The sequence below is a fragment of the Buttiauxella cochleicola genome (genome assembly GCF_021282435.1).
GTDB lineage: Bacteria > Pseudomonadota > Gammaproteobacteria > Enterobacterales > Enterobacteriaceae > Buttiauxella > Buttiauxella massiliensis.
In genome coordinates, this window is the sequence record NZ_JAJSOT010000002.1 from 518,187 (window position 1) to 575,857 (window position 57,671).

The following is a 57,671-nucleotide window of genomic DNA, read 5'->3' on the forward strand; positions in this document are numbered from 1 at the left end:
TTAACAGAGCTGGTCATTAAGCGCATTTTCCTCGAGTTGGGCGACTGGTTAAGCAAGCACCCTCACTATCATATTTCTGTGAACATGGGTGTTCAGGATGCCCGTAGCCTGCATATTCTTGATATTACTCGTCCGTACCTGGCACGTTATTCAGTTAATCCAAAACAAATAGCATTTGAGATTACTGAACGTGGATTTTCTGATCCGAAAATTACGGCACCGATTATCGCGAAATATCGAAAGGCCGGGCATGCCATCTATATTGATGATTTTGGAACCGGTTATTCCAGCCTGAGTTATTTACAAGATCTCGATGTTGATACCCTTAAAATAGATAAATCATTCGTCGATGCCCTCGAATATAAAAATGTCACTCCGCATATTATTGAAATGGCAAAGGCTCTGGGGATTTTGATGGTGGCCGAAGGCATTGAAACCCCTAGCCAGGCGGCATGGCTACGCAAACAGGGTGTGCAGTACGGACAGGGCTGGTTCTTCAGTAAAGCCCTGCCTAAAAATGAATTTATCGAGTGGGTAGCAAGCTCTTGTGCCAGGAAATCAAAAATCCCCTGAAAAAACTACTTCACACCGAGACGTTTCGCCAGGCGGTGTAAATTAGCAACATCTAACTGCAACTGCCGGGCACTCGCAGCCCAATTCCCCACATTAGCCTCCAGCGTGCTGATAATAATCCGCCGCTGGAAATCATCAGTCGCCGTCCGCAAGTTATCGACCTCAGCCACGCGGGCAACAGCTGTACTAGCAGGTTTAGCTTCAGTATCTGTTAGTTGAAAATGTTGTGGTTCCAACCAGATTTCGCCATCTGGTTTACCGGAGCGCGCAAGCACAGTGGCGCGATAAAGAGCATGCTCCAGCTCGCGAATATTTCCAGGCCAGTCATATCGACGCAGTAATTCCCGAGCGCCATCCGTCAAGGCGACCTGTTTCAGCCCCATTTTTACGCGGCTTTGCTCGCAGAAAAACCCGGCTAATAGAGTGATGTCATCTCCGCGCTCACGTAGCGGTGGAACATGCAGTGGGAAGACGCTTAAACGATGGAATAGATCGGCACGAAAATCACCTGACAGTACGTGCTGCTTTAAGTCGCGATTGGTCGCTGCCAGCACCCGCACATTTACCCTTTGGCTGCTGTCATCGCCCACACGCTGAATATCGCCATACTGTAAAACTCGCAATAATTTTGCCTGTAACGTTAATGGCAGCTCCCCTATTTCATCGAGGAATAGCGTGCCGTTATCCGCCATTTCAAATTTGCCGGTTCGATGATGAATAGCCCCGGTAAATGCCCCCTTTACGTGACCGAACAGTTCACTTTCCGCCACGCTTTCCGGCAGTGCCGCACAGTTGAGATACACCAGAGGATTTGCGACACGTGCCGACCCACTGTGAATGGCACGCGCCACCAACTCTTTCCCAACACCCGTCTCCCCCGTTATCAGCACATTCAGGTCAGAACCGGCGACAATTTCTATCTCTTTCTTAAGCTGCATAATCCCAGTAGACAAGCCCACCATCTCGGCGCTGCTGGTTTTGCTCGTAATGGGAGTGGAGACAACCGCAGGCGTTTGGTTTTCAAGCTGTTCCATCAGCAAGGCGTTATTCAAAGCACCTGCTGCCAATACGCTAATTAAGCGCAACTCTTCATCGCTGAAATGATCGAACTGCAAAGGGTCCATTCCATCCACTGTTAATGCACCTATCAGGTTCTGATCGGCAAATAGTGGCAGCCCAAGACAGGCATGGACTTTTAAATCGGTATGGTCAGGAATGAGCCCATCGTAAGGATCGGGTAATTCGCTGTCCGCCGGGAAACGCACCACATCGCCTGCGCGCGCAATAGCTTCAAGACGTGGATGTTCATCCAGATCAAACCGCCGCCCGAGCACATCCTGCGCCAGGCCATCAATCGCCAGCGGGCGAAACTGCCGCGCTTCATAACGCAACAACGCCGTGGCATCACCACCCAAAAGCTGGCGCAGCGTCCGAATCAAACGCGCGAAACGATCCTGATGAGAAATGCCGCTTTGCAGGTCAATGGCAATGTTGGCAAGGGATGTAATTGAAAGGCTCATAAGCGGCTCCAGACGACGATTCGGCTAACTTAGCCCTTGGTAGTCAAAAAGACAATTAAATTGTCAAAAAGACAAATACCGGCATTGTCATTTTGACAATCAAAAGTTAAACAAAAATAAAAATATTCATATTAATCAATATCATAAAAAGTTGGCACGCCGTTTGTAATACATCTAATACGAGCACTGTTTTTTCATTCTTTTTGAGGTACTGACAAATGGCTATTCAGGTTAAAAACAACATTCAATGGGTTGGTCAACGTGACTGGGAAGTGCGTGATTTTCACGGCACCGAATACAAAACGCTGAAAGGTAGCAGCTATAACAGTTACCTGATCCGTGAAGAAAAAACGGTGCTGATTGATACTGTCGACCATAAGTTTAGCCGTGAATTTGTGCAAAACCTGGCGGCTGAAATTGACCTGAATAGCCTTGATTACATCATCATTAACCACGCGGAAGAAGACCACGCGGGCGCGCTGACCGAGCTGATGTCGCGCATTCCCAACACGCCAATTTACTGCACTGCCAACGGCATCGATTCGATTAATGGCCACCACCATCACCCGGAGTGGAATTTCCACGTTGTGAAAACCGGCGACAGCCTCGATATCGGCAACGGCAAGCAGCTTATCTTCGTTGAAACGCCGATGCTGCACTGGCCGGACAGCATGATGACCTATATGACCGGCGACGCGGTGCTGTTCAGCAACGACGCCTTTGGTCAGCACTATTGCGATGAACATCTGTTTAACGATGAAGTCGACCAGGCTGAATTGTTCGAGCAGTGCCAGCGTTACTACGCCAACATTTTGACGCCGTTCAGCCGCCTGGTAACTCCCAAAATCACCGAAATTCTCGGCTTCAATCTGCCGGTAGATATGATTGCGACATCTCACGGTGTGGTATGGCGTGATAACCCAACACAAATCGTGGAGTTGTACTTAAAGTGGGCGGCTGATTATCAAGAAGATCGCATCACCATTTTCTACGACACCATGTCCAACAACACCCGCATGATGGCGGATGCAATTGCGCAAGGGATTACCGAAGTCGATCCCCGCGTGGCGGTGAAAATCTTTAACGTCGCCCGCCATGATAAAAACGAAGTTCTGACCAACGTGTTCCGCTCCAAGGGCGTGCTGGTCGGCACATCAACGATGAATAACGTGATGATGCCGAAAATTGCCGGGCTGGTTGAGGAGATGACTGGGCTGCGTTTTCGCAATAAGCGCGGCAGCGCGTTCGGCTCCCACGGCTGGAGCGGCGGCGCGGTTGATCGCTTGTCCACGCGTTTGCAGGATGCCGGTTTTGAAATGTCGCTAAGCCTGAAAGCGAAGTGGCGTCCGGATATCGACGCGCTGGAAATCTGCCGCGAACACGGTCGTGAAATCGCCCGCCAGTGGGCGTTAACGCCGCTCGCTTCTGCGCCCTTTGTAGCACCGCAAGAAAGCGTGGTTGAAAAGCCAGGCTGCGCCGATTTTGGCCCACGCATGCAATGCAGCGTTTGCCAGTGGATTTACGACCCACAAACCGGCGAACCGATGCAGGATGTCGCGCCAGGAACGCCGTGGAGCGAAGTGCCGGACAGCTTCCTGTGCCCTGAATGCTCGCTTGGGAAAGACGTATTTGACGTGCTGGCAACGGAGGCAAAATGAAGCATGGCATTGTGATTATCGGTTCGGGCTTTGCCGCCCGCCAGCTGGTGAAAAATATCCGCAAACATGACGCGCAGGTACCGGTGCGCATGATTGCCGCCGACAGCATGGACGAATACAACAAGCCCGATCTCAGCCATGTTATCAGCCTGAATCAGCGTGCGGGCGACCTCACCCGGCAGCGTGCCGGGGAGTTTGCCGAGCAGTTTAACGTAACGCTCAAAGCCAACAGTTGGGTGTCAGAAATTAACGCTCGCGAACGCCTGGTCAAATGTGGCGACCAGCAATGGCAGTACGACAAACTGGTGCTGGCAGCGGGTTCCCGCGCCCTGCTGCCGCCAATTGAAGGCAAAGAGCTGATGCTGACGCTCAACAGCCAGCAGGAATATCTGGCCTGTGAATCAACGCTGCGCGAGGCTAAACGCGTGATGATTCTGGGCGGCGGTTTGATTGGCACCGAACTGGCGATGGATTTTTGCCGCGCTGGGAAGCAGGTGATTCTGGTGGATAACGCCGCCAGCCTGCTCGCCTCGTTGATGCCTGCGGAGGTTAGCAGCCGTTTGCAGCAGCGCCTGAACCAAATGGGCGTCGAACTGTTGTTTAATCAGCGGCTTGAATCACTCAGCCAAACGCCACAGGGAATTCATGCGGCATTGAGCAACGGGCGAATAGTCACCGTGGATGCCGTGGTAGCGGCGATTGGCCTGCGTCCAAACGTCGACCTGGCGCAGCACGCCGGGCTGGCGGTAAACCGTGGGATTCAGGTGAACCGCCAGTTGCAGACATCTGACGCGAATATTTATGCCCTCGGTGATTGCGCGGAAATCGACGGCAAAGTGCTGCCGTTCCTGCAACCGATTCAGTTCAGCGCCATGACGCTTGCCAAAAATCTGCTGGGAGCCGCCGACGGCCTGAATCTCCCCGCGATGCTGGTAAAAGTGAAAACGCCGGAGCTGCCGCTGCACCTTGCGGGTGAAACACAACGCCAAGATTTGGCCTGGCAAATCAGCGCCGAGCCGCAGGGTCTGATTGCCAAAGGCTATGACGAAGCACAGCAGTTACGGGCGTTTATTGTCAGCGAAGCGCACATGAAAATGGCGTTTGGATTGTTACGGGAATTGCAGGTTTAGCGGATGTTCATGCGGGTGGCGCTCGATATGATGTCAGCGCCGCCCGCCGGACGTTACTCGTCAAAAATTGGCGCAAAGCCGCCATAGATCATCCGTTTTCCATCGAATGGCATTGACTCACCAAACTCTTTCATCCGTGGGTCAGACATCATCTTCGCGTTGGCGGCATCCCGCACTTCTTTAGATGGATACTCAATCCAGCTAAACACCACTTCTTCGCTCTCTTCGGCTTTCACCGCCATGCGAAAATCGGTGAGTTTGCCGTCGGGCACATCGTCGGCCCAGCATTCCACGACACGTAACGCACCGAATTCTTTAAACAACGGTGCCGCTTTTGCGGCTAACTGCTTGTATTCATCCTTTTTTGCTGCGGGTACAGCAACAACAAAACCATCAACATAATTCATTGTGAACCTCCACAGTGTGGGGAATACGGGTAGATAATTGCCACCCGTGATGATTACGATTGATAAGTTTAGTCGTTAAGAATGGACACTACCTGTTCATAATTTGAGCAGCATCTCATATTGGGTAATGGGATCCTGACGGTAGCCACTGCTCAGATAAAGAGGTGCCAATTGCTCAGGGATAGCTGTTGCGGTAAATAATCCAGGAAAACGCTCACGTAATAGCGTAAGCAATTTTTTCGCCTGCCCTTTGCCACGTGCCATCGGGTCAACATAGAGCATCCGTAATCTGGGCTTAGGGGTTGTGGCAACCATTGCGTATGCAGTGTCATTCAGAACGAATGCTTTACCCGGTAATTTATATAGCGTTTCAGGTGCGCTTAACCACGGCAGATTCAGGCTTTCGTCCATCATCATTTTTTTCGCCATCACTAGCGGGTCGATTTCCTGCAATTCGCCGGTTTCTGTAAACTGCGGCGACTGAATGGTATCAAACCCGACCAATGTCTGCTGGCGAACAAACCCCATACGTTCATACAGTGACACTCCATTCTCGTTGCCAACAATAACTTCCAGCCAAAAGTTACGGTCACCACGGGCTCGCGCACGATCAATTAACTCCTGCATGAACTGTTTGCCAAACCCCTGCCCACGCAATTCAGGACGAATCGCGAATGCAGCAAGGCGACAGCTCTGCCCACGCCGCGTGATGAGCGCCAGCGCTTTTGGCTCACCATTTTGCGTCCAGACTCGGCTGTCATTGAGACTGAGATCTTCAGCACTAAAACGTGACGCAAAAGTTTCACCATCAATAGTGAAAGGGACCAAATACCCTTCAAAACAGTGGGAAAGAATTTCAGCCAACTGATGGCTATTCCAGTGCGCCGCCGCGTTGCTGATTACCTTGCTATTCATCGCTACCTCATCCAATGGGGGTTTGGCTTCAACATTAGGGTACGACGGTCGGTTCAACCAGGTTTTTTTGTGCTCTGGGTACAGTACGGAACCATGGTAAACAGATCTGGATAAGCGGGCCGATTGCCAGCGCGTACAACACCGTACCCACACCAAATGTGCCTCCCATCAGCCAACCGGCCAGTAAAACCGTCAACTCAATCGCTGTTCGCACACTACGCACAGACCAGCCAGTACGGGCATTGATTCCAGTCATCAAGCCATCACGAGGGCCTGAGCCAAAACCCGCACCGATGTACATTCCGGTCGCAATGGCATTCACCAAAATAGCGGCAAAGAGCAAGAAGCTTCGTGCCACCAATGACTCAATCGGCGGCATTAATGCTAATGCCGCATCAGCTGCAAGCCCCAAAACAATCACGTTGCTTATCGTGCCCAATCCAGGTTTCTGGCGCAGCGGAATCCACAGCAACAACACCAGTGCGCCCACCACGATCATCACCATGCCAATATTCAAAGAGAAGATCCGCGCCACGCCGAGGTGAAACACGTTCCAGGGATCGGCGCCTAAATTGGCCCGCACAAACATCGCCGTGGAAACCCCATATAAAACCAGCCCGGTATAAAGTTGCAGCAAGCGACGAGCGATCATGTTATTCACCTCAGAATTCTTTCGTGGCTTTACTTTCAACCAAAATGGATATGATATTAAGGTCCAGTTATCAAAAAGTGGATTGCTATGGCACAGCGCAGAACAGGCTCATCATCACTGGTAAAATTGCTGGGTAACTGGCATCAGGATTTACCGCGTACCGCGGTTTATCGGCAACTGGCAGATGGATTACGGTTGTTGATTCTGGATGGGCGACTGCCACTTGATAGCCGCCTGCCGGGAGAACGTGAGTTGGCAACGGCCCTGGGCATTAGCCGAACTACAGTGGCAACTGCGCTGGCACAACTACGTGATGAGGGATATCTGGCAAGCCGCCAGGGTTCGGGTTCCGTCACTATGTTGCCTGAAGGCACGCAAACCGTTTCGCCATTACCTGGACGCACCACCACACTGGATCTTTCAACCGCAGCACTGTCTGCCGGGCCGGAAATTCATCAGGCTTATGCGAACGCCCTGATCGCGCTGCCGGAACATCTCGGCAGCACCGGATACAATCAACAAGGCTTGCCCGAATTACGTCAGGTGATTGCAAAGCGTTATGTCGAAAGAGGGTTGCCGACAACCGCTGAGCAAATCATGGTGGTCAATGGCGCGTTAAGCGGCTTTGGCCTGATTCTGCGGCTGCTGACGGGGCCTGGCGATCGCGTGGTTCTCGATAATCCCACTTACCCGATGGCACTTAGCGCAATCAAAGGTGCGTCGTGCCGCCCTGTTCCTGTGAGCCTGACCGAACACGGTTGGGACACCGAAGGATTAGCCGCCACCATTGCACAAACCTCGCCACGGCTGGCCTATTTGCTGGCGGACTTCCATAATCCCAGCGGGCTTTGTATGGATGCGCAAACCCGCGAGGCCATCGCAGAAATTGCCGCACGAACACGCACCACTATTGTGGCCGATGAAACCATGGTTGACCTGTGGTATGACGCTCCTCCACCGCCACCGCTGGCCGCGTTTGATCAGGCTGACAGAATTATCACGTTAGGTTCTGCCGGGAAAAGTTTTTGGGGCGGGCTGCGTTTAGGCTGGATACGCGCCGAGTCACGCACGATTGCCTCGCTGATTCAAATTCGCGATTCCTTAGATTTAGGGTCTCCCATTCTTGAACAGCTTGCCGCCATCAATCTGTTTAATGAGGCCGAAAACTTCCAGCCGCAACGCCGCGAAATGCTACGTCAGCAACGTGATGCCTGTGCGGAAGTCGTTAAAGAATTATTCCCGGACTGGAAAATGACGGTGATACCACAAGGTGGTTTATCCTGGTGGATTGAACTACCAAAACCACTGGCTACGGTTTTTGCGGCCAGTGCTGAGGCCATCGGCATTCGTATTGGTGCAGGGCCACGTTTTGGGTCAGAAGGCGCATTTGAGCGCTATTTACGTTTGCCATTCACACTTGAAGCTGCACAAATGCGTGTCGCTCTCGAAAGGTTAAAACCACTTTGGGATAATATGGCGCAGACTAGAAATGAGAGTTTGAGAAGATCTGTTGTTTAATTTTTTAAATTAATGGTTCACATTATTAAAATGTGAACCTCATTCCCTTTTCAAGATGATTAATAACCATCCGGCAGATCCTTATCAATGGATATCAGCTTGCCACTTTTCATCGTGATATATCCACCTTCTTTTAAATCGGCCAACACCCGGAATACATGAGTACGGGATAACTTAGTGCGACTTATAATAAAACTCGCCAAACCTTCGGTTTCATTTGGAAAAGCGAGGGAACGATAGAGATAACGGTAAAGCATAGGTTTAATGGTTTGGTAGCTGGTCAGTTGCTTTCTTTCCGCATGCAGATCTAGTGAAAAAATAGTCATAAAAATCAAAATTTTTGAGAGAGCCTGCATGCTCTCAGCGTTCTGAAAGAAAATCTCATCAAATTTCTCATAAGAGATTTCAACTACTTTCACGGACGTCATGCACTTATATTGAAAAATCAACATTGGGCAATACCGCTCCATCAAACCAATGGGCATATAGTCAATAGCATTACCAATAGTGAGTTCGTTTTCTGCATGTAAAATGGCCACTGAACCTTCAACAGGAATGTAAATAAAGCCGGGCGTTATGGCTAATTTATCTGTCGCGGCAAAAAGGAGTTCTTTGCCATTGCTGCGGACATCATTAACCTGGCTCTCTATATTCAGAGATTTATAATAAAGATGAATACTTTCAAAACTGGCGCCCATAACACATCCAAGATATATCATTAATTATTATAGTATAGCGCTATCAATAGAAAATGCCTGTACAAAATGAAGAGCGTAATTTCGTCAATATATCAAAACAAATCGTAGTCCCATATGGTACTACTTCCAGGTTAATTCATCCATTAAAATTGCCTGTGTTAATCCACAGGTTATTTAAATTATCGAAACATATCTTCTATCTTTTAGAATTTATTAATTTCTGAGGTTGAATTAATGAGATTGAATCTAATAGCCAACAGCCTGATTGCCGCGGGGTTACTGACGACACTGTCAGTTAACGCAGCAACTCCAGCGCCCACTAACGATGCGACACCTGCAACAAAACAAGCCAATGAAGCGCTTTATCAGCAGCTCCCGTTTTCTGATCACACCGATTTCGTGAATGCTCATAAAGGCTTTATCGCTGCACTGCCACAGGATGTGATAAAGGGCGAGCAAGGCAATGTTATCTGGAATCCACAGCAATACGCCTTTATTAAAGAGGGCGACAAAGCGCCAGCGACGGTTAATCCAAGCCTGTGGCGCCAGTCCCAGTTGATTAATATCAGCGGTCTGTTTGAAGTGACCGACGGTGTTTATCAGATTCGTAATCTCGACCTTTCTAATATGACCATCATTGAAGGTAAAACCGGGATTACCGTTGTCGACCCGCTGGTTTCTGCTGAAACCGCGAAAGCGGGCTTGGAACTGTATTACAAAAATCGCGGCAAAAAACCTATAGTGGCGGTGATTTTCACCCACAGCCACGTTGACCACTACGGCGGCGTGCGCGGCGTGGTTGATGAAGCCGATGTCAAAGCGGGCAAAGTGAAACTGTATGCTCCACAAGGCTTTATGGGCTCTGCCGTCGACGAAAACATTATGGCGGGTAACGCCATGAGCCGCCGCGCAAGTTACATGTACGGCAACTTGCTGCCAGCCAATGCTAAAGGCCAGGTGGGCGCGGGTCTGGGCACCACAACCTCTGCGGGTACCGTGACGCTGCTGGCACCAACCAACTACATCACGCATACCGGCCAGGAAGAAGTGATCGATGGTCTGACTTACGACTTTATGATGGCTCCGGGTTCTGAAGCGCCGTCGGAAATGCTGTGGTATGTCAAAGAGAAGAAAATGATCGAAGCGGCGGAGGATGTAACTCACACGCTGCATAACACCTATTCTCTGCGCGGCGCGAAAATCCGCGACCCGCTGGCTTGGTCTAAATACATTAATGCCGCGATTGACCGCTGGGGCAGCGATGCGGAAATTATTATCGCCCAGCACCACTGGCCGACCTGGGGCCAGGATAACGTCGTTAACCTGATGAAAGGTCAGCGCGATATGTATCGTTTCATCAACGATCAGACGTTGCGCATGGCAAACGAAGGTCTGACGCGCGATGAAATCGCCGCGAACTTCAAACTGCCACCGAAACTGGCGAAAACCTGGGCGAGTCGAGGTTATTACGGTTCGGTTAGTCACGATGTGAAAGCCACCTACGTGTTCTATCTCGGCTGGTTCGATGGCAACCCGGCAACCCTAGATGAACTGCCGCCGGAAGAATCCGCGAAGAAATTCGTTGAATACATGGGCGGTGCGGACAGCATTCTGCAAAAAGCGAAATCTGATTACAGCCAAGGGAATTACCGTTGGGTGGCGCAGGTCGTAAGCAAAGTGGTGTTTGCCGATCCAACCAACAAAACGGCCCGCAACCTCGAAGCCGATGCGCTGGAACAGATGGGGTATCAGGCAGAATCCGGCCCATGGCGTAACTTCTATCTGACGGGTGCGCAGGAATTGCGTAATGGCGTGATTAAAGGCCCTACGCCAAATACCGCCAGCCCGGATACCGTTCGTGCGATGACGCCAGAAATGTTCTTCGATTACATGGCTGTCCATGTCAACGGTGAGAAAGCGGCGAATGCCCACGCGGTGCTGAACTTCAACTTCGGCGACCAGGGCGGGAAGTACAAACTGGAACTGGAAAACGGGGTGCTTAACCACACGCCAAATTCAGAAGCCAGCAACGCTGACGCAACGATCAATCTTTCCCGCGATACGCTCAACCGTATTATTTTGAAAGAAGAAACATTGCAGCAGGCGAAAGATAAAGGTGATGTGAAAATCACGGGTGATGCAGGCAAACTAGATGAAGTGCTGGGCTATATGGACAAGTTTAACTTCTGGTTCAATATCGTTACGCCATAAGCCAGATACATAATTACGCTTTATCCCTGATGCTCTGTGACTCAAGTTGCAGGGCATTTTTTTGTTTTGTGTTTTTTTTGAGTGTGGCGAAGTAGAACAGAGACAGGCATAAGCATGTTGAAATTTTACATGCGCCAGAATTGGGTGGGGGCCCTGCCAGCTACATCCCGGCACACACGTCATCTGCTGCGGCTGCTTCCTTCCGGACCTGACCGAATTCACAAATTAGTGTTGCGGGAGAACCAACAGGGCCCCCATTGAGAGCGCTAGTTACCTAACGCGCTGGCGCATTATCCACGTTGCCCTATGCAATTGCAAGCAAGGTGCGGTCAGGTGTTGCTTTCTTGCGCACCCGCTGTTTTCCTTCCCTGTTTGATCATCGCCGATTATCCTAAACCCTGGCTGTTTTGGAGTTTGCTATGGACAACGATTCATTCCCGCAACGTGTTTACCAAATTATCGCCGCTATACCTGAAGGGGTTGTCACAACGTATGGTGACGTAGCACGCCTGGCGGGATCACCGCGTGCAGCAAGGCAAGTGGGAGGAGTACTCAAACGGTTACCCGAAGGCAGTAAACTGCCCTGGCACCGAGTGGTCAACCGTCATGGACAGATATCTCTGACTGGCCCGGATTTGCAACGCCAACGGCAAGCCCTGCTTTCAGAAGGCATTATGGTTTCTGGAGATGGATATATAGATATGGAACGTTATCGCTGGAATTACTAAAGAGCGCCTCCGTAGAGGCGCTTAAACATCACAATCAGAACTGCGTTGGCGCAGGAACCGCTGAAGAAGGGTTCACCTGAGTCGGTGATGTTGAAGGCACTGTTGTTACCGCCCCGCCATTCGTCTGAACTGGAACCGCGGTTTGCTGAACAGGAACCAGTGTCAAATCCACTTTTGTTCCGCCCTGATTAACAGCCGGTTGAATGGTATCGGTGATAAACATCAGTTTATCGTTCACGGTAATGGCCGCACTCAGGATAATGCGCGCGTTCGGCTGTATATCAGCCGGGTTATACGGCAGCACAAAACTGAATGGCGACTGCTTCCCTTCGGTACGCACCGCTTTTTGCGCTAACACTTTTGACGGAGCATCCGCCAAAGAGGCATCAGACAACGTAACAGTGAGCACCGCATCAGGCGGCAATGCAACTTTTTGACGAATCCAGACCGTACCGGAAACGTTAGGCTGTCTAATATCAGACTGCGCCGTTGCCGCTGCCGATGAGGTCGTTGCAGCAGGTGCAGGCGTTGGGATATCAGCGCTTTTCTGCGCGCATCCCGCCATTGCTAAGGCAATGGCTAAACCACTTAACGTGTGCACAAGTTTCATTGATTTGTTCTCCTTATTATCAATGCACCAGCAGGCCACGGGCCTACAAGTAATGAGTGGTTAAACATGCTTATCATGCTAAGTGTGGCACATATCACTGATTTCTGCCCAAAACCGAAACACATCATCAGGTCGGGCCAGCGGGTGGAGAATGTTGGAAACCTGTTATAATCAGGCCAATTGCACGATTTTATTTTTTTACTGAGGACACTTTATGAGTCAGGCGCTCAGCAATTTGTTGGCATTACTCAATCTGGAAAAGATTGAAGAAGGTATTTTTCGTGGCCAGAGCGAGGACTTAGGTTTACGTCAGGTATTCGGTGGACAAGTCGTTGGCCAGGCGTTATATGCCGCTAAAGAAACCGTGCCGGTTGACCGTCTTGTGCACTCATTCCACAGTTACTTTTTGCGCCCGGGCGATAGCCAAAAACCGATTGTTTATGATGTGGAAACTCTGCGCGACGGCAATAGTTTCAGTGCTCGCCGCGTGGCAGCGATTCAGAATGGCAAACCGATTTTCTACATGACAGCTTCTTTCCAGGCGCCCGAGCCGGGGTTTGAACATCAAAAAACCATGCCTACAGCCCCTGCCCCGGAAAACCTGAAATCTGAAACTGAAATCGCCATGGCGTTTGAAAAGCTTCTCCCTCAGACGCTCAAAGAGAAGTTTCTGTGTGAAAAGCCGCTGGAGATTCGCCCGGTGGTGTTCCATAACCCAATGCAGGGCCACGTCGATGAACCTGTACGCCAGGTTTGGATGCGGGCAAATGGTCAGATGCCAGCCGATTTGCGCATCCAACAATCTTTACTGGGTTATGCCTCAGACTTCAACTTCCTGCCAGTAGCCCTCCAGCCTCACGGCGTAGGTTTCCTGGAGCCGGGTATGCAGGTTGCCACCATCGATCACTCAATGTGGTTCCATCGTCCGTTCGATATGAATGACTGGTTACTGTATAGCGTGGAAAGTACGTCAGCTTCGAGCGCACGTGGTTTTGTACGCGGTGAGTTTTATTCACGCGATGGCGTTCTTGTGGCGTCAACGGTGCAGGAAGGCGTGATGCGCAAGCGCGGTTGAGATTGTGCCAGTTGACGCGACATTGAACCGACTTATGGTTTTGTCCGGGTTAATCTTGAAAGCATAAAAAAAGCGGAGCCTGTGCTCCGCTATTTTATTTAATGTCTTACTTATGCGTTGTAAGCATTTTCGCCGTGGCTGTTCACATCCAGACCTTCGCGCTCATGCTCTTCAGGTACACGCAGGCCCACAGTCAGGTCGGCAACTTTGAAGCCGATGAATGCGACTACCGCAGACCACAGAATCGTCACACCGATACTTTCTAACTGCACCAGCACTTGATGGCCCATAGTCACGCCTTCTGCGTAGCCTACACCGCCAAGGGATGGAGCGGCGAAGATACCTGTCATGATGCAACCAACGATACCGCACACGCCATGGACGCCGAACACATCGCAAGGGTCATCTACACGCAGCCATTTTTTCAGCAGCGTCACGCCCCACAAGCCAGCCAGACCAGCAACGATACCGATAATCAATGCACCGCCGACACCAACATAACCACAGGCAGGAGTAATACCAACCAGACCTGCGATAGCACCGGAACATGCACCCAGCAAAGATGGTTTGCCGCGCAATGCCCACTCGCCAAATACCCAACCGAGTACCGCAGCCGCTGTTGCAACAACAGTATTCACAAAGGCCAATGCAGCAATTTCATTAGCAGCGCTTGCAGAGCCTGCGTTGAAGCCGAACCAACCGAAATAGAGAATTGCTGTACCGGTAAATACCATCGGCAGGTTGTGCGGTTTGAAGGCTTCTTTACCATAACCCACACGTTTGCCAATCAGGTATGCACCCACCAGGCCTGCTACTGCGGCGTTGATGTGAACCACTGTACCGCCTGCGAAGTCCATTGCGCCATGCGTCGCCAGCAGACCACCACCCCATACCATATGTGCAATCGGCAGGTATGAAAGCGTCAGCCAAATTACGACAAAGATAAGTACAGCCGAGAAGCGAATACGTTCAGCCAGTGCACCAACAATCAGGCCAACAGTGATACAGGCGAAGGAGCCCTGGAACGCAACATGAATATATTGGTAGAAAGAACCAGTCAGCGCGGTGAGCTGGATGTTCTTCAACATTACCCAATCGAAGTTACCGAAGAAGTTACCACCAGCACCGAAGGTTAATGAGTAGCCGTAAACCACCCACAGTACACAAACCAACGCAAACGTAACCGTAATCTGAGTCAGCATTGACAGCACGTTTTTAGAGCGAATCAGGCCGCCGTAAAACAGTGCCAGCCCAGGAATTGTCATAAACAGCACCAATGCGGTGCTAATCATCATAAAGGCGTTGTCTGCTTTATCGACTACAGCCGGTGCCGCGAGGGCAATTGATGGCGCAAGTGCCAGGGCTACAACGCCTAAGATAGAGGCTAATTTTTTCATTTTTTCCATCCCTTCACGAGTGGCAAGACGATTACAGTGCAGCTTCGTCGGCTTCGCCGGTACGAATGCGGACGACTCGTTGCAACTCAGCAACGAAAATTTTGCCATCGCCGATCTTGCCGGTATAGGCAGCTTTGCTAATGACATCAATAACTTCATCGAGTTGATCATCGGCAATTGCCACATCAATTTTCACTTTAGGCAGGAAATTGACGCTGTACTCAGCACCGCGGTACAACTCTGCATGACCCTTTTGACGACCAAAGCCTTTCACTTCAGTCACGGTCAGCCCTTGAATACCGATTGAAGACAATGCTTCACGAACGTCTTCGAGTTTGAACGGTTTGATCACCACGGTAACCAGCTTCATAGATCCCCTCCAGTCAGAATTGGGTAATTGCCTCTGCGATACGAATTAGATAAAGCAAAGGTCATGCCAAATTTGAAAAAGAGGTTATTTCAGCGCGCTAAGCTGCGCAAAATGGGGATTTTCAGGAGTGAAATTACGATGACTGGGATTAAGAAAGTTCTTAGAGAATAAAAACGCACCATTTTAGTGCATGGTGCGTTTCGCTTCTGCACCAATGGTGATAACCATTGGCTTTATGCGTGATTTTGGTGCATTACGCGGTTGCGGGTTCTTCACGCGTGGCGGCGGCTAATTCTTCACCAGCCAGTTGCAGTTGGTACATTTGCCAGTAACGCCCTTGTGCAGCCAGCAATTCGCTATGTGTGCCACGCTCGACAGCTTGCCCGCGGTGCAGCACCAGAATCGTGTCGGCATCGGTAATAGTCGATAAGCGGTGCGCGATAACGACCAGCGTGGTGTGCTCACGGACGGCTGCCAGTGCTTGTTGGATTGCCTGCTCGGTGCCAGAGTCGATATTTGCGGTTGCTTCATCAAGGATCAGAATCTGCGGAGCATCCACCAGCACCCGAGCCAGCGCCAGTAGCTGTTTCTGGCCGACGGACAAATTATTACCCTGCTCGCCCAGGCGTGTATGAATTCCATCAGCCATGGTTCGAGCAAGTTCCGCAAGCTGCACCGTCTCCAGCGCTTGCCAGACGGCATCTTCGCTGATGTCACGCCCAAGCGTAACGTTGGCAAAGAAAGAATCCGCCAACACCACGGGGTCTTGCTGAACCATTGCAACACCCTGGCGCAGCACGCGATGACTCAAGGTATCAAGCGGGCGACCATCCAGGCGGATTTCACCGTTGGTGAGTGGGTAATAACCCATCAGCAAGTTAGCAAGAGTGCTTTTCCCGCTGCCTGTGTGCCCCACCAACGCCACAAAACTGCGCGCAGGAACATCCAGATTAATGTCCTGCAATACCAGGCGATCGCCGCGATAAGCAAAAGAGACGTTATCGACTTCGATATGGCCGCTCTCCAGCGGGCGGTCGTCGTTGCCGTAATCCTGGCGCTTACCGTCCATTAGCTCGAATACTCGCTCACCTGCAACCACCGCCTGTTGCAGCATGGATTGTTGGGTGGTGAGTTCGATTAATGGCTCATTAAGACGCCCGAGGTAGTTGATAAATGCGTATAACACGCCAACTTCAATGGTGCCAACCGAGGTAAAACCAAACAGCATCAACAAGCCACACAACACCATTGCAGAGAACAGACTAAGCAACGGGCGCAGTAAAAAGCCATCAAGGCGCAGAGTCTGCATTCGCGCCATGTAGTGCGAGCGGCTCGCGGCATTCATACGCTCGCCAAAACGGGCCTGCTGGCGGAACTGCTGGATAACGCTCATGCCGTTGATGACTTCGTTGAAGCCATCGTTGATATCGGCCAGATAACTACGAACGCGGCGCACAATCGGGGTGCTGTATCGCTGATAAATAAACATCACGATAATCACTGCCGGGAAGATGCAAATCGCCACCATCGCCATGCGCCAGTCGAGTGTGAACATCGCCACCAGCATCGCACCAATCAATGCCGCACTACGTAATACGGTGGCTACAACCGTCACATAGAGATCGCGGATCACTTCGGTATCGTTGGTGACGCGAGAGATCAACTGCCCAACCGGTTGGGTATCAAAAGTGCTTAATGGCTGGCGCAATGCAGCATCCATTACATCAGTACGTAATTTTTGCACTACGCCAACGGCTGCCTGGTTAAACAGCAATGCCTGCCAGTAGTGCAGGCCCGCAGCAGAAATCGACAGTAGCAAATACGCAGTCGCAAGCCCTGCCACAGCGGCAACCGGCAACCGATGTTCAGACACCATATTATCGATGAAATAACTCACCAGAATAGGACCAGTCACTTCAGCAGCCGCCGCAATCCACAGCATCACAACCGCTCCCGCGAGCGGTTTACGCCACGGTGAGCCGTAGGCCAGCAAGCGTTTGATAGTTGGCCACTGCTTGATTGCCTTACGCATTGGCGGATTCCTCGTCTGGCGTTGCTTCTGGCGCATCATCCAGCGCCGCTTCCAATTGTTGATAGCGATACATATCGCGATACCAACCAGGCTTACCCACCAGCGCATCGTGATTACCACGCTCCACCACCTGGCCGTGTTGCATTACCAGAATTTCACTGGCTTCGGTCAGCGCCGACAAACGGTGCGCACTGATGATAACCGTGCGGTTTTCGCCCCACTGGCGCAGGTTATGAAGAATTTGGTGTTCTGTACGCCCATCAACTGCAGAAAGTGCATCATCGAGAATTAAAATTTCTGCATCGAGCAACAATGCTCGCGCAATCGAAAGACGCTGTTTCTGGCCACCGGAAAGCATCACGCCCCGCTCGCCGACTTCAGTTTCATAGCCTTGTGGCAGACGTAAAATATCTTCGTGCACGCTGGCAAGCCTTGCGACGTGTTCGATCTCTTCCTGCGTGGCACCAGGTTTACCCAGCGCGATGTTGCTGCCAACGGTGTCGGAAAACAGGAATGGCGTTTGGTTGACTACCGCCAGGCGGCTACGCCATGAGTCGAGCTGCATCTGTGCCAATGGGATTCCGTGGAAGCAAATCTCGCCCTGGTCGATATCAAAATGGCGCTGGATAAGCGACAGAATAGTAGTTTTCCCAGCACCCGTTGGCCCGCACAGGCCAAGCATTTCGCCCGGTTTCAGGGTAAACGAAACGTTCTCAAGAGTCGGTCGTGCCGTTTGCGGGTAGTGGAACGCCTGAATATTGGCTTCCACCGTGCCGCGCCCGGCAGGCACTTCTTGCTCGCCATCTTTCACTGAAGGCGCTTCCTCCAACATGCTGCGAATACGGCTGTACGCTGCGCTGCCACGCTCAACAATGTTGAACATCCACGCCAGCGCCAGCATCGGCCAAATCATCAGGCCGAGGTACATCACAAAGCTGGTGAGTTGTCCAAGCGTCAGCGTGCCCTGAATTACCATCCAACTGCCGCCGCCAATCGCAAGCAGGTTTGCTGTGCCAATAGTGATATAAATCGTTGGGTCAAAACGCGCATCTACGCGGGCAACTTTCATATTCTTCGCACCGGCATCTTTTGCTTCGGCGGCAAACAACGCAGACTGCCTGTCTTCGAGCCCGAATGCTTTGATCATGCGGATGCTGGACAGGCTTTCCTGAGTGCGGTCATTGAGCGTGGAAAATGCAGCCTGTGCCAGTTTGAATCGCTGGTGTAACTGGTCGCCGTAACGTTTGATAACCAATGCCATAACCGGCATCGGCAATAGCGCAAGCAGCGTTAATTCCCAGCTGATTTGCGTCGACATCACAATCAACACCGCGCAGCCCATCACGAGTGAATCCACCAGCGTTAATACGCCCTCACCTGCGGCAAATACCACACGGTCGACATCGTTTGTTGCGCGCGCCATTAAATCACCGGTGCGGTGACGCAGGTAAAATTCGGGGTGCTGGCGGCTCAGTTGACGGTAGTAATCTTCGCGCAGTTCAACGGCGAGTTGATAAGACGCACCGAATAACAGTACGCGCCAGACGTAACGCAGCATGTAGACAACCACCGCGATAACCAGCATGACGCCAATCCACATCAACACGTCGGTGCCTGAAAGCGTCTGTTGGGTAACACCATCGACAATCACGCCCACCAGTTTTGGCGGCACAAGCTGCAAGATGGCAATGATAATAAGCAAGGCAACCGCCCCGAGATAGCGTCGCCACTCACGGGTGAAGTACCAGCTTAATTGAGCAAATAATCGCACGCAGTCAGATTCCTGAGATATCGTCTGCCGATGCATGGCAGAAATTGAAGGCCGGGAGCGCGGGACTTAGCGCTCTAAAGGCAAAGCCGTGGTGTATTTTATCTGTTCCATGGCGAAACTCGAAGTCACATCGGTTAAACCTGGAATGCCGTTCACCAGCCGTTTGTAAAAATCGTCATACCGTTTCATATCTTCTACCTGCACACGCATCAGGTAGTCATACTCGCCAGCCATACGCCAAAACCCCAACACTTCGGGCATTTCCGCAACGACCGAAACAAATTTGCAGTACCACTCACTACTGTGTTGTTGAGTTTTGATAAGCACAAAAGCCGTCAGCCCAAGGCCGAGTTTTTCCGGGTCTAGTAATGCTACTTTTGCCCGGATAACACCGTCGTCTTCAAGACGTTTCAGGCGCTTCCAGCAGGGTGTGGTGGTCAGATTAACGGCATCCGCGAGAGCCTGCAAAGAGAGGGTGCAGTCGTTTTGCAGCAAGGATAGCAGCTTACGGTCAATTTTATCTAACATGGCAGTATCCAGGAGAAAATTTTTCTCCATTGAATCGCCAATGAAGGCTAAAAGGCAACTTTTTTATCTTCCATTTGCATTACTCTAAGCACAAATAGACAAACGGACATCACTATGACCAGTACCTGGGTAAACCACGCGATTAGCGAAATTAATGCCGACTACCAACGCTCTGCCGACACACATTTGATTCGCCTGGCGCTACCTGGTTTTCCCGGTATTCAGCTCTATCTGAAAGATGAAAGCACACACCCAACGGGTAGCCTCAAGCATCGTCTTGCTCGCTCGTTGTTTCTGTATGGTTTGTGTAACGGCTGGATTAAAGAAGGTACGACGATCATTGAAGCGTCTTCCGGTTCAACTGCGGTTTCTGAAGCCTATTTTGCCCGTTTGTTAGGTTTACCGTTTATTGCCGTCATGCCCGCCTGCACCGCCAAACGGAAAGTAGAGCAAATTGAATTTTACGGTGGCCGCTGCCATTTCGTAGAGAGCGCATGCGAAATTTACGCGGCCTCCGAAATGCTGGAGCGTGAGTTGAATGGCCATTATATGGACCAGTTCACGTACGCCGAACGTGCGACAGACTGGCGCGGTAACAACAATATTGCCGACAGTATTTTCCGCCAAATGGAACATGAGCCTCACCCGGTGCCAGATTATATTGTAATGAGCGCGGGCACTGGCGGTACATCGGCGACCATCGGGCGTTACTTGCGCTACCAGGGTCACCCAACAAAACTGACCGTAGTCGATCCGCAAAACTCTGTATTTATGGATTACTGGCAGAATCGTGATTGCAGTTTGCGCAGTGCCATTGGCAGCAAAATTGAAGGGATTGGTCGTCCACGCTGCGAACCGTCGTTTATCCCGGATGTCATTGACGAAATGATGCGCGTGCCAGATACCGCAAGCATTGCAACTATGCAGTGGCTGGAAACGATTCTCGGCCGCAAAGTTGGCGCATCAACTGGCACAAATATGTGGGGTGTTCTGCAATTGGCTGCACGCATGCGCACTGAAGGCCGCACGGGTTCAATTGTGACACTGCTTTGTGACAGTGGTGAGCGCTATCTCGAAACCTATTACAACGCAGAATGGGTGAAAGCGAATATTGGTGATGTGCTGCCAGCCCGAGCGGAAATCGAAAAGCTGCTTGAAAGATAACGAAAAAAAGCCGGGCAAACGCCCGGCCGGCTTAATGCCTTATCATTCGGGGGAATAAGTGAGGTTTGGTGTATCTAGCCAATGCGTCAAATAATGAGAAACAGCCTGTTTATTGCAGTGCCCAATAACAGGTAAATGCGGTAAATCTTCTTTCAGTTGCGCCATTGCGTTGCCCATGATCAAACCATGACCCACGCTTGAGAGCATTTCGCGATCGTTCATCGCGTCGCCAAATGCCATACAATCTTTCATCGTTAAACCCAGGTGCTGGCTCAATACATTGAGCGCAGAGCCTTTATTGCAGCCAATCGGTAACACTTCCAGGCAATCTACTGCCGAGAAACATAAGAATGCCCGCCCGCCCAAAGCCTCATCCAACTGAACTTTCAAACGAACAAGATCCTCGTGAGGAGCGCAGAAACAAATTTTGGTGACTTCATCGGACGGGAGGCGTTTGACGTCGACAATTTTCGGGCTAAAACCACTATAAACGTGAGCATTCAACATTTCGCCGACTTCATATTGGGTGAGCCAACCGGTGTCATTAAACACATGCAGACTCGCCTGAGTGTCCCACTGCCCGTGGATAACCATTTCCGCCGCCTCAGGAGATAGATCCTGGCGATGCAGAAGATCGCCCTGCGTTGAGTGAATACGCGTGCCGTTGCCGGTAATCAAAAACGCTTCAAGGGAGAGTTTGCTCAGCACATGACGCATTTCCAGCACATGGCGGCCCGTGGCAAACGCGAGGGTTATCTGGCGTTCATCCCGCAGACGGTTAAGAGTACGCACGGTTTCTTCACCCAAAAGATGATTGGGCATTAACAGCGTACCATCCATATCAAATGCAGCCAGACGAGCCATGTTTACTCCGATTTGTGACGACTAAAACACTGAGGGCAGTATCGCCTGGCATATACGGAACTAATAGTGAATACTTTCTGAAAATTGTTCCGGGTTTATACCAATGCGACTGTTAAACCGATTAAACCAATTTCAACGCTTATGGCAGCCTTCGGCGGGAGAACCGCAGCAAGTGACGGTAGCTGAACTCGCGGCGCGCTGCTTTTGCAGTGAGCGCCATGTACGAACGCTGCTTAATCAACTTGAAGATGCGGGTTGGCTGACATGGCATGCCCAGTCTGGGCGCGGTAAACGCGGAACATTGAGTTTTCTGGTGACTCCAGAAAGCGTGCGTTCCGGAATGATGGAACAAGTACTCCATAAAGGGCAGCACCAGAATGCGCTAGAGCTTGCGCAAATCGCCCCTGAACAGCTGCGCCAATTGCTGCAACCGTTCCTTGGAGGGCAATGGCAAAACGATACGCCGACTTTACGTATTCCCTACTATCGCCCATTAGAACCGTTGCAACCGGGGTTCCTGCCTGGTCGTGCCGAACAGCACCTCGCGGGCCAGGTGTTTGCCGGGCTCACCCGATTCACCTCGAACTGCGCGGCACCGCAGCCCGATCTGGCTCACCACTGGCAAGTCTCCGAAGATGGCCTCAGTTGGTACTTTTTCATTCGCTCGACACTGCACTGGCATAATGGCGAACCGGTGGAAACCACGCAGTTACAGCAACGGCTGATGATGTTATTGACGCTCCCTGCGATGCGACGTTTGTTCATCAGCGTGAAGAGCATTGAGCTTGCCCATACGCAATGTATCCGCTTTGTATTGCATACTCCCGATTACTGGCTGGCGCATCGGCTGGCGAGTTATTGCAGCCGCCTGGCGCATCCTGAAGATACCCAAATCGGCTGTGGGCCATTTCGCATCAACAGCTTTAAAGAGAACCTGGTGCGTATCGAGAGTTTTGAGTATTACCACCTCAGCCACCCGCTGCTCAAAGCAGTAGAGTTCTGGATTACCCCGCAATTGTTCGACACCGAACTGGGCACCAGTTGCCGCCATCCGGTGCAAATCGCCATTGGTCAGCAAGACGAGTTGGTTCATCTACGTCCTGTCAGCAATAGCATTAGTCTTGGGTTTTGCTATCTGGCGGTAAAACAAAACGGCAATTTAACACCAGAACAGGCACGCTTCCTGATGCAAATCATTCAGCAGCAGCAGTTGATTGAAAGCCTTCCGGTCGATGAGTCGCTGATCACCCCAAGCAGCGAGATGATCCCTGGCTGGAAACTCCCCGAATGGCCATTGTCCAAATCGATAACGCTGCCGCCGCAATTAACGTTGATTTATCATTTGCCCGTTGAGTTGCACGTCATGGCGCAGCAGCTTAAAACACATCTGGCTGATTTGGGTTGCGAGCTCACACTGATATTTCATGATGCGAAAAACTGGGCAGGATGTGAGGCGTTGGCTGAGGCCGATTTAATGATGGGTGACCGTCTGATTGGCGAAGCACCTGTCTACACGCTGGAGCAGTGGTTACGCAGCGATGTGCTGTGGCCTGCGGTGCTTACTGAAAGCCAGTACACCCATTTGCAGGCAACGCTCGACCGCGTACAAATCCATCCGGATGAACACGCGCGCAGCACCGGTTTGCAGGAGGTATTCAGCGCACTAATGCGCGATGCGATAGTCTCACCGCTGTTTAATTACCGCTACCAAATCAGCGCGCCGCCGGGTGTCAACGGCATTGAGCTCAACGCCTGGGGCTGGTTCGATTTTACCCAGGCGTGGATACCGCCACCAACGATGGCGTGAAGAAGCTGGGCAGCTATCTGCCCACGAGTTACCATAGGTTTTTAGCTGTTTAACAGGATTACTCATGAAACGTGCAGTTGTCGTCTTTAGTGGTGGCCAGGATTCCACAACCTGCCTGATTCAGGCATTACAGCAGTATGATGAAGTCCACTGTGTGACATTTGATTATGGCCAGCGCCACCGTGCTGAGATTGACGTTGCTCGTGAACTGGCGCTGAAACTGGGTGCGCGTGCGCATAAAGTGCTGGATGTAACGCTATTGAATGAACTGGCTGTCAGCAGCCTGACGCGCGATAGCATTCCGGTACCAGGATACGATCCCGAAGAAAAAGGTATTCCAAGCACTTTTGTTCCAGGACGCAATATTCTGTTCCTGACGCTGACGGCGATTTACGCTTATCAGGTTGAGGCCGAAGCGGTGATCACCGGTGTTTGTGAAACGGATTTCTCCGGTTACCCGGATTGTCGTGATGAATTCGTAAAAGCTCTGAATCATGCCGTAAGTCTTGGTATGGCTCGCGATATTCGCTTCGAAACACCACTGATGTGGCTCGATAAAGCAGAAACATGGGCGTTGGCGGATTACTGGCAGCAACTGGATCTGGTGCGTAGCGAAACGCTGACCTGCTATAACGGCATTAAAGGCGACGGCTGTGGCGAATGTGCCGCCTGCAACCTGCGTTCTAACGGGCTTAACCATTTCCTGGCGGATAAACCTGGGGTAATGGCAGCAATGAAAAAGAAAACTGGCCTGAAATAAATATTAGTGGGCGTGGTCCGCTAATTGCCACGCCCCTTTATCGACTTGATTACTCCATCATTTGAACTAACTTCTCGCGCAGTTCCCCTTCCAGTGGAACCGACTTCTGAGTTTTCAAATCGATACAAACGAAAGTCAGTAACGCATCTGCGACGATCTCACCTTCTGGTTCAAGTTTAACCACCTGGCTCAAAACACCGCTTTTACCATTGAGTTGTTGTAACGAACTCTCAATACGTAGCAAATCACCAAGCACCGCCGGACGACGATAATTGATGTTGATATTCACCACGATGAAGGCGATGTTGTGCTCTGTCATCCATTGGAATCCTGCCGCATTTTCCAGCCCTTCCCAGCGGGCTTCTTCGAGAAACTCAAGGTAGCGGGCATTGTTAACATGCTGATAGAAATCAAGATGGTAACCCCGAACTTTGATTTGTGTTTGCATAGCGCTAAAACCCTTTCACTGTAGTTTTAATATTCAGGTGAGGTAACAGGCCACACCAAACTGGTATGACCTGTTATTTAGCATAGCAAACTTTCCCGCCTGCGCGAGCAAGGAGCACTAAGCGTTAAAGCTTAATGTGAGACAGATTACGTTCTACCAATGCACTGCCAATCCCTGGTACCTCTTGCAATTGTTCCAGTGCCTTGAATGGGCCGTACTCTTCCCGGTAACTCACTATCGACTGCGCCTTTTTCAAGCCAACACCATTCATTGCTTTTGCTAAAGCTTCTGCGCTCGCCGTGTTAATACTTACCACGCCATCATCAGCATCGCTCGATTTAGCGGTTGCAACGGGGGTTTCAGGGGTTTTATCGCTGCGCTGTTGAGCTTGGGCCGTATCATTTTTGACAGCAACTGGGGCAGCCAAAGCCTGAGTGCAGATGCTTGTACCAATAAATGCCACGGCAATGCACACTGCTTGTATTCCACTTTTGATTCCTGTTTTCATGCTGTTCCTCCTTGTGTGTTGACAGCGAAGCCACCTTACCGAGGAAAAAAAACAGCTACAAATGGCAATCTTCAAATGTGGAAAAGGCCGCGAAAGCGGCCTTTGAATGTTGCAGAGCATTGCAGTTAACTGCGAGAAACCTCGAGGTTAATTACTGCTGTTCGATGCTGTCACCCATCTTAATTTTCGCTTCTTTGCGCAAGTTGGTCATCAGCGCTTCGAAAGTGATCTGGGCGTTGTTCTGGGTGATACCCTGAACCATCGCTTTTTTCTGTTCTGCCGGCATGTCACCAGGTTTAACTTGATCCAGAGCTAACAGAACCACATTACCCTGCATGTCATTTGCCACGCCGTAGGCTGGCTTATCTTTTGCTGGTAATGGCAGATTAAAGGCAGCCTGACTGATTGGGTCCTGGCCAGTACGGGTCAGCGTTTTCGCTTCACCGAAGCTCAAGCCAGCGGCTTTCATAGCTTCATCGCCTTTACCCAGCTTCAGCGCATTCAGCAGCTTGTCTGCATCCAGCTTAGCTTGTTGCTCAGCTTTCTGATGTTTAACCTGCGCGATAACTTGCTCGCGAACTTCAGCTAACGGTTTGATAGCTTCAGCTTTGTGCTCAGCGACACGAATAACAAACGCACGATCACCATCTACTGTAATGATGTCGGAGTTCATACCCGGAGCACCATTCGCACCGACCAGACCACCATTGAAAATAGCATCTGAAACAGGTTTGAAGTTCAGCTCAGCAGGTAAGTTGTCGTGGCCAAACCAACCGGTCTCGACAGCTTTAACACCAGCGACTTTCTCAGCACTTGCCAGAGATTCGTTGTCATTGCTCGCCGCATCGCTAACTTTCTGCTGCAACGCGTAGTAAGCATCAACTGCTTTCTCTTGCTTCACTTTCGTAGCAATGGCGTCTTTTACTTCTGCCAATGGTTTAGTTTGCGCAGGTTGAATGTCATCAAGACGAACAACCAGGAAGCCAACAGAAGATTTGATCACACCAGAAAGCTGGCCTTTGTCTTTCAGACCGGCATTTTTCAGCTCATCAGGTGTAGTGCCTGGTTCAAGCCAACCCATGTCACCACCGTTACGGGCGGAAATAATGTCAGCTGATTTTTCTTTTGCCAGAGCAGCAAAATCACCGCCTTTGCTCAGTTCATCAAGAATCGCTTTAGCTTCGGCTTCAGTTTTAGTCTGAATCACGCTGTAACGGTTACGTTGAGGCTGAGTGAACTCGTCCTGATGCTGGTCGTAGTAAGCCTGAATATCTGTATCGGCTATTTCAACATTCTGAGAAGCCGCATCAAGCATGATGTAGCTTACTTTGAACTGCTCAGGGGCAATGTAGTTGTTTTTGTTCTGCTCATAGCTGGAGTTGATTTCCTGCTCGGAAACTTCCTGCTTCGCAGCCAGTGCGTTTACATCAATTGTGGCTTCACGAACCACACGTTGCTGCGACACCAGGGCTGCCAGTTCGTCAGTTTCACCCGCCAGCATGAAATCAGTACCCACAACGGCATTAATCAGCTGCTGAGTGGTAAGTTGATTACGCAGTGCCTGAGCGTATTGATCCGCAGTCATACCCATGTTGCCGATAATCGCGGTATAACGCGCGTTATCGAATTTGCCGTCGTTCTGGAATGCGGGTTCTTTAAAGATGGCTTGTTTGATTTGTTCGTCGCTGATGCCAAGACCAAGATGTTTGGCGTATTGGTCCATTAACGCTTCATCAATCATGCGCGACAGCACCTGTTGGCGCATCTGCTTCATGTAGCCTTCATTGCCGGCTAGCACAGAGAACTGTTCGCCAAGCTGTTGCTGCTGGCGATTACGCTCACTGGCAACAGCATTTTCAAACTGACCACGGCTGATTTCCTGGCCATTCACTTTTGCGGCGTAGTTGGCACTACCGCCAATCAGGTAGCCACTCACGCCAGTCAAAATGAATGACACGATAATGATCCCGAAAATTATCTTGATTACGAGGCTGTTTGCCGCCGTACGTAAATTGTCCATCATGGTGTAACAACACTCCACTGTAGTGTGAATGGTAAACCCAGCGCAGTCGCTAAATGGGCATCCCTGAATATGCGTACTGCTGTGCCGCTGCGTGCAAGCGGGTATTGTGACAAGAAAACGGGTTCAAATCATCAAACATGCGCAAAATTAGCCATCAGGCATAAAAAAAGGCACATCTAACGATGCGCCCTGACCTAACTTTACTAGCCTTGCCCTGTATAACCATCATTCTTCAAGCTGTAGGGGCGTTGGCTGTACTCACTTACCCAAATCACTTACTGAAGTAAGCTCATCGGGATAAGCTCTCTGGCCGCCTACCTGCAACTCGAATGCTAACGGGTATTAGCTAGCGATAAATCAGTTAACTGCTTCTTTCAACGCTTTACCAGCACGGAAACCTGGTACTTTTGCAGCAGCGATAGTGATTTCTTTGCCTGTCTGAGGGTTACGGCCTGTACGGGCAGCACGGTCTTTAACAGCAAATGTACCAAAGCCAACCAATGCAACTTCTTCCCCAGATTTCAGAGAGTCGGTAACAGCAGCAATCACAGCATCTAATGCACGTCCAGCCGCAGCTTTAGAAATATCAGCATCGGCGGCAATTTTGTCTATCAGTTGAGATTTATTCACTCTTCTCTTCCTCTCTTTATAATTTATATCGCACCAGTATCCTTCAAAGTGCGACCGCGCAGCAGTTATATCAGGCCTGTCATGCCCTTACAACACCCGTTGTTAATGGCATGCATCGCCAGCGATCTAAAGTAGCGATACAAAAAAAAGCTGGCAAGTGACAATTCACCAGCCAGCTCTGATTTTATTAACCGAATATGCGTCAGGTCACTATTTTGCGGTCACAACCTGCATTCCGTAAGGTTCGTTCTGTAATGCAAGGGTCAGAACTTCCTCAATGCGCTTCACCGGATGAATATCCAGGTCGGCGAGAACGTTGTCAGGAATCTCTTCCAGATCGCGTTTATTTTCATCCGGAATCAGAACCGTTTTGATACCGCCACGGTGTGCCGCCAGCAATTTTTCTTTCAAACCACCGATTGGCAGAACCTGACCACGCAAGGTGATTTCACCGGTCATAGCAACATCTGCACGAACAGGGTTCCCTGTCAGGCAAGATACCAGCGCAGTACACATCGCAATACCCGCACTTGGGCCATCTTTCGGCGTCGCACCTTCTGGCACGTGAACGTGGATATCACGTTTTTCATAGAAATCAGCATTGATGCCTAATTTCTCTGCACGGGCGCGCACTACGGTCAGTGCAGCCTGGATAGACTCTTGCATAACTTCACCCAGAGAACCGGTGTAAGTCAGCTTGCCTTTGCCCGGCACACATGCGGTTTCGATAGTCAGCAGATCGCCACCCACTTCGGTCCACGCAAGACCAGTTACCTGGCCCACACGGTTTTCGCTGTCAGCACGACCATAGTCAAAGCGCTGAACGCCGAGGAAATCTTTCAGATTGTCGCCGTTAATGGTGATGTGCTTGAGCGATTTATCCAGCAGCAGCTGTTTGACCGCTTTACGGCACAGTTTGGAGATTTCACGCTCCAGACTACGCACGCCCGCTTCACGAGTGTAGTAACGAATAATGCCGCTTATAGCACTATCCTCAACCGTGATCTCACCTTTCTTCAGCGCATTGCGTTCAATCTGCTTGGTCAACAGATGCTGTTTGGCAATGTTCAGCTTCTCATCTTCGGTGTAACCGGAAAGACGAATAACTTCCATACGGTCCAGCAGCGGTGCCGGAATGTTCATGGAGTTAGAGGTTGCCACGAACATCACGTCGCTGAGATCGTAATCCACTTCCAGATAGTGGTCGTTAAACGCCACGTTCTGTTCTGGATCAAGGACTTCCAGAAGAGCAGATGCCGGATCGCCACGCATGTCTGAAGACATTTTGTCGATTTCATCCAACAGGAATAATGGGTTTTTAACGCCCACTTTCGCCATTTTCTGAATCAGTTTGCCTGGCATAGAACCGATGTATGTACGACGGTGACCGCGAATTTCCGCTTCATCACGCACGCCGCCCAAAGCCATGCGCACGTATTTACGTCCGGTCGCACGTGCGATGGACTGACCCAGAGAGGTTTTACCTACACCAGGAGGCCCAACCAGGCACAGGATTGGACCTTTGAGCTTGTTAACGCGACTCTGGACTGCGAGGTATTCCAGGATACGATCTTTCACGCGCTCAAGGCCGTAATGATCGGTATCGAGGACTTCCTGCGCCTGACGCAGATCTTTTTTCACTTTGCTGCGCGCATTCCACGGTACCTGCACCATCCAATCGATGTAGCCACGAACCACTGTTGCTTCCGCAGACATTGGCGACATCATTTTCAGTTTTTGCAGTTCCGCTTCGGTTTTTTCACGCGCTTCTTTCGGCATTTTAGCCGCGTCGATTTTGCGTTTTAGCGCTTCGTTTTCATCTGGCGTGTCGTCCATTTCGCCGAGTTCTTTCTGAATGGCTTTCATTTGCTCGTTCAGATAGTACTCACGCTGGCTCTTTTCCATCTGCTTTTTAACGCGGTTGCGAATACGTTTCTCAACCTGCAGCAGATCGATTTCTGACTCCATCATGGCCATCAGATATTCAAGACGTTCGTTAATATCGGACATCTCAAGAACTGACTGTTTATCAGTCAGTTTCAACGGCATATGTGCAGCAATGGTGTCAGCCAGACGAGCAGGATCGTCAATGCTGTTCAGCGATGTCAGCACTTCTGGCGGGATTTTTTTGTTCAGTTTGATGTAGCCTTCAAACTGACCAATTGCGGTGCGCACCAGCACTTCCTGTTCGCGCTCTTCGATAGCTGGCGAATTCAGGTACTCAGCCTGCGCTGAGAAATGGTCACCGTTGTCAGAAAGCGTGGTGATACGCGCACGCTGTAAACCCTCAACCAGCACTTTTACCGTGCCGTCTGGCAGTTTCAGCATTTGCAAAATGGATGCGACGGTTCCCACTGAGAACAGGTCATTGACACCTGGCTCATCTGTCGAGGCTTCTTTCTGCGCCACCAGCATGATTTTTTTATCATGATCCATGGCCGCTTCCAGGCAACGAATGGATTTTTCTCGCCCGACAAACAGTGGAATTACCATGTGCGGATAAACCACCACATCGCGCAATGGCAATACGGGGATTTCAATGCGTTCAGAACGCTCAGGATTCATAGAGCTCTCTCTTAGTTAAGGTCCGCCTGGTGATGGGGCGATGTCCTCTGTTTATACCTTAAATCTTTCAATTTGCAGGAAGGCGTAAACAACGCACCTGCACTTGAAGGATGACAGGAATCATGGCATCACCAACAAGTAATTCAGTATATGGGGATGTTTCCCGAGCATTCAATGCCAGGAATGAAGGAAAAGCAAAAGGGGGATATAAATCCCCCTTTTTAGACTAACTGACTGGTTATTTTGGCGAATTATTCACCGGATGCTTGTAGCTCTTCCGGCTTGCCATAAATTAATAATGGCTTGCTTTGACCGTCGATGACGGATTCGTCAATCACCACTTTCTCGACGTCTTCCATAGAAGGAAGATCGTACATGGTATCCAGCAATGCGCCTTCCACGATGGAGCGCAGACCACGAGCACCGGTTTTACGTGCCATTGCTTTCTTAGCAATGGCATCCAGCGCTTCGTCACGGAATTCCAGATCAACACCTTCCAGATTGAACAACGCCTGGTACTGCTTGGTCAGGGCGTTTTTCGGCTCTTTCAGGATCTGAATCAGTGCTTCTTCGCTCAGTTCAGTCAGCGTAGCAACAACTGGCAGACGGCCGATAAACTCAGGAATCAGACCAAATTTGATCAAATCCTCAGGCTCAACCTGGCCTAACAGCTGACCTTCGGTCGCCTTCTGAGATTTACCTTTTACGGTCGCGCCAAAGCCAATACCTGAACCGGTTTCAACGCGGTTAGCAATAACTTTATCCAGCCCTGCGAATGCACCGCCACAGATAAACAGAATCTTGGAGGTATCAACCTGCAAGAACTCTTGCTGCGGATGCTTACGGCCACCCTGAGGCGGAACCGCCGCGACAGTACCTTCGATAAGTTTCAGCAACGCCTGCTGCACACCTTCACCAGACACATCACGAGTGATGGACGGGTTATCAGATTTGCGGGAGATTTTGTCGATCTCATCGATATACACGATACCGCGCTGTGCTTTCTGCACATCGTAATCACATTTCTGCAGCAGTTTCTGGATGATGTTTTCGACATCTTCACCCACGTAACCTGCTTCGGTTAACGTTGTGGCATCAGCCATGGTGAATGGAACATCCAGTAAACGTGCCAGGGTTTCAGCCAGCAGCGTTTTCCCGCTACCCGTTGGCCCGATGAGCAGAATGTTACTTTTGCCCAGTTCGATACCGTTGGTGCTGTCGCCGTTACGCAGACGTTTGTAGTGGTTGTAAACCGCAACCGCCAGGACTTTTTTAGCCTGTTCCTGACCGATGACGTAATCATCGAGATGGTGACGGATTTCATGCGGAGTCGGCAGCGCACTACGTTCGCGGTGCGGAGCGACTTCTTTAATCTCTTCGCGAATAATGTCGTTACATAAGTCGACACACTCATCGCAGATATACACTGACGGCCCGGCAATCAGTTTACGCACTTCATGCTGGCTTTTGCCGCAAAAAGAGCAGTACAGCAGTTTGCCTGAACCGTCTTTGCGCTTATCTGTCATCGGTAAAACCTCTTATTTGTTTCTGTGCACCGAACAGGACGGCGCAAGTGCCATTCTACGGCGCAGCCAATCGTAAGCGCGCTATGAGCCGCTGCTATAACAATAATAGTACACGGCTCACTATTTTCGGGCATTAGCTACGGTGAGTCAGGATTGAGTCAACTAAGCCATACTCTACCGCTTCATTTGCTGCGAGGAAACGGTCACGCTCGGTGTCTCTCTCTATTTCTTCAAGAGATTTGCCCGTGTGTTGCGCCATAAGTTCGTTCATACGAGCTTTCACTTTCAGGATTTCGCGGGCATGGATTTCGATATCCGTAGCCTGGCCCTGATAACCGCCCAGCGGCTGGTGAATCATCACTCGTGAGTTCGGTAAGCAGAAGCGCTTACCCTTCGCCCCAGCGGTCAGCAGGAATGCACCCATAGAACAGGCTTGTCCCATACAGATGGTACTGACATCTGGTTTAATAAATTGCATCGTATCGTAGATAGACATACCAGCGGTAATCACACCACCTGGTGAGTTGATGTAGAGATAGATGTCTTTTTCTGGGTTTTCTGCTTCCAGGAACAGCATCTGCGCTACGATCAGGTTAGCCATATGGTCTTCGACCTGGCCCGTCATAAAGATGACACGTTCCTTAAGCAGACGGGAATAGATATCGTATGAACGCTCGCCACGCGATGTCTGTTCAACAACCATCGGCACCAGGGCCATATGGGGTGCAAATTGATCTCTTTCGCCACTGTATGACATTTCCGTCTCCTGGAATAATTAAGCCTTCGATACCTGCAGCACTGATTCTACTTGAGGTGCCAGAAGAAGACTACGCTCCTGCTTACACCTATTACCTTATTCGGACGGATTATCAGTCAGGGATCCATTTTCGAGCCATGCCCTTATTTATGGGGATAAGCTTGCCCTGTTTCAAGCATAACAACCTTTTCTTGTTACGCTAACCCTGAAACTGCGTTTTATTGATGGGTTTTCAGGGAGTCACTGATAAAAAAAGCCCGCCACCAGTAGGTGACGGGCTTGATGCAGCAATATTTTGGCGATGATGCCAAAAATTATGCTTACGCTTGCTGGTTCATCAGTTCGCTAAAGTTAGTGGCTTTCTCAGTCACTTTCGCTTTAGACAGAACAGCTTCAACAGCTTGTTCTTCCAGAGCAACATTACGCATGTTGTCCATCAGTTCTTTGTTTTTGCTGTAGAATTCTACAACTTCAGTCGGATCTTCGTAGGCAGAAGCCATTTCTTCGATCAGACCTTTAACGCGTTCTTCATCAGCTTTCAGCTCGTGGGTACGAATGACTTCGCCCAGCAGCAGGCCAACAACTACGCGACGTTTAGCTTGTTCTTCGAACAGTTCACGTGGCAGTTCCAGCGCTTGTTTTTCGTTGCCACCAAAACGCTGAGCAGCCTGGCGACGCAGAACGTCGATTTCGCTGTCGATCAGTGCAGCTGGAACATCGATGTTGTTCGCATTAACCAGACCGTCGATTGCTTGAGACTTGATGCGGTTACGCACAGCGCCTTTCAGCTCACGATCCATGTTTTTACGAACTTCGGTGCGCAGACCAGCTACAGAACCATCTTCAACGCCGAAACGCTTGATGAATTCTTCAGTAAATTCTGGCAGTTCACGCTCTTCTACTTTCTTCAGAACGATGTCGAACTTAGCCGCTTTACCTTTCAGGTTTTCAGCGTGGTAATCTTCTGGGAAGGTCACTTCGATAGTGAATTCTTCGCCAGCTTTGTGACCAACCAGACCGTCTTCAAAACCTGGGATCATACGACCCTGGCCCATTGCCAGCACGAAGTCAGACGCTTTGCCGCCTTCGAATACTTCACCGTCTACAGAACCGGTGAAATCGATAGTTACGCGGTCTTCTGCAGTTGCAGCAGCGTCTGAATCTTTCCAGGTCGCCTGTTGCTTACGCAGGGTGTCCAGCATTGCATCAACGTCTTCGTCAGTCACTTCTACAACCGGTTTTTCAACTTCGATTGCTTCCAGACCCTGCAGCTCAACTTCTGGGTACACTTCAAACTCAACCGCGTAGGTGAAGTCTTCGCCCAGTTTGTATTCGCCTGGAACGTAGTTCGGTGCGCCAGCTGGATTGATTTTTTCTTTGATGATCGCTTCAACAAAGTTGCGGCTCATCAATTCGCCCAACACGTCCTGGCGAACAGAAGCGCCATAGCGTTGTGCGATAACAGTCATCGGCACTTTTCCTTTACGGAAACCGTCGATACGGGCTTTCTTTGCCACGTTGACCAGCTCGCTTTTTACAGCGGTTTCGATGCTGTCTGCAGCGATAGTAATCGTGAGACGGCGGCCAAGGCCCTGAGTGGTTTCAACTGAAACTTGCATCTTGTTACCTCAAAAAATCACAGTGCTCGGTCAACTCTGGAAGCGCTCATTTGCACTTCGCAGAACCGGGATGCCTTCTGTATCAGAATCACATTCCCTGTCGTCAGAATCGTCCCGAAGACATTCCGAAAAATAAGACGCAGCATTATAGCGGCATCACCAAGGTGAGTCGAGAACGGCAACACAGTGTTGCTGCGGCCCTTTTCACAGTTCTTTTGGATTTTTTGCCCAAACCCTGGAATAACGAGGGCTATTTCAGACAAAACAAAACGGCCCGCAGGCCGTTTTATAAAACACGATTCATATACCGCAACATAAAGGAAAAGTTCCCTCAGTTGCAAGTCTGAAGGTTAACTTCAGGCGATTGACCCTGCTCCACGGCAAGGTGGGGAGGAGAGAATAGTGTCATGCAACCCCTCCCATTCCTTAATGGTGTAGGTATGCAGTGCCAGCGCATGCACCGTTGACGAAAGTTCTGCACTCAAAGTGCCATAAATCATACGATGACGATTTAAAAAACGCTCACCCACAAAACGATCGCTGACCAGAACCACTTTGAAATGACTCTCTGAACCTGCCGGGACATTGTGACGATAGCTTTCATCCGCGACTTCCAGGATCACGGGTTCAAACGCTGCCCTTAATTTTGATTCTATTTGCTCGCGCATCATCATGAACTTTCTCCTCGACTACGTAGAGATGCCACTCATCCCTTTAAATGTTAGCCGCTTTTAGCCGTTTTAATAACGGAATTACAACAATTATTTAGCTTTCGTCTGATTTTCTTAGCCAAGCCCCTGTAGATTAATGTGATTACGGCACTAATCGAGGGCAAAGTGGTCAGATAGCTTTGCAACCGCTCAGAAAAAGCGCAACGCGATGAAATTACGTGCGTTAACTACTTCCCCTGGGCAAACGCAGTGTTATGATGGCGTGATTTTTTATCTGCCTGCCCCTTGAGTACATTGAGATAGCGAACATGTTAAAAAAACTATTATTCCCGTTGGTCGCCGTATTTATGCTGGCCAGCTGTGCAACACCACCAACTACCATTGATGTTTCTCCAACCATTAGCTTGCCACAGCAAGACCCAAGCTTGATGGGTGTGACTGTCAGCATCAACGGTGCAGATCAACGTAAAGACCAGGCTCTAGCTAAAGTCACTCGTGATAACCAACTGGTTACATTGACTCCATCTCGTGACCTGCGCTTCTTGCTACAAGAAGTGCTGGAAAAACAGATGACTGCTCGTGGTTACATGGTTGGACCAAACAGTCCGGTTGATCTGCAAATCATCGTAAACCAGTTGTTTGCTGACGTGTCTCAGGGCAGCGTGCGCTACAACATCGCCACTAAAGCTGACATCGTGATCATTGCGACAGCGAAAAATGGCAACAAGATGACCAAAAACTACCGTTCTAGCTATAACGTAGAAGGGGCGTTCCAGGCCACCAACAAAAATATCGCCAACGCGGTGAACTCCGTATTGACTGATACCATTGCTGATATGGCTCAGGACACCAGCGTTCACGACTTTATTAAGCAGAACGCTCGTTAATCAATACCCCACCAGCCCGCATCATGCGGGCTGGCTGTAGAGCAAAGTATGCCCAATCATTATCTGCGTCTCTTCCAGCAACCTAAGTCAGCCATCCTTTTGATTTTAGGTTTTGCATCCGGTCTTCCACTCGCCCTCACCTCCGGCACGCTACAAGCATGGATGACGGTCGAGAACATCGATCTTAAAACCATTGGTTTCTTCTCGCTTGTCGGGCAAGCCTATGTATTTAAGTTTCTGTGGTCGCCGATTATGGACAGATATACGCCGCCGCTACTTGGACGGCGTCGTGGTTGGTTGCTGATCACCCAAATTCTGTTGCTGGTTGCTATTGCGGGCATGGGTTTCCTTGAACCCGGCTCGCAATTACGTTGGATGGCAGCATTGGCGGTTGTCATTGCTTTCTGCTCGGCCTCTCAAGATATCGTCTTTGATGCATGGAAAACGGATGTTCTTCCGGCTGAAGAACGCGGCACGGGTGCAGCAATCAGTGTGTTGGGTTATCGCCTGGCGATGCTGGTATCGGGTGGTTTAGCACTATGGCTTGCGGATAGATATCTTGGCTGGCAAGGCATGTACTGGTTGATGGCCGCATTGATGCTGCCCTGTATCATCGCGACATTGCTAGCCCCAGAGCCCACCGATGCAATTCCGGTCCCAAAAAGCCTTGAACAAGCCGTCGTCGCGCCGCTGCGTGATTTCTTTGGTCGCAACAATGCATGGCTAATCCTGCTGCTGATTGTTTTGTACAAACTTGGTGATGCATTCGCCATGAGTTTGACGACCACATTTTTAATTCGCGGCGTCGGTTTTGACGCGGGCGAAGTCGGCATGGTGAATAAAACGCTGGGACTGATTGCCACTATAATTGGTGCACTGTACGGTGGCATTTTGATGCAGCGCCTGTCGCTGTTCCGCGCGTTGCTGATATTTGGCGTTTTACAGGGTGTCTCCAACGCCGGTTACTGGATATTATCCGTCACTGATAAACATATGTTCAGCATGGCAACCGCCGTTTTCTTTGAGAATCTTTGCGGTGGCATGGGCACGGCGGCATTTGTCGCGTTGCTTATGACGCTGTGTAATAAATCGTTTTCTGCGACTCAGTTTGCGCTGCTTTCGGCACTTTCGGCTGTAGGTCGAGTTTATGTCGGCCCGATTGCCGGTTGGTTTGTTGAAGCCCACGGCTGGCCGACGTTTTACTTGTTCTCAGTAGTTGCCGCTGTTCCTGGCATTTTGCTGCTGTTAGTGTGCAAAACAACGCTGGAATACACCCAGAATAACGATAGTTTTATCCCACGCAGTGAATTTTCATCCGCCTATCGCATTGCTCTACGGGCATTGATGCTGGGCTGTGCGCTTCTCGCCGTGTGGTTGGTGGTGTTGATTACCAATGCCATCGGCCTGACAAACTGGGCGTTCAACCTTCAGTTCCTCGAATGGGGTGCGCTTTTTGCTATTGGCGGGATTTTGTTTGGTGGGTTGCTCGATTACCTGGCTTTGCGAAAAACGGCACTGGTCTAAAAATCACCCAATAAATATTAATAATAAGTTTCGACGCGTGATTATATTGTTCAGTTAACACGCAGTTATTCGTTGGGTGAATTATTTCTCGAAAGCAAGACTCTTTTTTTACATTATTAGCAGGAAAATTATTTTCTTCGTACCTTTAACCGATTCAGCCAGCCGGTCAATTAATTTACAGCTCATCTCGTTTGTTAATTGATGCTATTTTGTTAAATTTATGTTTAGCCAAATGATTGGTTATACCAATTAACCTACACTATTTATAGCAACATAGGTTTTCGTTATAACCCAGCAAGGTGCGGGCTATCTCGATATTTTACAGTTTGTTGCATTCTATGTGACATTGTCGGCAGAACCCGGTAACACCACACTGACACTACGCCATTCATGTTTACAGTAATGTAACCTTCCCGTAAAATGCCTTCACACTTTAAACGACAATTAGAGCTCCCCGGAATTGAGGTCGTTAAATGAGACTCAGGAAATACAATAAAAGTTTGGGATGGTTGGCATTAATTACAGGCACTTTTTTTCTTAGTGGCTGTGATTCTGCACTTCTGGACCCCAAAGGACAAATTGGACTGGAACAACGTTCATTGATACTGACAGCAATCGGGCTGATGTTGATAGTAGTAATACCCGCTATCGCAATGGCTATCGGTTTTGCCTGGAAGTATCGTGCTTCAAACACAAACGCCAAATACAGCCCCAACTGGTCGCATTCGAACAAAGTTGAAGCTGTGGTCTGGACGATTCCTATCCTTATCGTCATCTTCCTCGCGGTACTAACCTGGAAAACCACGCACGCTCTTGAGCCAAGCAAACCGCTTGTTCACGATGCAAAGCCGGTGACCATCGAAGTTATCGCCATGGACTGGAAATGGTTCTTCATCTATCCAGAGCAAGGTATTGCTACGGTGAATGAAATCGCCTTCCCAGCCAATACCCCGGTGGAATTCAAAATCACTTCTAACTCAGTGATGAACTCCTTCTTTATTCCGCGCCTGGGCAGCCAAATCTACGCAATGGCAGGTATGCAGACCAAATTGCACTTGATTGCTGACGAAGCAGGCACCTACGACGGTATTTCGTCTAACTACAGTGGTAAAGGTTTCTCTGGGATGAAGTTCAAGGCAATCGCCACCCCAGATATGGACACCTTTAACCAATGGGTTGCTAAAGCTAAACAATCTCCAGAAGTCATGAACGATATGGCAACTTACGAGAAACTGGCACAGCCTAGCGAATACAACAAAGTCGAATACTTCTCCGCTGTTAAGCCAGATTTGTTTAAAGACGTTATCAACAAATTCATGGGACACGGGAAGAGCATGGACATGACCCAACCTGAAGGCGAGCACGCAGCGCACGAAGGTATGGAAGGCATGGACATGAGTCACGCGGAAACCTCTCACTAAGGGGCCGAGGAATAATACGATGTTCGGAAAACTTACACTGGATGCAATCCCATACCATGAGCCCATTGTCATGGTTACGGTGGCAGCAATTATCGTCGGGGGACTGGCGCTAGTTGCAGCTATCACTTACTTCGGTAAGTGGGAATATTTATGGAAAGAGTGGTTCACCTCGGTTGACCACAAACGCCTCGGCATAATGTACGTGATTGTCGCAATCGTCATGCTTCTGCGTGGCTTTGCTGATGCCATCATGATGCGTAGCCAGCAAGTTCTGGCTTCCGCCGGAGAAGCAGGCTTCCTGCCACCTCATCACTACGACCAGATCTTTACCGCCCACGGCGTAATCATGATCTTCTTCGTGGCGATGCCATTTGTTATCGGCTTGATGAACGTTGTCGTGCCGTTGCAGATTGGTGCGCGTGACGTTGCCTTCCCATTCCTGAACAACCTGAGCTTCTGGTTCACTGTTGTGGGTGTGGTGCTGGTTAACCTGTCTCTTGGGGTAGGTGAATTCGCGCAAACCGGTTGGGTGGCTTATCCGCCGCTATCGGGCATTGAATACAGTCCGGGGGTCGGCGTCGACTACTGGATATGGGCACTTCAGCTCTCGGGTATCGGTACGACATTAACGGGTATTAACTTCTTCGTTACTATCCTGAATATGCGTACGCCTGGCATGACAATGTTCAAAATGCCGGTGTTTACCTGGGCTTCGCTGTGTACCAACGTACTGATTATCGCGGCATTCCCAATCTTCACCGTGACCGTCGCACTGTTGACCCTTGACCGCTACCTTGGCACCCATTTCTTTACCAATGATATGGGTGGCAACATGATGATGTATATCAACCTCATCTGGGCATGGGGTCACCCGGAAGTTTATATCCTGGTGCTGCCGGTGTTTGGTGTGTTCTCAGAAGTGGTTGCGACATTCTCGAAAAAACGCCTGTTCGGTTACACCTCTCTGGTGTGGGCGACCATCGCGATTACGGTACTGTCGTTCATCGTTTGGCTGCACCACTTCTTCACCATGGGCAGCGGCGCGAACGTCAATGCGTTCTTCGGTATCGCCACTATGATTATCGCCATCCCAACAGGGGTGAAGATCTTCAACTGGCTGTTCACCATGTATCAGGGTCGTATCGTCTTCAACTCCGCGATGCTGTGGACCATTGGCTTCATCGTCACCTTCTCTATCGGTGGCATGACCGGTGTTCTGTTAGCGGTTCCGGGTGCTGACTTCGTACTGCACAACAGCCTGTTCCTGATTGCTCACTTCCATAACGTGATTATCGGTGGTGTGGTGTTCGGTTGCTTCGCTGGCCTGACTTACTGGTGGCCAAAAGCCTTCGGCTTCACGCTGAACGAAACCTGGGGCAAGCGTGCATTCTGGTTCTGGATCATCGGCTTCTTCGTCGCATTTATGCCGCTGTACGTGCTGGGCTTCATGGGTATGACCCGTCGCCTGAGCCAACAGATTGATCCGCAGTTCCACACTCTGCTGGTTGTTGCAGCTTGCGGTGCAGCGCTGATTGCTCTGGGCATCCTGTGCCAGCTGATTCAGTTCTACGTCTCAATCCGTGACCGTGAGCAGAACCGTGATCTGACTGGTGACCCGTGGGGTGGCCGTACGCTGGAGTGGGCAACTTCTTCCCCTCCTCCGTTCTACAACTTTGCCCACCTGCCACACGTTCATGAACGTGATGCATTCTGGGAAATGAAAGAGAAAGGCGAAGCGTACAAACAGCCAACGCATTATGAAGAGATTCATATGCCACGTAACAGCGCTGCGGGCATCGTAATTGCCGCGTTCGCTACCGTGTTTGGTTTTGCGATGATCTGGCACATCTGGTGGCTGGCGATTGCTTCATTCGCAGGCATCATCATCACCTGGATTGCAAAAAGCTTCGACGAAGATGTGGATTACTACGTTCCGGTTGCGGAAGTCGAAAAACTGGAAAACCAGCACTTCGATGAAATTACCAAAGCAGGGCTGAAAAATGTCAACTGAAACTCTCACTCACGCTAACGCCCACGCCGCTGAGCATGGGCATCACGATGCAGGAACCAACAAGGTCTTTGGTTTCTGGATCTACCTGATGAGCGACTGCATTCTGTTCTGTTGCTTGTTTGCTACCTATGCCGTTCTGGTGAACGGTACTGCCGGCGGCCCGGCAGGGAAAGACATTTTCGAACTGCCATTTGTGCTGGTTGAAACTGCCCTGCTGTTGTTCAGCTCCATCACCTACGGCATGGCGATCATCTCCATGAACAAAGGCAACAAGAGCCAGGTTATCTCCTGGCTTGCGCTGACCTTCCTGTTTGGTGCGGGCTTCGTCGCGATGGAAATCTATGAATTCCATCACCTGATCAAAGAAGGTTTCGGTCCGGATCGTAGCGGCTTCCTGTCAGGCTTCTTTGCCCTGGTTGGTACGCACGGTCTGCACGTAACTTCGGGTCTGGTCTGGATGGCGTTGATGATGTTCCACGTTTACCGTCGCGGCTTGACCCCTGCTAACCGCACTCGCCTGATGTGCCTGAGCTTGTTCTGGCACTTCCTGGATGTGGTTTGGATCTGTGTATTCTCGGTTGTTTATCTGATGGGGGCGATGTAATGAGCCATTCAAATGAACACGCTGGCGCCCACCACGGTAGCGTTAAAACCTATATGACTGGTTTTATCCTGTCTATCATCCTGACGGCAATCCCGTTCTGGATGGTGATGACAGGTACAGCATCCCATGCCGTTATTCTTGGCGTGGTGCTGGTAAGTGCTGTGGTACAGATTTTGGTTCACCTGGTGTGCTTCCTGCACATGAACACCTCTTCTGAGGAGCGTTGGAACCTGGTGGCCTTTGCCTTTACTGCGCTGATAATAGCCATTCTGGTGGTCGGCTCTATCTGGATTATGTGGAACCTCAACCAGAACATGATGGTTCACTAAGAACGGCCTATACCCAAATCATTCGGGTTGCAGGAAGGCGGCAACCGAGTGAATCCCCGGGAGCTTAGTAAGCTAAGTGACCGGGGTGAAAGAGGGCAGCCAACACCCCTGCAATCTGAAGGATGACGGGTATATATGATTAAGCAATACCTGCAAGTAACAAAACCAGGAATTATTTTCGGCAATTTAATTTCTGTCATTGGCGGATTTTTACTGGCCTCAAAGGGCAGTATTGATTATTCCCTGTTTATCTCCACCCTGGTTGGGGTGTCGTTGGTCGTGGCGTCGGGTTGTGTTTATAACAACTTCATCGACCGCGATATTGACCGCAAGATGGAGAGAACCAAGAACAGGGTTTTGGTCAAAGGCTTGATTGCGCCGAAAACCTCGCTGGTATACGCCACCTTGTTGGGTATTGCTGGCTTCATGCTGCTGTGGTTTGGTGCTAATCCGCTGGCTATGTGGTTAGGTGTAATGGGCTTTGTGGTTTATGTCGGCGTTTATAGCCTGTACATGAAACGCAAATCCGTTTACGGCACGCTAATTGGCAGCCTGTCAGGTGCTGCACCGCCAGTTATTGGTTACTGCGCTGTAACCAATGAATTTGATGCTGGTGCTTTAATCCTGCTGGCTATCTTTAGCCTGTGGCAGATGCCGCACTCGTACGCGATTGCTATCTTCCGCTTTAAAGATTACCAGGCCGCCAACATTCCTGTGTTGCCAGTGGTTAAAGGGATTTCGGTCGCGAAAAACCACATCACGGTTTATATCATCGCTTTTGCTGTCGCAACGTTGATGCTGTCGTTGGGTGGTTATGCCGGATGGAAATATCTGGTCGTTGCTGCTGCAGTCAGCGTCTGGTGGTTGGGCATGGCATTACGTGGTTATAAAGTAGAAGACGATAAAGTCTGGGCGCGCAAATTGTTCGTCTTTTCAATCGTTGCTATTACCTCATTAAGCGTGATGATGTCGGTCGATTTCATGGTGCCAGATTCACAAAATCTTATGACTTACGTCTGGTAAGTCATGAACCTCATAAAAGGGCGCAATTGCGCCCTTTTTTATTAGTGCCATCAAGCATTCCACATTGTAATATTTATTAAACAACCAGCCATTTACCCTCCCCTGCCCACGCACTACACTAAGGCCTGCTTTTTATCTGAGGTGGTAATGAACGATTACAAAATGACGCCCGTCGAGTTACGAGCGACGTGGGGTTTAGGCACGGTATTTTCACTACGCATGCTCGGCATGTTTATGGTGCTACCGGTTCTTACTACTTACGGAATGGCGCTACAGGGTGCCAGTGAAGCGCTAATTGGTATTGCCATCGGCATCTATGGTCTTGCTCAAGCTGTCTTCCAGATTCCTTTTGGTCTGCTTTCCGACCGTATTGGCCGCAAACCGCTAATTATCGGTGGCTTGCTGATATTCGTGCTTGGTAGCGTAATAGCTGCGCTGTCTGACTCTATCTGGGGCGTTATTCTTGGCCGTGCATTACAAGGCTCAGGTGCAATTGCTGCGGCTGTAATGGCACTGCTTTCGGATTTAACCCGCGAACAGAATCGTACCAAAGCCATGGCTTTTATCGGCGTGAGCTTCGGCGTCACCTTTGCCATCGCCATGGTACTAGGCCCAATCATCACCCATAGCCTCGGCTTAAACGCACTGTTCTGGATGATTGCCGTATTGGCAAGTTGCGGCATTTTAATCACCCTGTGGGTGGTGCCAAACACCAAAAGCCATGTGTTGAACCGCGAGTCCGGCATGGTGAAAGGCTGCTTTAGCAAAGTGCTGGCCGAGCCGAAACTACTGAAGCTGAACTTCGGCATCATGTGCCTGCACATCATGTTGATGTCGACGTTTGTCGCACTCCCAGGCCAACTCGAGCAGGCGGGTTTCCCGGCGTCTGAGCACTGGAAAGTTTACCTTTGCACTATGTTGATTGCTTTTGCTTCAGTGGTTCCATTTATCATTTATGCGGAAGTAAAACGCCGTATGAAACGCGTGTTTGTGGGCTGTGTTGCATTACTTCTGATCGCTGAAATTGTTCTGTGGGGTTCCGGCCCGCACTTCTGGGAACTGGTGTTAGGTGTCCAATTGTTCTTCCTCGCCTTTAACCTAATGGAAGCTATTTTACCGTCGCTTATCAGCAAAGAATCCCCGGCAGGCTATAAAGGTACGGCGATGGGGATTTACTCCACCAGCCAGTTTTTAGGCGTAGCCATTGGCGGTTCACTGGGCGGATGGATTGACGGGTTATTTGATTCGCAGACGGTATTCTTGATGGGCGCATTACTGGCAATGGTGTGGCTACTAGTCAGTAGCACTATGACTGAGCCACCGTATGTGGCAAGCCTGCGAATTGAACTTCCGGAAGATGTGACCGCAGACGAATCACTAAAACAGCGTTTGCTGGCTCAACATGGCGTGAGTGATGTGAATATTATCGCGCAGGAACGCAGCGCCTACGTGAAGATAGACAGCAAGCTAACGAATCGATTTGAGATTGAACAGTTGGTGAAAGGGGCATAAAGCCCCTTTAAAAATCAGTCGCGGAAGTTTTTAAACTGGAACGGTTGCCCCAAATCACCACCACGAACCAGCGCCATTGCGGCCTGTAAATCGTCGCGAGATTTGCCGGTTACACGCAGCTCTTCGCCCTGAATCTGCACCTGAACTTTGGTCTTGCTGTCTTTAATCAGCTTCACAATTTTCTTGGCGACAGTCGATTCAATGCCCTGCTTGAGCTTCGCTTCAACGCTCCAGGTTTTACCGCTGTGCACGAACTCTTCCGGCACATCAATTGAAGCTCCTTCGATACCGCGCTTAAGCAGCTTGGCACGAAGAATATCCAACAGTTGGTTGACCTGGAAGTCAGACTCGCTGGCAACTTTGATGGACTGATTTTTCTCATTCAGTTCAAATGTTGCCGGCACATTACGGAAGTCAAAACGAGTAGCAACCTCACGTTCCGCGTTTTCAATCGCGTTACGCACTTCCTGGATATCAATTTCAGACACAATGTCAAAAGATGGCATGCTTTCTTCTCCCTCTCTTTTTGTTGCGTTGCATAATACCTGCTGGGCCGCGCAAAACAACCCGTTAAAGCAGGAGAGAGCCCTGTATAATATAGATTAAGCAAAACATCTGCTGCCAGGAGGCAAAATGAAAATCACCGTGCTAGGTTGCGGTGCGCTCGGCCAACTCTGGCTGGCATCGCTTTTTAAGCAGAGACATGAAGTTCAAGGATGGCTGCGCGTACCGCAACCTTTTTGCCATGTCAATCTGGTCGAAACCGATGGTAGCGTGTTCAACCAAACGCTTATCGCCAACGATCCTGATTTTCTCGCAAGTAGTGAATTATTGCTGGTGACACTAAAAGCATGGCAGGTTTCTGACGCCGTGAAAGCACTGGCCGGCAAACTTCCGACTAACTGCCCTATTCTGCTGCTACATAATGGTATGGGTACTCTCGAAGAATTAGGGGCATTGCACCAACCCCTTTTATCAGGTGCTACAACGCATGCTGCCCGACGCGATAACAACATCATTATTCACGTAGCCAATGGCATCACACATATTGGGCCTGGGAACGCTGCGGGCAACGATTTTAGCTTTCTTGCAGATATGCTGCACCATGCGTTACCTGAAATAGCCTGGCACGACAACATTCTTGCAGCGAACTGGAAAAAACTGGCTGTGAACTGTGTGATAAACCCACTTACTGCACTCTACAATTGCCCGAATGGTGAGCTGCGCCATCATCAGAGCGAAGTTGATGAGATATGCCATGAGGTCGCCAGAGTAATGGAACGTGAAGGTCACCACACTACGGCCGAAGACTTGATTTATTATGTCGACGAAGTTATCGAAAGCACGGCGGACAATATTTCATCGATGCTTCAGGATGTGCGCATCGAACGCCACACTGAGATTGATTACATTACTGGTTATTTACTGCAACGCGCGCGCGCCCATGGCCTTTCAGTGCCGGTGAACAGCCGCTTGTATGAGCAAATAAAGCGTAAGGAGAATGAATATGAGCGCTCGAGCACTGGTTTGTCTGGCTCCTGGGACTGAAGAGACCGAAGCTGTCACCACTATCGATCTTCTGGTCCGTGGCGGTATTAGCGTTACTACAGCAAGCGTTGCCAGCGATGGGGATCTGACGATTACCTGTTCGCGTGGGGTAAAACTGCTCGCTGACGCGCCGCTGGTTGAAGTGGCGGACGGTGAGTTCGATATCATCGTGTTGCCCGGCGGCTTAAAAGGTGCGGAATGTTTCCGCGACAGCCCACTGCTGGTTGAAACCGTGCGCCAATTCCATCTTTCAGGGCGCATCGTTGCCGCTATATGTGCCGCAGCCGGTACGGTATTAGTTCCGCATGAACTTTTCCCCATAGCCAATATGACTGGTTTTCCTGGGCTAAAAGAGACGATTCCAGAAGAACAATGGCAAGATAAACGTATGGTCTGGGATCCGCGTTTTAACCTGTTGACCAGTCAAGGGCCAGGTACTGCGATGGATTTTGCCCTAAAGATTATCCATCTGCTGGCAGGGAAAGAAAAAGCCGCTGAAGTAGCGGCTCAGGTTGTCTTGCCTCCGGGTATTTTCGATTATCGGGTCTAATCTGTAAGCGCCCTAAAACCAGGGCGCTCCGCTCATGACGTTGCCATAAAACAACATCCTGCCTGCAAATTCACCCGATAGAATTATCCCTACCAGCAATATCCCTGCAAATAACGGGATTTTTCTACTGCCTGCGCGAGATAATAGCCAGCCACTTACGACAAGACTTGCCAGCAACTGCCACCAGAACAACGCACTGCTGGCTTCCGCACCGGGAATTCTGTATCGCATCCACAGCGACATTGCGACCAACGCGATTCCCAGCAACAACCCAAATTTAAGCGTAGCCGGGAGATTTTGCTGAACATAATTTGCCATGACGCTGACACTGGCAAATCCAAGCAATATTGAGGTGCCGAAGAAAGCGGACGGAGTGGCGAGTGTGTTCCACAATGGGTGCAGCGTCATCTGGTAATAGATCTGAGAGCTGACAAGTATTGCGCCAATGCCCAGTAAACACACGCCCCAGTTGGCGGCTTTCATCCATACTGAACCGTTCGCAAACCAGCACATTATGAGCCACAACGTCAGAGCGCCATTAAGCAAAATAAAGGCAACGACTTCACGACTAAGCCATGAGCGCCCTATACCAGCAAAAGCCCGATAGGCTCCCAATGGCGACCCCAAATGTGCCAAAGAAGCACAGGAACCTACTACAGTTACCAGCCAAAAAGCTGATGCAATTTTGCGCGTTGTTAGCGTATCAAAAACCCTATTTCTCCCAACCAGGCAAAGAGTTAAAGCGATGACACCACCTATCCCCCATTGCGCCAGAACAGTAAAGAACACGAGCGGTAATTCATAAATTTCCATATAAGCTCCTTATTCATCCGCAGGAATGATCACAATATTTGGCCCACTGATCCGGTGGTCAGGCAGGTGATAACGTTTCTCCAGCCGTTCCCAAGGCGTTTGATACTCCGCTCGTAGTGCCGAAATTTCGCCAAAGCGCAGCACCCCTGCAGGGCAAGACTCAACACAACGCGGTAATAAACCTTCATCTAGCCTCTCGGCACAAAGATTACATTTACTCGTTTTACCTTCATTGGGATCGAACACGGGTGCGTTATATGGACAAGCCATAATGCACATACGGCAACCGATACAGCGGTCGTGATCCTGTACTACGATGCCATCAGGACGTTTATGGTAGGTATTCGCCGGGCAAACTTTTATGCATTGAGGATCGTCACAGTGGTTACAGGACATCGTAATAAATGCCTGACTGTTTGGATCATCCGTCCGACACTCCCTTACACGTCGCCAAAGCACGCCCAGAGGTGTTTCGTTTTCTGATTTACACGCCATGCTGCATGTTTTGCAGCCATAGCAGTTTTTCATATCGATGAGAAAACCATATTGTTTAGCCACAGTTACGCCTCCCTTCTCACATCAACCAACGTACTGTTACAGCAATGTCCGTTGCTTAATGGTTCCACATGATCATTCGTTACATGGCTACTACTACCGCCCTGTTGTTCCCACCAACCGTTATCTAACGACACCACACCACGCTTTATATGAGTGGTTACATCCGCTATCGCCCGATGTTCGCCGCGATGGTTATAAACCACCACCCATTCGCCAGCGCTGATATCGCGCGAGCGCGCATCATCGGGATGAATCATCACGTTTGGACGGTTACGTTGAACCTCGAGGATCCATTCATTCATGCCGTGGCTAGAATGAACGCTGCGGGCCAGCTTTCGCTGTACCGCCATTAGAGGATATTTTTTCGCGAGCTCAGGAGAGCCTTTTACTGACTCAGAAACCTGTTTCCAGGTGACCACCGGTGAAAAGTTTTTCTTTTGCCACTCTTCTATAAACAGATTTGCTTTGCCCGTACTGGTCCGGAATTGCCCGTCTTTGAATGGAATCCAATCGCCCTCCGTTGGGCGAACAGGTCCTTTAGCCAACATCTCACGAGTAATACCAGAACCTTCCAGGCAAGCATCGATGTAGTGCTCTATTGGCTGGTTGAACACCTCACCAAAGCCAAAGCGCTCTGCGAGTCGGGCAAAAATCCAATAATCAGGTTTCGCTTCACCCGGCGGTTCCACAGCCTTTTCCATCAATTGCACGTAATGACTACGCACACCAGCCATCAGGCTTACATCTTCAAAAATGGTCGTAACTGGAAGCACCAGATCCGCATACAGCGCTGAGGAAGTCATCAAGTTGTCCGCAACCACAACAAAAGGAACGCTTTTGAAGGCTTCCCGAACCTGGTTGGTATTGGGGAGTTGAGTCATAGCTCCCATCGTCATGTTCCACCAGAACTTAACAGGATGAGGTTTCTGCTGGACAATCCATTCCCCAATTTTCGACACAGGAATTGGCGCAATTTTTTTTGCATTTGGTGCAGGTGGGATAATGGGGGAGAACTTAGCCATCTGCCTTGCACCACCGGCATCGCAAACACCAGCGCCCCGTTTACCAATATTCCCAGTGAGCAATGCCAGATAGAATTGGCTCGCAGCGACATAAGTCCCAAATTCAGTGCGTTGCGCACCGGACATATTCTGGATAATCATCGAAGGTGTTGTGCTGGCGTAATCACGAGCAAGTCGCAATACCGTCTGTTCAGGAATATCAGTTTCTTCTGTTACTCGTTGAACATTCCAGGGCTCTGCTTCTTGTTTTATCTGGTCAAGAACGGTGGTAAACGCGCTGCCAACTGGCAATTCGTTGCTGAAAAGAGCAGGTATTACTCCGGGTAAGTCATGACGCACAACGCGCTGACTGCGGGTATCGAAGACCAGATAGCTATCCGGATCTTCAGCTTTTTCACGCAATAATTTTTGCTGTGCGTCTATTAGATAAACGGCACCGGTATGTGCTCTCAAAAATTCCGCGTCATAACGCTTTTCATCAATGATGATTTTGATCATCCCCAAAGCCAAAGCAATGTCAGTACCCGGAACAATAGGGATCCACTCATCTGCTTTTGCCGCCGTTTCATTGAAACGAGGATCGATAACCACCATGCGTGCGCCATTGCGCTGCGCCTGACTATAATTTTTGAAATAAGCATGCATGGTTACTGCTGGATTGTTCCCCCAGCAAAGAATGTAACGACTGTCAGCTATCGTATCGCGTGTATCTGCATAGCGTAGGCCCAGCATGGGTATCATGGCTGCAGTCACCGCTGCACAGCAAAGAGATCCCGCCTGTTTGGTTGATCCACCCAGATAGTCGAAAAAGGCTTTCCCCATATCATTCTTGATGGAGTCCATATTCCCGGCATGGGTAGTGATTAACAGCCCTTCATTGCCATGAGCCTCAATCGTGTCACGAATCTTGTTTTCGATAAGATCGAGAGCTTCATCCCAACCGATCGGTTTAAAAATCCCTTTCCCTTTCTCACCGGTACGCAAAAGTGGCTGGGTCAAACGTAGTGGGTGATATACCCATTTGGTACGGCTAATACCGCGCAGGCAACATTTCACATTGAAATCTTTGCTTGCCTCGATTTTCATCAAACGGTCTTGCCAGACAAAGGCAGTCAAATTGCAATGCAAGCACTCCATTGCACAGGTGGAGCGGTAGGTCTTGTAATCCGAGAGTTTCAGGCGCACCCGTGGGAGTGGCTCGCCGTTTGCCTGACGTAAACCCAACATACAGGGTGTAAGTGAAGCTAACCCAATCACGCCCATCCCTTTAAGTAACATTCTTCGTTGTAATCGATATTTGCTCAACGCTTCCATGAAATACCTCCTGTTTTTAATCACCATTAGTGAACCACGGTAAACCAATGGTGAACTTGAGAGATATCAACGATCGTTTAATCCCGAAATCAAGGTTTAAGGAATGTGAAGTCGGATCGATATCAGAGGGTTTAGTGATAGACTCAGCGAAGATTGAGAACGGGATATACCATGCCAGAAACGATACAAGGTGTTAATTCAGTCGATATTGCGGTCTCCATTATGGAGTACATCGCCACGCAGCATGGCCGGGCTAGAGCAACGGATATAGCAAAAGGTTGCGGCTTATCAAAAAGCCGTCTGCATAAGTATCTTGTTTCACTTTGCCGGACGGGAATATTGTTTCAGGATGGCAGCGGGCAGTACTGCTTGGGTGACACGATTGTGCGGCTCGCCAGCAGTGCAGCAACTCACGCCGATCCACTCTCTTTGATCAACAACTTGCTGTGCGAGTTTCGCGATCGGATGAATCTCTCAACTGGTATGGTCATTGCTCAATCGGGCAATCTTGTTCTACGCCACTATCACCGCAGTTTTCGAAATGTCGAAATTGATTTTCGCGATAATACGCCAATCCCGCTTCACTTAAGTGCTGCCGGGCAAGTGTATATGTGCTTTGGCAATTACACGCCAGCGAATGAGCGAGAACAGCAATTAATTGAAGAGACAACAAGACGGGGATACGCCGTGCGCTATAAACCTGCGCAGGGAATCCCTGGTGCGCAATCAATCGCCTGCCCGATACTGAACCGTAAAGGCAACCTGTTGGCTATTGGTGTCACAATGGGATTCTTCGAAAAAGAACAGATTCCTGAGATTGCACGGGAATTGAAACAAGCGTTATCGACACTGGAGTTGTGAAAGGGTCCTCCTGTGAGAAAGACCCTTGTCGAATAATTTAAGCGCGATAAACCTTCACGTTCTCAAAACCTTGCTCACGCAGATACAGCGCCTGCAAACGGCTCATCACACCACGATCGCACCACAGCAAATAGTTTTTGCTCTGGTCCAAATCGCCGAATGCGGTGCTCAGTTTATAGAATGGCAGTGATGCCACTTCCACGCCTTCTGGCTTGAATGGCTTATCGTCTTGCTCGTCGATAGAACGGATATCCAGCAGCACGTCATTCGGGCCAAACGCATCAACGGTTTCAACTTCCGTTACCACTTCTTTGCTCTGATTGGCAATTTCACGGATATCGATGTTGGTGGCTTCTTCAATCACACGATCGAGGACAGAGAAGTCAAAGTTGGCTTCTTCTGCTTCAATCTTCGCCTTCACCGCTTTAACGGTTGGGCTCTTCGAGATAACACCACAGTATTCCGGCATGGTACGAGCGAAATCAGCGGTACCAATTTCACGTGCCAGATCGATGATGTGCTCTTTATCGTGAGAGATAAGCGGGCGCAGAATCAGCGTATCGGAAACATTGTCGATCAAACGCAGGTTGGTCAGCGTCTGGCTGGAAACCTGACCCAGTGCTTCACCAGTCACCAGCGCCTGCACGCCGTAGCGCTCTGCCACACGGGAAGCGGCACGTACGAACATACGTTTGAGCACCACGCCCATCTGGCCGTCTTCGACTTTCTCGAGGATTTCGCCAACAACAGGCTCAAAGTTGATCGCCACGAAACGCACACGGTGGGAGCTACCGAAACGGTTCCACAGATAATGCGCCACTTGTTTAACGCCGATTTCGTGCGCCGCACCACCGAGGTTAAAGAAGCAATAATGCACGCGGCAACCGCGACGCATCAGCATATAGCTGGAAACCCCGGAGTCGAAACCACCGGAAATCAGCGACAGCACATCTTCTTGCGTACCAATCGGGAAGCCGCCGATACCTTCGTAACGGCCTTTCACCAGCAGCAGGCGATCGTTTTCGATTTCCAGATTAACGGTCACATCAGGCTTAGTCAGTTTTACGCGCGCTGATTCAATGTGCTGATTCAGGCCGCCGCCGACATAGCGTTCAACTTCAATCGAGCTAAACTCATGCTTACCACGACGTTTCACACGCACACAGAAGGTTTTGCCCTCCAGTTGCTCGCGATAAAGTTCCAGCGCCTGTTCGAAGATATTGTGCAAATCGGTAAACGGCACATCTTCAACTTCCAGAATGTGGTGAATACCAGGAATGCGGGTCAATGCTTCACGAATGGCGATGCGCTGATTTTCATCTTTAGCGCGAACTTCAATGTTGTCCCAGTGGCGAACAACCGCCAGATCTTCATCGTAGTGTTTTAAAACGTTGCGAATGTTCCCGGTGAGCATCTTAATAAAGCGTATGCGCACAGATTGACTCTTGATTGTGATTTCCGGGAACAATTTAATGATAAACTTCATGGCGGCTATGATTCGTTGATGAGCCAGGCACGGTAAACCATGCGGGCTGAAAGACTTAAAGAATTGCAGCGGCAATAAGCGCCGTTACATCCGAGGCGCAAAAGTATATCACTAAGAGCTTGCCATGGCGTTACACAAATGACTCCGCTACCATGGTGGGGTCGCAAAAATTATTAGAGTCAGACATTCACTATGCCGAAAAAAACCGAAGTCCCGGCCAGTTTTGAAACTGCGCTTGTGGAGCTTGAGCAGATTGTTACTCGTCTTGAAAGCGGAGATTTAGCGCTCGAAGAGGCGTTAAATGAATTTGAACGTGGCGTGCAACTGGCGCGTCAGGGTCAAGTGAAACTGCAACAGGCAGAGCAACGCGTACAAATCCTGCTAAACGATAGCGAAGACGCCCCACTCAAGCCTTTTACCCCGGATAACGAGTAAATGGATTTTAACCATCAGTTGCAGGCCCACGCCGAGCGGGCCAACGATGCGCTGCTGCGTTTTCTGGCACCGCTACCGTTTCAGAACACTCCTCTGGTTGAGGCTATGCACTATGGCGCACTATTTGGTGGCAAGAGACTGCGCCCTTTCCTGGTTTATGCGACCGGGGAAATGTTCGGCATAGCGCAAGAGACGCTGGATGCACCTGCTGCGGCAATCGAATGTATCCATGCTTATTCATTGATTCATGATGATTTACCTGCCATGGACGACGACGATTTACGTCGTGGGCAGCCGACCTGTCACATTAAGTTCGGTGAAGCCAGTGCCATTTTGGCCGGAGACGCCCTACAAACGTTGGCGTTTTCTATACTCAGTGATGCACCTATGACTGGCGTGGCGATTGCCGACAGGCTGGCAATGGTAAAAGAACTGGCAACTGCCAGTGGCGTTGCGGGAATGTGCGGTGGCCAGGCACTGGATCTGGAAGCGGAAGGTAAGCATGTAGATTTGCAAAGCCTTGAGCGCATTCATCGCCATAAAACAGGTGCGCTAATTCGTGCCGCCGTTCGTCTGGGTGCATTGAGCGCAGGTGATGCAGGCCGTAACGCCCTGCCGTTGCTTGACCGTTACGCTGAAAGCATCGGGCTGGCATTCCAGGTTCAGGACGATATCCTCGACGTTATTGGTGATACCGCTACACTGGGTAAACGCCAGGGCGCCGACCAGCATCTGGGTAAAAGTACCTATCCGGCCTTGTTGGGGCTTGAAAATGCCAAAACTAAAGCTTGGGATCTCTACCAGGATTCTCTCAGGGCGTTGGAAGGCCTGGCTCGCCAGTCGTTAGACACTACCGCACTGGAAGCGTTAGCGAGCTATATAATCCAACGTGATAAATAATTATTAACTTACCCTTTGGCATTCGGGCGCAGGCTTGAAGGATGAAGAGTAAACACCACGATGAGTTTCTAATGAGTTTTGATATTGCCAAATACCCGACCCTCGCACTGGTGGAATCAGCCCCTGAGCTACGCCTGTTGCCAAAAGAGAGCTTGCCGAAACTGTGTGACGAGCTGCGTCGTTACCTGCTCGATAGCGTAAGTCGCTCCAGTGGGCACTTTGCCTCTGGCCTTGGCACGGTTGAACTGACCGTAGCGCTTCACTATGTGTATAACACTCCGTTCGACCAGTTAATCTGGGATGTCGGTCATCAGGCTTATCCGCATAAAATCATTACGGGTCGTCGTGACAAAATTGGCACTATCCGCCAGAAAGGTGGTTTGCATCCGTTCCCGTGGCGCGCCGAGAGCGAATATGACGTATTGAGCGTGGGCCACTCATCCACCTCAATCAGTGCGGGAATTGGTATCGCAGTAGCCGCAGGAAAAGAAGGCAAAGACCGCCGCACAGTTTGTGTGATTGGCGATGGCGCAATCACTGCGGGTATGGCGTTTGAAGCGATGAACCATGCGGGCGACATTCGCCCAAATATGCTCGTTATTCTCAACGACAATGAAATGTCGATTTCCGAGAACGTCGGCGCGCTGAACAATCACCTGGCACAGCTGCTTTCCGGCAAGCTCTATTCCTCGCTGCGTGAAGGCGGCAAGAAAGTTTTCTCCGGCGTACCGCCAATCAAAGAACTGCTCAAACGCACCGAAGAACACCTGAAAGGCATGGTCGTTCCTGGAACGCTGTTTGAAGAACTGGGCTTTAATTACATTGGCCCGGTCGACGGGCACGATGTTATCGGGCTGGTGAACACGCTCAAAAACATGCGCGACCTGAACGGCCCGCAATTCCTGCACATCATGACCAAGAAAGGTCGTGGTTACGCACCTGCTGAAAAAGACCCAATCAGCTTCCATGCGGTGCCTAAATTTGACCCGCAAAGCGGCACGCTGCCCAAAGCAGCGGGTGGCCTGCCAAGCTATTCGAAAATCTTTGGTAACTGGTTATGCGAAACCGCAGCCAAAGACGACAAGCTTATGGCAGTCACGCCTGCGATGCGTGAAGGCTCGGGCATGGTGGAGTTTTCACGCCAGTATCCGTCGCAGTATTTTGATGTTGCTATTGCTGAACAGCACGCCGTGACATTTGCGGCAGGCCTCGCTATTGGCGGTTACAAACCGGTTGTCGCCATTTACTCGACCTTCCTGCAACGCGCGTACGATCAAGTAATCCACGACGTCGCCATCCAGAAGTTGCCGGTGTTGTTTGCCATCGACCGTGCGGGGATTGTTGGTGCTGACGGGCAAACCCACCAGGGCGCGTTCGACATCTCCTTCCTGCGCTGCATTCCGGAAATGGTCATCATGACCCCAAGTGATGAAAACGAATGCCGCCAAATGCTGCACACCGGTTATCACTACAACGCTGGCCCATCTGCCGTGCGTTATCCGCGTGGCAACGGTACTGGCGCGCAATTGCAGCCGCTGGAATCATTACCAATCGGTAAAGGTGTGAAGAAACGCGCTGGTGAGAAAGTCGCGCTGCTGAACTTCGGCACGCTGCTGCCAGAAGCTGAAGCCGTTGCGCAGTCTCTTAACGCGACGCTGGTCGATATGCGTTTTGTGAAACCACTGGATGAAGCGCTGATTCTTGAGCTGGCCGCCAGCCATGAATCGTTAGTGACCATTGAAGAGAATGCCATTATCGGCGGTGCGGGTAGCGGTGTGAATGAAGTGCTGATGGCAAGACGCAAAGTGGTTCCGGTTCTCAATCTTGGTCTACCGGATTACTTTATTCCTCAGGGCACCCAGGAAGAAGCACGTGCGGCTATCGGCCTGGATGCTCCGGGCATGGAAGCGAAGATTCGCGACTGGCTTAAATAATCCCCTCCTCCACTCCTGCTATGCTTAAAGAACCTGAATAGCCGGAGTGGAACCATGCAATACAACACGTTAGGAAAAACAGACCTCAGGGTTTCCCGTCTTTGCCTGGGTTGCATGACCTTTGGAGAGCCAGACCGTGGCAATCACGCCTGGACGCTTCCCGAAGAGAGCAGCCGCCTCATCATCAAACACGCCATCGATAACGGCATTAATTTCTTTGATACCGCCAACAGCTATTCCGACGGTAGCAGCGAAGAGATTGTCGGGCGCGCTCTTAAAGATTTCATGCGTCGCGAAGATGCGGTTCTCGCCACCAAAGTCTATTTCCCGGTGGGTGATCTAACGGAAGGTCTTTCCCGTGCGCAGATACTGCGTTCGATAGACGACAGCCTGCGCCGCCTCGGCACCGACTACGTCGATCTTCTGCAAATCCATCGCTGGGATTACAACACGCCAATCGAAGAGACACTCGAGGCGCTCAATGACGTGGTGAAAGCGGGTAAGGCGCGTTATATCGGCGCGTCGTCGATGCACAGTTCGCAACTCGCACAGGCGCTGGCCTTGCAGGATCAACACGGCTGGGCGCGTTTCGCTACCATGCAGGATCACTACAATCTGATCTATCGTGAAGAAGAGCTGGATATGCTGCCGCTATGCTACGAGCAAGGGATCGCAGTGATCCCGTGGAGCCCGCTGGCGCGAGGCAAACTCACCCGTCCGTGGGGCGATACTACCGCACGTTCAGTATCCGATGAAGTGGGTAAAAACCTATACGACGGCAGTAAAGACAACGATGCGATGATTGCCGAACGACTGGCAAATGTGGCTGACGATAAAGGCGTGTCGCGGGCGCAAGTTGCGCTGGCGTGGCTGCTGAGTAAACCGGGCATTGCGGCACCGATTATTGGCGTTTCGCGTGAGCATCAACTGGATGATTTGCTTGGCGCGGTAGATTTAACGCTGAAGCCGGAAGAGATTGCCGAGCTGGAAACGGTTTATCAGCCGCATGAAAGGGCTGGATTTAAGTAACGCCCTCACCCTGGCAATTTTGTCAGGGTGAGTTCTGCAAGCCTTGCTGATTTTCCGTTCACCCGTGCGTTCAGTTATCTCTTTAATGCCCGAAAACGGTGAACGTGCCAGGTGGATAACGACATCCCCCTGGCGACCCCGTCGCCCGGTCATTAAATTGCCGCTGCGCGGTAAACCCCAGCTTATCCCCAACATCAGGGTCGTTCGCGACTCGTTCCCGACGATCGCTCTCTTTCGCTGCTCCCGGCAGCTCAACCCTGATTTATGGGGAACACTGGGGCAATTTATACCGGGAACAAGGTCAAAACCGGCTCGGTGTGGTCTTTCGGTTTTGACGTTGACCTTTGGTTCCGGCTTCAATCGCCTCCATTTTGACTCCAGGTGGCCGGGTCCAGCCGTCGGGAACGGCTGGAGGGCGCGATCGTCTGGAACGAATCGCAACCGACCCGGACACGGAGGCAAAATGGAGATTTACCGCTTGCGGCGATTGATTTGCCGGGAGTCCGGGTTCTTAGGGTGGCGACGGTGGCCACCCTAAGTCGTTCACCGGTTCAGTGGCTATATGAAACACTGAACACCAGGTGAACGGAACTGTCTCGCGACTCACAGAGATGTGACTAAGAGACAATACAGGAGAGGGAATAGTCGGTTTCTCCCTCGCCATCAGGGAGAGGGGCGATTAATCTAGAACAAACCAATCGGCCAGTGGTGCCCAATCAGGTAAATAATCCCCGCGGAGAAAACGCCCGCGACAATATCATCCACCATAATCCCC

General features: G+C 50.3%; 52 protein-coding genes and 1 other RNA gene (2 of these 53 cut by a window edge). 25 read left to right on the top strand and 28 right to left on the bottom strand.

The features are described from left to right. Nucleotides 1-573 carry the final stretch of a cyclic di-3',5'-guanosine monophosphate phosphodiesterase PdeB gene (pdeB, locus tag LVQ77_RS08100; RefSeq protein WP_232864128.1) on the top strand. The gene continues 999 nt to the left of window position 1, outside the view, so only the last 573 of its 1,572 coding nucleotides appear in the window; the start codon falls outside the window, past its left edge; its stop codon occupies nt 571-573. Nucleotides 574-578: 5 nt separating this feature from the next. Here pdeB and norR read toward each other — a convergent pair whose 3' ends face one another. Then, on the bottom strand, nt 579-2,093 hold the full coding sequence (norR, locus tag LVQ77_RS08105) for a nitric oxide reductase transcriptional regulator NorR (protein ID WP_232904154.1): 1,515 nt from the start codon (nt 2,091-2,093) through the stop codon (nt 579-581). 218 nt (nt 2,094-2,311) lie between these two features. On the opposite strand from norR, the gene norV reads away from it, so the two are divergent. Together norV and norW are read left to right on the top strand one after the other, a co-directional pair. After that, nucleotides 2,312-3,751, top strand: coding sequence for an anaerobic nitric oxide reductase flavorubredoxin (gene norV / locus LVQ77_RS08110; protein ID WP_232904155.1), 1,440 nt, complete (start codon nt 2,312-2,314; stop codon nt 3,749-3,751). Further along, complete coding sequence (norW, locus tag LVQ77_RS08115; RefSeq protein WP_232904156.1) at nt 3,748-4,881, top strand: NADH:flavorubredoxin reductase NorW; 1,134 nt, start codon at nt 3,748-3,750, stop codon at nt 4,879-4,881. The genes norV and norW overlap by 4 nt, the downstream gene beginning before the upstream one ends. Nucleotides 4,882-4,934: 53 nt before the next feature. On the opposite strand, the gene LVQ77_RS08120 is transcribed toward norW, so the two are convergent. From LVQ77_RS08120 to yczE, 3 genes are all read right to left on the bottom strand, one after another. After that, nucleotides 4,935-5,288: a DUF1428 domain-containing protein gene (locus LVQ77_RS08120; RefSeq protein WP_232904157.1), complete on the bottom strand. Its 354-nt coding sequence runs from the start codon at nt 5,286-5,288 to the stop codon at nt 4,935-4,937. Between the two features lie 96 nt (nt 5,289-5,384). Continuing rightward, nucleotides 5,385-6,203, bottom strand: a complete 819-nt coding sequence (locus tag LVQ77_RS08125) for a GNAT family N-acetyltransferase (protein WP_232904158.1) — start codon at nt 6,201-6,203, stop codon at nt 5,385-5,387. Between the two features lie 34 nt (nt 6,204-6,237). Then, complete coding sequence (gene yczE / locus LVQ77_RS08130) at nt 6,238-6,852, bottom strand: membrane protein YczE (protein ID WP_232904226.1); 615 nt, start codon at nt 6,850-6,852, stop codon at nt 6,238-6,240. Nucleotides 6,853-6,942: 90 nt separating this feature from the next. On the opposite strand from yczE, the gene yczR reads away from it, so the two are divergent. Next, nucleotides 6,943-8,373, top strand: a complete 1,431-nt coding sequence (gene yczR, locus LVQ77_RS08135; RefSeq protein ID WP_232904159.1) for a MocR-like transcription factor YczR — start codon at nt 6,943-6,945, stop codon at nt 8,371-8,373. A 59-nt stretch (nt 8,374-8,432) separates the two neighbouring features. Here the strand turns inward: yczR and LVQ77_RS08140 are convergent, their stop codons facing one another. After that, the gene (locus LVQ77_RS08140) at nt 8,433-9,071 is read right to left on the bottom strand and encodes a helix-turn-helix domain-containing protein (RefSeq protein ID WP_232904160.1); all 639 of its coding nucleotides are present in this window, start codon (nt 9,069-9,071) and stop codon (nt 8,433-8,435) included. A gap of 234 nt (nt 9,072-9,305) precedes the next feature. On the opposite strand from LVQ77_RS08140, the gene LVQ77_RS08145 reads away from it, so the two are divergent. Continuing rightward, nucleotides 9,306-11,282 carry an alkyl/aryl-sulfatase gene (locus LVQ77_RS08145; protein WP_232904161.1) on the top strand — a complete coding sequence of 659 codons (1,977 nt, stop codon included), beginning with the start codon at nt 9,306-9,308 and terminating at the stop codon, nt 11,280-11,282. A 151-nt stretch (nt 11,283-11,433) separates the two neighbouring features. Here the strand turns inward: LVQ77_RS08145 and ffs are convergent. Further along, an RNA gene (ffs, locus tag LVQ77_RS08150) (signal recognition particle sRNA small type) lies at nt 11,434-11,530 on the bottom strand. A gap of 171 nt (nt 11,531-11,701) precedes the next feature. Here ffs and LVQ77_RS08155 point away from each other — a divergent pair. Then, nucleotides 11,702-12,010, top strand: coding sequence for an MGMT family protein (locus LVQ77_RS08155; protein WP_232904162.1), 309 nt, complete (start codon nt 11,702-11,704; stop codon nt 12,008-12,010). A gap of 34 nt (nt 12,011-12,044) precedes the next feature. Here LVQ77_RS08155 and LVQ77_RS08160 read toward each other — a convergent pair whose 3' ends face one another. Next, on the bottom strand, nt 12,045-12,620 hold the full coding sequence (locus LVQ77_RS08160; protein ID WP_232904163.1) for a YbaY family lipoprotein: 576 nt from the start codon (nt 12,618-12,620) through the stop codon (nt 12,045-12,047). A gap of 214 nt (nt 12,621-12,834) precedes the next feature. Between LVQ77_RS08160 and tesB the strand changes: the two genes are divergently transcribed. Continuing rightward, nucleotides 12,835-13,695 (top strand): acyl-CoA thioesterase II, encoded by an 861-nt coding sequence (tesB, locus tag LVQ77_RS08165; protein ID WP_151994752.1) that lies wholly within the window; start codon nt 12,835-12,837, stop codon nt 13,693-13,695. A gap of 110 nt (nt 13,696-13,805) precedes the next feature. On the opposite strand, the gene amtB is transcribed toward tesB, so the two are convergent. The 5 genes from amtB to LVQ77_RS08190 form a co-directional block, all read right to left on the bottom strand. After that, the gene (amtB, locus tag LVQ77_RS08170) at nt 13,806-15,092 is read right to left on the bottom strand and encodes an ammonium transporter AmtB (RefSeq protein WP_151994751.1); all 1,287 of its coding nucleotides are present in this window, start codon (nt 15,090-15,092) and stop codon (nt 13,806-13,808) included. Nucleotides 15,093-15,123: 31 nt separating this feature from the next. After that, the gene (glnK, locus tag LVQ77_RS08175; RefSeq protein ID WP_034458018.1) at nt 15,124-15,462 is read right to left on the bottom strand and encodes a P-II family nitrogen regulator; all 339 of its coding nucleotides are present in this window, start codon (nt 15,460-15,462) and stop codon (nt 15,124-15,126) included. A 253-nt stretch (nt 15,463-15,715) separates the two neighbouring features. Next, the gene (locus tag LVQ77_RS08180) at nt 15,716-17,494 is read right to left on the bottom strand and encodes a SmdB family multidrug efflux ABC transporter permease/ATP-binding protein (RefSeq protein ID WP_232904227.1); all 1,779 of its coding nucleotides are present in this window, start codon (nt 17,492-17,494) and stop codon (nt 15,716-15,718) included. After that, complete coding sequence (locus LVQ77_RS08185; RefSeq protein WP_232904164.1) at nt 17,487-19,265, bottom strand: SmdA family multidrug ABC transporter permease/ATP-binding protein; 1,779 nt, start codon at nt 19,263-19,265, stop codon at nt 17,487-17,489. Before LVQ77_RS08185 ends, LVQ77_RS08180 begins: the two co-directional genes overlap by 8 nt. Before the next feature lie 66 nt (nt 19,266-19,331). Then, nucleotides 19,332-19,793: an Lrp/AsnC family transcriptional regulator gene (locus tag LVQ77_RS08190; protein WP_064516763.1), complete on the bottom strand. Its 462-nt coding sequence runs from the start codon at nt 19,791-19,793 to the stop codon at nt 19,332-19,334. A 114-nt stretch (nt 19,794-19,907) separates the two neighbouring features. Between LVQ77_RS08190 and LVQ77_RS08195 the strand changes: the two genes are divergently transcribed. Next, nucleotides 19,908-20,957 (top strand): PLP-dependent cysteine synthase family protein, encoded by a 1,050-nt coding sequence (locus LVQ77_RS08195; RefSeq protein ID WP_151994748.1) that lies wholly within the window; start codon nt 19,908-19,910, stop codon nt 20,955-20,957. 42 nt (nt 20,958-20,999) lie between these two features. Here LVQ77_RS08195 and cof read toward each other — a convergent pair whose 3' ends face one another. Further along, nucleotides 21,000-21,821, bottom strand: a complete 822-nt coding sequence (gene cof / locus LVQ77_RS08200) for an HMP-PP phosphatase (RefSeq protein WP_232864116.1) — start codon at nt 21,819-21,821, stop codon at nt 21,000-21,002. A gap of 103 nt (nt 21,822-21,924) precedes the next feature. On the opposite strand from cof, the gene LVQ77_RS08205 reads away from it, so the two are divergent. Further along, nucleotides 21,925-23,628, top strand: coding sequence for an SgrR family transcriptional regulator (locus tag LVQ77_RS08205; RefSeq protein WP_232864115.1), 1,704 nt, complete (start codon nt 21,925-21,927; stop codon nt 23,626-23,628). Between the two features lie 64 nt (nt 23,629-23,692). After that, a complete protein-coding gene (gene queC / locus LVQ77_RS08210; protein ID WP_232904165.1) occupies nt 23,693-24,388 on the top strand; it encodes a 7-cyano-7-deazaguanine synthase QueC in 696 nt (231 codons plus the stop codon). Nucleotides 24,389-24,437: 49 nt separating this feature from the next. On the opposite strand, the gene LVQ77_RS08215 is transcribed toward queC, so the two are convergent. The 9 genes from LVQ77_RS08215 to bolA form a co-directional block, all read right to left on the bottom strand. Continuing rightward, the gene (locus tag LVQ77_RS08215) at nt 24,438-24,836 is read right to left on the bottom strand and encodes a YbgC/FadM family acyl-CoA thioesterase (protein ID WP_151994744.1); all 399 of its coding nucleotides are present in this window, start codon (nt 24,834-24,836) and stop codon (nt 24,438-24,440) included. Between the two features lie 124 nt (nt 24,837-24,960). Further along, entirely contained in the window at nt 24,961-25,332 is a 372-nt protein-coding gene (locus tag LVQ77_RS08220) for a helix-hairpin-helix domain-containing protein (protein ID WP_232904228.1), read from the bottom strand. A gap of 163 nt (nt 25,333-25,495) precedes the next feature. Then, a complete protein-coding gene (ppiD, locus tag LVQ77_RS08225; RefSeq protein ID WP_232904166.1) occupies nt 25,496-27,367 on the bottom strand; it encodes a peptidylprolyl isomerase in 1,872 nt (623 codons plus the stop codon). 357 nt (nt 27,368-27,724) lie between these two features. Continuing rightward, nucleotides 27,725-27,997: a nucleoid-associated protein HU-beta gene (gene hupB / locus LVQ77_RS08230; protein ID WP_151994742.1), complete on the bottom strand. Its 273-nt coding sequence runs from the start codon at nt 27,995-27,997 to the stop codon at nt 27,725-27,727. A 210-nt stretch (nt 27,998-28,207) separates the two neighbouring features. Further along, nucleotides 28,208-30,562 (bottom strand): endopeptidase La, encoded by a 2,355-nt coding sequence (gene lon / locus LVQ77_RS08235; RefSeq protein ID WP_151994741.1) that lies wholly within the window; start codon nt 30,560-30,562, stop codon nt 28,208-28,210. Between the two features lie 251 nt (nt 30,563-30,813). Then, nucleotides 30,814-32,088: an ATP-dependent protease ATP-binding subunit ClpX gene (gene clpX, locus LVQ77_RS08240; RefSeq protein ID WP_120066138.1), complete on the bottom strand. Its 1,275-nt coding sequence runs from the start codon at nt 32,086-32,088 to the stop codon at nt 30,814-30,816. Nucleotides 32,089-32,221: 133 nt separating this feature from the next. Beyond that, the gene (gene clpP, locus LVQ77_RS08245) at nt 32,222-32,845 is read right to left on the bottom strand and encodes an ATP-dependent Clp endopeptidase proteolytic subunit ClpP (protein ID WP_064516635.1); all 624 of its coding nucleotides are present in this window, start codon (nt 32,843-32,845) and stop codon (nt 32,222-32,224) included. 320 nt (nt 32,846-33,165) lie between these two features. Further along, nucleotides 33,166-34,464, bottom strand: a complete 1,299-nt coding sequence (gene tig, locus LVQ77_RS08250; protein WP_232864112.1) for a trigger factor — start codon at nt 34,462-34,464, stop codon at nt 33,166-33,168. Between the two features lie 356 nt (nt 34,465-34,820). Beyond that, a complete protein-coding gene (bolA, locus tag LVQ77_RS08255) occupies nt 34,821-35,138 on the bottom strand; it encodes a transcriptional regulator BolA (RefSeq protein WP_232904167.1) in 318 nt (105 codons plus the stop codon). A gap of 305 nt (nt 35,139-35,443) precedes the next feature. Here bolA and LVQ77_RS08260 point away from each other — a divergent pair, with 305 nt between their 5' ends. The 8 genes from LVQ77_RS08260 to LVQ77_RS08295 all read left to right on the top strand — a co-directional run bounded on the left by LVQ77_RS08260 (nt 35,444) and on the right by LVQ77_RS08295 (nt 44,446). Then, entirely contained in the window at nt 35,444-36,022 is a 579-nt protein-coding gene (locus tag LVQ77_RS08260) for a lipoprotein (protein WP_034457986.1), read from the top strand. A 48-nt stretch (nt 36,023-36,070) separates the two neighbouring features. Beyond that, nucleotides 36,071-37,546 (top strand): muropeptide MFS transporter AmpG, encoded by a 1,476-nt coding sequence (gene ampG / locus LVQ77_RS08265; protein WP_232904168.1) that lies wholly within the window; start codon nt 36,071-36,073, stop codon nt 37,544-37,546. Between the two features lie 473 nt (nt 37,547-38,019). Continuing rightward, on the top strand, nt 38,020-38,967 hold the full coding sequence (gene cyoA, locus LVQ77_RS08270; protein WP_232904169.1) for a cytochrome o ubiquinol oxidase subunit II: 948 nt from the start codon (nt 38,020-38,022) through the stop codon (nt 38,965-38,967). A 19-nt stretch (nt 38,968-38,986) separates the two neighbouring features. Beyond that, nucleotides 38,987-40,978 (top strand): cytochrome o ubiquinol oxidase subunit I, encoded by a 1,992-nt coding sequence (gene cyoB / locus LVQ77_RS08275; protein ID WP_232864109.1) that lies wholly within the window; start codon nt 38,987-38,989, stop codon nt 40,976-40,978. Beyond that, nucleotides 40,968-41,582, top strand: a complete 615-nt coding sequence (locus tag LVQ77_RS08280; protein ID WP_151994737.1) for a cytochrome o ubiquinol oxidase subunit III — start codon at nt 40,968-40,970, stop codon at nt 41,580-41,582. The genes cyoB and LVQ77_RS08280 overlap by 11 nt, the downstream gene beginning before the upstream one ends. Further along, nucleotides 41,582-41,911: a cytochrome o ubiquinol oxidase subunit IV gene (locus LVQ77_RS08285; RefSeq protein ID WP_034457975.1), complete on the top strand. Its 330-nt coding sequence runs from the start codon at nt 41,582-41,584 to the stop codon at nt 41,909-41,911. The genes LVQ77_RS08280 and LVQ77_RS08285 overlap by 1 nt, the downstream gene beginning before the upstream one ends. A gap of 135 nt (nt 41,912-42,046) precedes the next feature. Next, a complete protein-coding gene (gene cyoE / locus LVQ77_RS08290) occupies nt 42,047-42,934 on the top strand; it encodes a heme o synthase (protein WP_232864108.1) in 888 nt (295 codons plus the stop codon). A 147-nt stretch (nt 42,935-43,081) separates the two neighbouring features. Then, nucleotides 43,082-44,446, top strand: coding sequence for an MFS transporter (locus LVQ77_RS08295; RefSeq protein WP_232864107.1), 1,365 nt, complete (start codon nt 43,082-43,084; stop codon nt 44,444-44,446). A gap of 14 nt (nt 44,447-44,460) precedes the next feature. Here the strand turns inward: LVQ77_RS08295 and LVQ77_RS08300 are convergent, their stop codons facing one another. Next, complete coding sequence (locus tag LVQ77_RS08300; RefSeq protein ID WP_232904170.1) at nt 44,461-44,952, bottom strand: YajQ family cyclic di-GMP-binding protein; 492 nt, start codon at nt 44,950-44,952, stop codon at nt 44,461-44,463. 127 nt (nt 44,953-45,079) lie between these two features. On the opposite strand from LVQ77_RS08300, the gene panE reads away from it, so the two are divergent. Beyond that, nucleotides 45,080-45,994: a 2-dehydropantoate 2-reductase gene (gene panE / locus LVQ77_RS08305; RefSeq protein WP_232904171.1), complete on the top strand. Its 915-nt coding sequence runs from the start codon at nt 45,080-45,082 to the stop codon at nt 45,992-45,994. Further along, nucleotides 45,954-46,544, top strand: a complete 591-nt coding sequence (gene yajL, locus LVQ77_RS08310) for a protein deglycase YajL (RefSeq protein ID WP_232904172.1) — start codon at nt 45,954-45,956, stop codon at nt 46,542-46,544. Before panE ends, yajL begins: the two co-directional genes overlap by 41 nt. A gap of 12 nt (nt 46,545-46,556) precedes the next feature. On the opposite strand, the gene LVQ77_RS08315 is transcribed toward yajL, so the two are convergent. From LVQ77_RS08315 to LVQ77_RS08325, 3 genes are read right to left on the bottom strand one after another with little or no spacing between them, the layout of a single operon-like run. Next, nucleotides 46,557-47,357 carry a dimethyl sulfoxide reductase anchor subunit family protein gene (locus LVQ77_RS08315; RefSeq protein ID WP_232904173.1) on the bottom strand — a complete coding sequence of 267 codons (801 nt, stop codon included), beginning with the start codon at nt 47,355-47,357 and terminating at the stop codon, nt 46,557-46,559. Nucleotides 47,358-47,366: 9 nt separating this feature from the next. Continuing rightward, nucleotides 47,367-47,915 (bottom strand): 4Fe-4S dicluster domain-containing protein, encoded by a 549-nt coding sequence (locus tag LVQ77_RS08320; RefSeq protein ID WP_232864103.1) that lies wholly within the window; start codon nt 47,913-47,915, stop codon nt 47,367-47,369. A 2-nt stretch (nt 47,916-47,917) separates the two neighbouring features. Then, nucleotides 47,918-50,251 carry a molybdopterin-containing oxidoreductase family protein gene (locus LVQ77_RS08325; protein ID WP_232864102.1) on the bottom strand — a complete coding sequence of 778 codons (2,334 nt, stop codon included), beginning with the start codon at nt 50,249-50,251 and terminating at the stop codon, nt 47,918-47,920. Nucleotides 50,252-50,422: 171 nt separating this feature from the next. Here LVQ77_RS08325 and LVQ77_RS08330 point away from each other — a divergent pair, with 171 nt between their 5' ends. After that, entirely contained in the window at nt 50,423-51,112 is a 690-nt protein-coding gene (locus LVQ77_RS08330; RefSeq protein WP_232864101.1) for an IclR family transcriptional regulator, read from the top strand. A 37-nt stretch (nt 51,113-51,149) separates the two neighbouring features. Here LVQ77_RS08330 and thiI read toward each other — a convergent pair whose 3' ends face one another. Then, nucleotides 51,150-52,598 (bottom strand): tRNA uracil 4-sulfurtransferase ThiI, encoded by a 1,449-nt coding sequence (gene thiI, locus LVQ77_RS08335; protein WP_232904174.1) that lies wholly within the window; start codon nt 52,596-52,598, stop codon nt 51,150-51,152. A gap of 192 nt (nt 52,599-52,790) precedes the next feature. On the opposite strand from thiI, the gene xseB reads away from it, so the two are divergent. The 4 genes from xseB to LVQ77_RS08355 all read left to right on the top strand — a co-directional run bounded on the left by xseB (nt 52,791) and on the right by LVQ77_RS08355 (nt 56,896). Next, nucleotides 52,791-53,033 carry an exodeoxyribonuclease VII small subunit gene (gene xseB, locus LVQ77_RS08340; protein ID WP_034493701.1) on the top strand — a complete coding sequence of 81 codons (243 nt, stop codon included), beginning with the start codon at nt 52,791-52,793 and terminating at the stop codon, nt 53,031-53,033. Beyond that, the gene (ispA, locus tag LVQ77_RS08345) at nt 53,034-53,933 is read left to right on the top strand and encodes a (2E,6E)-farnesyl diphosphate synthase (protein WP_232864099.1); all 900 of its coding nucleotides are present in this window, start codon (nt 53,034-53,036) and stop codon (nt 53,931-53,933) included. A gap of 71 nt (nt 53,934-54,004) precedes the next feature. Continuing rightward, nucleotides 54,005-55,867 (top strand): 1-deoxy-D-xylulose-5-phosphate synthase, encoded by a 1,863-nt coding sequence (dxs, locus tag LVQ77_RS08350; RefSeq protein WP_232904229.1) that lies wholly within the window; start codon nt 54,005-54,007, stop codon nt 55,865-55,867. Nucleotides 55,868-55,921: 54 nt separating this feature from the next. Continuing rightward, entirely contained in the window at nt 55,922-56,896 is a 975-nt protein-coding gene (locus tag LVQ77_RS08355; RefSeq protein ID WP_232904175.1) for an aldo/keto reductase, read from the top strand. Between the two features lie 684 nt (nt 56,897-57,580). On the opposite strand, the gene pgpA is transcribed toward LVQ77_RS08355, so the two are convergent. Then, nucleotides 57,581-57,671 carry the final stretch of a phosphatidylglycerophosphatase A gene (gene pgpA, locus LVQ77_RS08360; protein ID WP_151995538.1) on the bottom strand. Its footprint extends 425 nt past the window's final position, so the window shows 91 of its 516 coding nt (coding positions 426-516); its start codon lies off the right edge, out of view; the stop codon is at nt 57,581-57,583.

Coding starts and splice junctions, on each gene's coding strand:
- norR (WP_232904154.1), bottom strand. CDS start 2,093: ATGAGCCTTTCAATTACATCCCTTGCCAACATTGCCATTGACCTGCAA.
- norV (WP_232904155.1), top strand. CDS start 2,312: ATGGCTATTCAGGTTAAAAACAACATTCAATGGGTTGGTCAACGTGAC.
- norW (WP_232904156.1), top strand. CDS start 3,748: ATGAAGCATGGCATTGTGATTATCGGTTCGGGCTTTGCCGCCCGCCAG.
- LVQ77_RS08120 (WP_232904157.1), bottom strand. CDS start 5,288: ATGAATTATGTTGATGGTTTTGTTGTTGCTGTACCCGCAGCAAAAAAG.
- LVQ77_RS08125 (WP_232904158.1), bottom strand. CDS start 6,203: ATGAATAGCAAGGTAATCAGCAACGCGGCGGCGCACTGGAATAGCCAT.
- yczR (WP_232904159.1), top strand. CDS start 6,943: ATGGCACAGCGCAGAACAGGCTCATCATCACTGGTAAAATTGCTGGGT.
- LVQ77_RS08140 (WP_232904160.1), bottom strand. CDS start 9,071: ATGGGCGCCAGTTTTGAAAGTATTCATCTTTATTATAAATCTCTGAAT.
- LVQ77_RS08145 (WP_232904161.1), top strand. CDS start 9,306: ATGAGATTGAATCTAATAGCCAACAGCCTGATTGCCGCGGGGTTACTG.
- LVQ77_RS08155 (WP_232904162.1), top strand. CDS start 11,702: ATGGACAACGATTCATTCCCGCAACGTGTTTACCAAATTATCGCCGCT.
- LVQ77_RS08160 (WP_232904163.1), bottom strand. CDS start 12,620: ATGAAACTTGTGCACACGTTAAGTGGTTTAGCCATTGCCTTAGCAATG.
- tesB (WP_151994752.1), top strand. CDS start 12,835: ATGAGTCAGGCGCTCAGCAATTTGTTGGCATTACTCAATCTGGAAAAG.
- amtB (WP_151994751.1), bottom strand. CDS start 15,092: ATGAAAAAATTAGCCTCTATCTTAGGCGTTGTAGCCCTGGCACTTGCG.
- glnK (WP_034458018.1), bottom strand. CDS start 15,462: ATGAAGCTGGTTACCGTGGTGATCAAACCGTTCAAACTCGAAGACGTT.
- LVQ77_RS08180 (WP_232904227.1), bottom strand. CDS start 17,494: ATGCGTAAGGCAATCAAGCAGTGGCCAACTATCAAACGCTTGCTGGCC.
- LVQ77_RS08190 (WP_064516763.1), bottom strand. CDS start 19,793: ATGTTAGATAAAATTGACCGTAAGCTGCTATCCTTGCTGCAAAACGAC.
- LVQ77_RS08195 (WP_151994748.1), top strand. CDS start 19,908: ATGACCAGTACCTGGGTAAACCACGCGATTAGCGAAATTAATGCCGAC.
- cof (WP_232864116.1), bottom strand. CDS start 21,821: ATGGCTCGTCTGGCTGCATTTGATATGGATGGTACGCTGTTAATGCCC.
- LVQ77_RS08205 (WP_232864115.1), top strand. CDS start 21,925: ATGCGACTGTTAAACCGATTAAACCAATTTCAACGCTTATGGCAGCCT.
- queC (WP_232904165.1), top strand. CDS start 23,693: ATGAAACGTGCAGTTGTCGTCTTTAGTGGTGGCCAGGATTCCACAACC.
- LVQ77_RS08215 (WP_151994744.1), bottom strand. CDS start 24,836: ATGCAAACACAAATCAAAGTTCGGGGTTACCATCTTGATTTCTATCAG.
- ppiD (WP_232904166.1), bottom strand. CDS start 27,367: ATGATGGACAATTTACGTACGGCGGCAAACAGCCTCGTAATCAAGATA.
- lon (WP_151994741.1), bottom strand. CDS start 30,562: ATGAATCCTGAGCGTTCTGAACGCATTGAAATCCCCGTATTGCCATTG.
- clpX (WP_120066138.1), bottom strand. CDS start 32,088: ATGACAGATAAGCGCAAAGACGGTTCAGGCAAACTGCTGTACTGCTCT.
- clpP (WP_064516635.1), bottom strand. CDS start 32,845: ATGTCATACAGTGGCGAAAGAGATCAATTTGCACCCCATATGGCCCTG.
- tig (WP_232864112.1), bottom strand. CDS start 34,464: ATGCAAGTTTCAGTTGAAACCACTCAGGGCCTTGGCCGCCGTCTCACG.
- bolA (WP_232904167.1), bottom strand. CDS start 35,138: ATGATGATGCGCGAGCAAATAGAATCAAAATTAAGGGCAGCGTTTGAA.
- LVQ77_RS08260 (WP_034457986.1), top strand. CDS start 35,444: ATGTTAAAAAAACTATTATTCCCGTTGGTCGCCGTATTTATGCTGGCC.
- ampG (WP_232904168.1), top strand. CDS start 36,071: ATGCCCAATCATTATCTGCGTCTCTTCCAGCAACCTAAGTCAGCCATC.
- cyoA (WP_232904169.1), top strand. CDS start 38,020: ATGAGACTCAGGAAATACAATAAAAGTTTGGGATGGTTGGCATTAATT.
- cyoB (WP_232864109.1), top strand. CDS start 38,987: ATGTTCGGAAAACTTACACTGGATGCAATCCCATACCATGAGCCCATT.
- LVQ77_RS08280 (WP_151994737.1), top strand. CDS start 40,968: ATGTCAACTGAAACTCTCACTCACGCTAACGCCCACGCCGCTGAGCAT.
- LVQ77_RS08285 (WP_034457975.1), top strand. CDS start 41,582: ATGAGCCATTCAAATGAACACGCTGGCGCCCACCACGGTAGCGTTAAA.
- cyoE (WP_232864108.1), top strand. CDS start 42,047: ATGATTAAGCAATACCTGCAAGTAACAAAACCAGGAATTATTTTCGGC.
- LVQ77_RS08295 (WP_232864107.1), top strand. CDS start 43,082: ATGAACGATTACAAAATGACGCCCGTCGAGTTACGAGCGACGTGGGGT.
- LVQ77_RS08300 (WP_232904170.1), bottom strand. CDS start 44,952: ATGCCATCTTTTGACATTGTGTCTGAAATTGATATCCAGGAAGTGCGT.
- panE (WP_232904171.1), top strand. CDS start 45,080: ATGAAAATCACCGTGCTAGGTTGCGGTGCGCTCGGCCAACTCTGGCTG.
- yajL (WP_232904172.1), top strand. CDS start 45,954: ATGAGCGCTCGAGCACTGGTTTGTCTGGCTCCTGGGACTGAAGAGACC.
- LVQ77_RS08315 (WP_232904173.1), bottom strand. CDS start 47,357: ATGGAAATTTATGAATTACCGCTCGTGTTCTTTACTGTTCTGGCGCAA.
- LVQ77_RS08325 (WP_232864102.1), bottom strand. CDS start 50,251: ATGGAAGCGTTGAGCAAATATCGATTACAACGAAGAATGTTACTTAAA.
- LVQ77_RS08330 (WP_232864101.1), top strand. CDS start 50,423: ATGCCAGAAACGATACAAGGTGTTAATTCAGTCGATATTGCGGTCTCC.
- thiI (WP_232904174.1), bottom strand. CDS start 52,598: ATGAAGTTTATCATTAAATTGTTCCCGGAAATCACAATCAAGAGTCAA.
- xseB (WP_034493701.1), top strand. CDS start 52,791: ATGCCGAAAAAAACCGAAGTCCCGGCCAGTTTTGAAACTGCGCTTGTG.
- ispA (WP_232864099.1), top strand. CDS start 53,034: ATGGATTTTAACCATCAGTTGCAGGCCCACGCCGAGCGGGCCAACGAT.
- dxs (WP_232904229.1), top strand. CDS start 54,005: ATGAGTTTTGATATTGCCAAATACCCGACCCTCGCACTGGTGGAATCA.
- LVQ77_RS08355 (WP_232904175.1), top strand. CDS start 55,922: ATGCAATACAACACGTTAGGAAAAACAGACCTCAGGGTTTCCCGTCTT.